This is a genomic window from Clostridium sp. (genome assembly GCF_051654825.1).
Lineage (GTDB): Bacteria > Bacillota > Clostridia > Clostridiales > Clostridiaceae > Clostridium.
Genome location: NZ_JBOFYU010000291.1, coordinates 1 through 57,671, shown reverse-complemented (window position 1 = coordinate 57,671; position 57,671 = coordinate 1). Strand labels below are relative to the sequence as shown.

Sequence of the window (57,671 nt, the reverse complement as noted above, 5' to 3'; positions counted from 1 at the left end):
TTTTTTTGAATATTCTTCATTAATACAGGTTAACATTTCAATTAACTTTTCTTTAATCACTCGTTTTCCTCCTCAATAATAAATTCAATAATTATACCACTTTTGAAATAAGCAAAACATATATTAGCATTATCTAATGCAGGTGCTATTAATGATTTAATAAAAAGTTTACCTTTATTGTTCTTTACAAAATCAATGATATCCTCTTTATTACATTTATAGCATAAATGATGATATCCTAATTGTGTGTTTTTTACAGTCGAATCATTATTAATAGCTTGTATTAGTTCAATTGTAGGCTCATTATTCTTATATAAGAATATAATTTGATTATTTTGTATTTCATCTACAATCATTTCATTAGCTCTGTAACCCATGTTAATGTATAAATGAACATCCTTATCAATATCATATGTTATAATACCTATATGGTGTAGTTTCATTAAAAAGTCCTTTCTATTTTATATATAAATAAATCACCCGCTCCACCTGTAAAATTAATAATACGATCCAATTTTACATTATTTTGAGTATCTAAAAATTTTATATATTCTATAGCTGCATCATATAAAAAAATATATATTAATTCCTCAGATGTTTGTGAAATTAAGTTGTAAAATACTTTGATAAAATGTTTCAAGTAAAAAGGATTGTAAAAAAAACACTTATTTACTCGTGGATTAATTAATGCTTTTTCAGCACATTGATTTATTATTTCGATATTTCCTTTATGTTTATTTTTTTCAACATTTTTCTCGAGCTGTTCAAAAATTTCTTTATTTACTTCTATACCAATAACATTTTTACATCCATTTAATGCTACAAAACATATCACTCTTCCTAAGCCACATCCAAAATCAACAAAATAATCATCTTTATCAAACGGATAATATGTTGTCATATATTCCAAAACTTGATATGGCGTTGCATCATAATTTGCATAACTTTTCTTATTATTTGTTTTTTTGTATCCATAAGTTATAATTCCTAATTTTTCATCATATCTTTGATCATTTTCTTTCAAATTCATTATATCTCCTACTTAAAAATTTCTTTATTCAGTTGTAACTTTTGCCAATCTTTTTCATTCATATCTTTGCCAATTATTTTATACACTTGATCATTATTTAGCCTTTTTTCGAAGTTAATTTTCCATTTTTTTCTCTCTTTTTCATTTAATCCATATTTATCAAATAAACTATATCCTTCTTTATTCTCCAATAGTTCTATATAGCTAGAAAGTTCTTCACTCTGAAAAACCAGTTGTGCATAATATAGCATATAATATGCATAAGGTTTTAAATGATACTTTTCACATATCCTTAAAACATTATTAGGAGATAATTCTTTAGGGTTATATTTAATAATATCTTTAATATCCCTAAACATGTCAGTTCTAATACAATTGTATTGAAGTAAATGATAGATAGAATTCATTTCTTTATAATGATGTAGTATTAGTTGTATAAATGCTTTTTCTAAAGACAAAACTTTTATATTACTTCCAAATAAGTTTATTTTTTCATTCTCATTCAAGAATTCTTTAATATCTATACGTTTTCCCTCATACTCTCCCCAATATATATCAAAATTCACATCTACATTTAGTGTAATATTAAGTTTTTCTTTTGAGTATGGTGGTATTTGATGTGAATGAGTGAAACATAGTATTCTTTTTTTTCTCTTATCTTCAACAGTATCTTTTGTATTATCTTGTATGAATCCAGCTATAAGTAATTCTTTTTCTAGCCGCTTTACATTTGACCTATCAATTAGTATATCTATATCACCCGAATATCTAGAATGCGGCTCCCCATATATCTGCATCGATAGAGCCTCACCCTTAATAACGGCATAATCTACATTCTCTAAACTATGCCAAATACCGGCAAGTTCACTGTACAGTAATCGTCTCTTAAGTTCATATATTTTATCCATCCTGTTATTCCTTTACTAATATGTCTAAACACTCTTGTGCATATTTAAGGTTATTATAAGTTAACTTATATCCCCTAACAGATTTACAAATTTCGGCTATTGTTTCTATATCTTTTTCTAAGTGTTTTGTATTCTTTAAGTTGAATATTAAATTTTTATATAGTTCACCTTTGCTTATTTCCTTTAAACTGTTATCTCCTTCTCTACTAATAAATAATGCACTAGAAAATGGATATTTATCCTGGGTATTATGTTCTTTATAATCACTTACTAAATAATTATTCTGACCTGTTAATGGGTTGTATCCTTTAGAAATTATCTTATCATTAATTAAATCACCAAATAACTCTTTACTTCGTAATGATATAGGCATTTTAAATGTTCTCATACTATAGTTTTTTCTATCTACAAATATATAATCATCCGAAATGTACTCATACCCTTTATGAACCAAACATGTGATAAATGTGGATTTCCCCGTAGTTGTAGGGGCTATTATTCCATAACTTTTCCCATTTTTACCTATTCCCCCACCATGAAAAATACAATACTCATCTTTAGAATATGCCTCGGAAAGGTTGTCGATTATTCGGTATAGGTAAAATCCGACCTTTTCAATATCATCTATATAATATGATTTATTTTTACTAATTAAATAATACTTATTTTCCTCATACTTTATTGATAAACACATTGTATTTACATTAGTATTGGTAAACTCTTTACAAATAAACTGTCCAAATAAACTATTTATAAGTTGTATAATTTCCACCCTATCCGTATTTATATTGATTCTCCAATTACATAATCTAGTATTCAATGTTATTTTTCTCATTCATTATCTCCTCTTAGCATATAAACTTCTTTGTGCTGTATACATACTGAAATATTTCCCACCTTTTTGCATTAGTTCTCTATGAGTACCTGACTCAATTATTTGCCCGTTATCAAAAACAAATATTCTATCGGCTAAAATACATGACCCTAATCTATGTGAAGTAATTATTTTAGTTTTCCCTTTCAATAAGACATTAAATTGTTCATATAACAAAGATTCTGATATAGGATCTAACGCAGCTGATGGTTCATCCATTATATAAAGCCCTACATTCTTTCTACTTAGCGCACGCTCAATAGCAATTCTTTGCCACTGTCCACCTGAAAGATCTACCCCATTCCTATCAATGTTTCCTAATGGTGTTTTATCCCCCTCTGGAAGATCACTCAAAAAATTAATAAATGTAAACTCTAATTCTTTAATATCTTGAGATGGATTAACTAATTCAATGTGATCCTTTATGCTCATTTTATACCTTGCAAAGTTTTGGAATACACAAGCTACATGATTTCTAAAATCATTCATTACTTCACTACTCTCATAATTATTAATCATTATGAGACCTTTACTGGGTTCTAATATTCCCAGTAATAATTTAATGAATGTAGACTTTCCTGATCCATTTTCGCCCACCAATGCTATACTTTCCCCCTTTTTTATTTGGCAAGTTACATTATTAATTGCATAAGAATTTGTGTTAGGATACTTATACGTTACATTAGAAAATAGTATATTATCGATACCAGATATATTTTTTTTAGATGCTACTTCTTCATCCAACTGTAAAAAATTTTCCCAATCCTCTAAATGGGTTAGTCTAATACTCATATTATTAATTTGTTTGAAAATATCACATACTGAGCTAGAAAGTAAGGCTCCAGCACTTAATATTAACGCAAAATCTCCAATAGAATTCTTTCCTACTTTATAATTAGTGGTAACTATAAATAAGCAAATAAATATACCAATTTTAGATATTAGTACAAGAACAAATGACATTATAGACTGCTTAATTAATAACTTTAACCCTTTTCTATACAAACTCTCTCTTACTTTATTATATTTATTTATAAGTATTTGTTCTAAACCAAACGCCCTGATTTCTTTACTATTTTTTTTATCTCTAAATAACGTGTGCAAATAGTTTATTTTACGATTATCATTAGTTTGGTTGATTTCTAAGTAATATCTTTCAAAAGCATTTTTGGATTCCGCATATATGTATATAAGGTTAGGTACTATTATAATTATTATAAAATACCATTCTACCGTTGATAATAAAACACCATATGAGATTGTAGATATTAAAGCAACAAGTAGTAAAATTACAAAATTCAACGCGTCATAAATAACAGGTGCATTTATGCATACTCTATTTATTAAATCAAATGTATCCGCTGATTCATATACATCATATTTAATTCTATCTAATTTATTGAAAATATAATTTTGAATATGTTTTCTCGTAAGATAATTTATATATGTATTTTCAATTTTTTTTATACTAGTTAAAAATTCATTTATCCAAATCATAATATTGCTTATTAACATTAATAAAATCAAATAATTTTGTATGTCATGATTTTGATTATTTAACGCATATGTTACCCCATTTAATATTAATTTAGAAAAATAGGATAATATTGGAGGTATGAATGATGCTAAAATCATTACTAATATATATACAATCAATTTTTGTATTACAGTTTTATCAGCACCTATTCGTAATAATTCTTTAGCAGTTTGTGCATTTGCTTTATTCATACTAAACACTCCAATCATACCATTTAGCTTGTTCATTAAAAAAATTATAATATAATTTTTTTTCAGCATATAAATCTTTATGTGTTCCAATTTCAGCAATTTCTCCATCTTTTAAGAAAATAATCCTATCTGCCATTTGACATATCCCTACTCTATGTGATATTATTATGCTTGATTTATTTTCGAAATTTTTCTTAATATAATTAAAAAGTTCAATTTCACTTAATGGATCAATAGCTGAAGTTGGTTCATCAAAAATAATCATTTCTGAATTTCCAATAAATGCTCTACTTATAGCAACTTTTTGCCATTCTCCTCCTGACAATTCTTTCCCCTCTGTTTCATATAGCTTTCCCAAAAAACTATTATACGTAAGCTCTTTCTCTTCAATTACTTGGTCCAATCCACTTACTCTTCCTGCATTATCTAATGCCTTATCATCATCTATTTTACTTAAGTCTCCATAACCTATATTTTCTCTTAATGTAAACTCATATTGTACAAAATCTTGAAAAACTGGTTTTGATAAAATTCTAATATCATCTTTATTGATGCTATTAATATCCATTCCCTTAATTTTAATGCTACCACTTTTAGCTCTATATAGACCTAATGCTAAGGCACTTAATGTTGATTTTCCTGATCCATTACCCCCTACCAAGGCAATAACTTCATTTTTATTCAGCTCGAAATTTATATTTTTTAAAACTTTTTTCTCAGGATAATAATGAAAACAAACATTTTCAAATTTAATTATAGGTTTTTTTGATAAATATTCATTTTTTTGATTCAGAATATTCTTATCCAAATTCTCTATATTCAGAATTTCTTCAATATCCTTTGTATAAATTCCGCAACTTGAACTTTTAGAAAATGTATTAGCGATATAACCTATATACCTAATAATTATACTTCCCATTCCCATTATCATAGTATATGTTGCTAAATCTATATTATTTGTATTTAACATTTTAAATAGTAATATAAAAGGAACTACGCCAATCAAATTATATGCTAAATTTAACAGTATAAAATTTAATTCTTGTATTTTTTTTAATTTAATTTGCCTCTTGAATAATTCATCACCTAATATATTCCATTTTTGTTTCAAAACTCTATTATAGCTATGAATTCTATTTTCAATAATCATATCTTTTGATTGCTGTAATAACTTGAAATAATTTATTTTTTTCCTTTCTATCTCTGTTTTTTCTAAAAATTCTTCCATATGATTTGCTTGTATAATTCTATTAATAGCTAACATTAATCCCATTATGTAATATATAATTAGCACTGTAGGATATTTTATAAGCTGTATTGTCGAAATTAATAATGAAATAAAGTAAGCAATATTATACATTAATATTGCTGGCCCACTCGATATATAAATAATTGATTCTTTAGCACGATCAATTTTGATTTGTGCGTCGGCATTATCTAATAATTCCATCGGACAACATTGTAAATTAAAATGTATCTTTCCTTCTATCCAACTTGCAACTTTTAATCCTACTATACGTTGCACAATAGGTGATGCATATGCTTGAAAAATAAATAGTGCTGATACAATAAAATATATTGATATAGTAATTAATATATCAATATTAGTGCTCATCAAATCGTTGGTCATTGCCGAAACAATTCCTTTTTGTAAGTATACTTCAATTGGCTCTAGTATACCTAATCCACATATAAAAAATAAATATAGTATTATAATAAATGGCCATCTTTTTAATGAATACATGGTATACTTTATTTGGAATTCAAGCCCATTTTTAATATTATGGATTAGTCCAACCATTTTATTCCCTCTCATAACCTTGTATAGTCTTGCATTTTTCTATACTATTAAGAAAATATTTATGTCTTTTTCTAGTAAAATCATTTCCAAACAACATAGTTAAACAACACTCAACTCCAGATATTATTGCTGCTATTTTTGATCCTCTTACATTTAAAATTATAGCCTTATCATTTTCCAGTAATTTTTCAACTTTACCAATAATATCTTTTCTGATTATTGGTTTATCCATTGAAATATTGTTATCACCTTTTGTGATAACATATTTAGGCAATACCACTATGATTCTATGAATAGATATACCTATTGGACTTTCTTTATTTTTAAAGACAATTATGTCTCCTATCTTATACTTGATAGCTTTTGATATGTATATTGATTTTATTTTGAACGGATTAAGATGCGGCAACATGCTTACTCCAATAACTTTAACTTGCTTTGTTTTCTCTATTGTAGCAATATTGTCTTCTATAGAATGCTTCAGTTGATTTATCAGCATCCTTGTTTTAGACATGAACAGCTCCCCATTTTTTTTATTTTCTCCTTCATAAAAAACTTAATCATACCACACTGATCTGCTTTCTCAAAAATATCCCCTGTTTGAGCATATGATGCCGCTGGACATCCACACATGCATACCTCATTAAATGAACACTTCTTACAATCAGACTGCTTTTCTTTTCTACTACGAACTTTATCGATTACTTTTTTAGCCTTCTCTGAAGATAATGCCGTAGAAATTGTAGTATTATATACATTTCCTACAATATTTTCATCTCCACAAAACATCTGACATACGAATATATCCCCATTGGGTTCAATTTTAGGTCCAATGTCTAACTGTCCGTCTGCAAACAAAACACATCCTACTTGCTTTTCAAGATCTGAAAAAGTAATCTCTATTTTCTCTTTATACTTTATCTTCATTGCCTGACATTTAATTGCAAGTTCTGAGATACTAACCACATCATCGTTAAAATCATATACATATTCATACTCGTTTCCACGCCCACTTTTAACTAATAATGATATGTTAAGAGTTTTCACATGATAATTTACAGCAATTTTTATAACCTCCTCAATTTCATCACTATTATTTTTTCCAACGTTATATCTTAATAATATCTGTCCTGAGTATCCATATTCCTTTACTTTATCCAGTAAGCTCATGGTCAATTTATAGCTTCCTTTACCTCTACAAATATCATTGTCTATCTCTTTCGTAGAATCTAGTGTTATTTGTAATTTATGTCCCTTAGACAAAAGTTTTATGGCATGTTCTTCTGATAATAATGACAAATTAGTTATGATTGTTGCATACATGTTTAACTCTTCTAATTGTTCAAGTATATCCATTATATCTGGATGTGAAAATGGCTCTCCACCCGATAACGTAATATGATTAATGTTGTTATTTGCACACTCTCTAATAATCTCATCGACTTTTTCCCTCTCCATATAAGTACCTAGCTTAGATGAGTCATTATAGCAATATGGGCAGTCTCTATTACAAAAAGATGTTATTTCAACATATAATCCACTAAATTTTAAATTGTACATTTCATTCTCCTTATTTGTGTAATACAACAGATTGCTTTTTTATAGATTATTAGATAATATCATCAACTTCCCTATGTACATAATTACTTCCAGTTCCACATGTAAATGTAGTTCCTTCTGAACAAACTGCACTCTGACATGTTGCTGACACAACTACATGATTACATACTTCTTCTTTTGAGAAACTTTGCATTAAGGGGCTTACATATTTCATACTCTCACCTCCCTTTGAACTGATCTATAAATTGAATTGTATATATTCTTAAATAATATCCTCAGCTTCTCTGTGTACATAATTACTTCCAGTTCCACATGTAAATGTAGTTCCTTCTGGACAAACTGCACTTTGACATGTTGCTGACACAACTACATGATTACATACTTCTTCTTTTGAAAAACTTTGTATTGCTGGGCTTATATATTTCATGCTCTCCCTCCCCTCTTTAACTTGCTTCTAATAATTAATACAGTCACCTGTTGTATCACCTTTCCAAAACAATGCCTGAGTTCCTAAAATTATTAATTATATTATCACAGTCACTCTCTAATAAACTGATTTCTACATTTGAAAAATTCTCTTTCATATGCGCTACATACGTAGCCTTAATATCATCTTCTATACTTCCTTTTATCAAACTTAAAATGTATGTAGCTGATGAATTTAATATGTGTATCATCTCGCTCCCAGAATCATATAACATAGTTTCTCCATCGCTAAATATCTCTATTTGATAATCTTCATTAACATATATTTTTTTCATTTTACACTCCTCCTTAAAATATAAAATAGACATATTTCATTTTTGAAATATGTCTATGCAACTTTTTACTTATTAATCTCTCTGTTTACTATATACGAAATTACATACTCCATTAATATTAAATGGAACCCCATGAAACTGTATGTTAATTATATTTACACCCTCTGTGCACTCATAATCACTTTGATCAATAAGCTTTGCTCCCTGGTAAAGTGCTACTCTTACTTTTTCATCATCAGGCCATGGTAAATTAGCTAATAGGCTATAAACAGTTTCCTTATCTAAGTTAATCCCAAATAGTTCATCTATACTTATATTAAATATTTCAGCTAATATAGGCAGTAAAAAAATATCTGGACAACTAGTTTGTTGCTCCCACTTCGATACAGCTTGGCATGAAACCCCTACCTTTTCTGCTAATTCCTCTTGTGTTAATCCGCATAATTTTCGATAATAAGCAATCTTTAATCCTACTATAGAATCTCTTTGCATAGCATGTTCCTCTTTTCTAATTATTTTAACATATCAAATTATTTTGTCAACATAATATATTTTTATTTTTCAATATATTATGTTATTTACAATCATTATAACTCTTTTTTGTGTTTTTTTAAATATACTATTGGTTTAAAAAATACTATTGTCAGTTGATTCCGTATTATTAGCAAAAATATTCTAATGAGTACCACCACTCTTATAATCATTACTAGCTTTTTTATTTAAATCATAAATAATTACATCTCCACGATTAAAAGTAAATATAACATTATTATCATCTACCTTACTTTTTATTGCTCCCTCTATATCCCACATATTGCCTAGTGGTACATCATAATAGCTTAAATCAGGATTATTAAACTGCTGATCCTTAACTGTATCTATTTTGAAATTAACCATAATATAACCATCTTTAAGCCAAAAACTTTCTTTACCGTTTAATCCTTGCTTTTTAGCATATTCAAACATATCATAGTCTTTAGGAACTACATAGACTTTATTTGGTATATAATACTCTCCATACCAATGCTGCTGCGACTTCTTCACTTTAACTGGGTCTACACCGGTCGGGGTCATATAAGTATCTCCAATAAACATTCTTGCTGACGAAGGTAAAACAATCTGACTAAAATATCCTATTTTTGTTTTATTATTTTTTAAAGATTCTTCTGAAACGCCTAAGATATGTGATGTAGCCTTAATCTCACTTTCAGGAACGTTTCTATCAGCATTTCCTAATCTCATATATTTAGGATTATTTTTATCAGTAGAACTCCCTACCTTTACAAAATTTTTATTTTCCCCTTCAATATTCTCACTATAATATAAATCTACTTGTTGTCTATTCTGACCATTTTTATCAACATAATAGAATGTTGGAGTAATATTAATGCAATCATAAGGATTAAATAAATTTCCTATTGTTACTAACTCAAATTTAAATTTATAGCCCGTTGGTAGCACTCCAATATTATCTTTATTCGGATGACTGCCGTTGATAATTGGAACAGTAAACTCACTACTATTTCCTTTTACTTTTCCATTCTGATCCTTAGTGCCTATCCAATAATAATTTCCTGTATGCTTTAATGTATCTTTCCCTACCCTAAACACATCTTGCCATGTTGGATAATCTTCTATATCTGTTACTTTGAAATCATATAATCTGCCTATTACTTGGACTGGTATTTTTTCATAAGCTACATAGTTCCTCATATCTAAATTGGCATTTTTCTCATAAGAAATATCATTTGGGGCATTGATTGAAACTGCTCTAAACTCTACTTCATAATCACCTTCATCAACCCATATAGGCGTATAGAAATTCATATTATCATAAGGCAACGGAATATCTATCCATGTATCAGCTTCAACATATGTTCCTGTCGCTCGATCTGTTCCTTTGTAAATATCAAATGGGAACCTTACCTGTTTCTTCTTGGTATATTTTGCATAGTCTTGATACCCATACCCTAAAATATCTAAATGCTGACCAACTGTAGGAAGTGAAATAGTGTTAGGGCGATCTAAAATAATACTTACCTTAGATAAATTAGGCATAACTTTCTGATTAAAATTTTTGTCGTCATAAACACTTGGAAAACATACAACTGGTGTATGTACTGTAACTGGATTAATTCCATCAATAGGATACTCTAAAAACTGACTTCCTCCTCCTACACTTTGAATCAAATTATAATAAATCTTTCCTGTACTTTCTGCTAGTTCTTTATTTCTTTTTTCAGCTTCTATTGTAAGCGTATCTTTATAAAGAACGTCTCTATCTATCATATTAGGAGTCGGGAAACTACTTGGTCCTGCCGTTTCTTTTTCTTGCCAACCATCTTCAAAAATAGTGCTGCCATTTACTTCTAATCTATCATTTTTTACTTGTATTTCTTTTACTTCATCTTCCGCTATGCTTGTCCAATCCTCGTCAGGTACACTCGGTTTACTTGTTCCACCATCTATAGTTTGGCTTGGCATAGTTATAGTCTCTCTAAATTCTGGCTCTTTAATATGAGCACTCTCGCTTGAATCTGCACTAATAGAAACACTCGGCTTTTGATACCCACTAGGATATAGTGTAATACTTTCACCATTTGGAAGGGCATAATTATTAACTATCGACTTTTCAATCCCATACACTTGCAATTCTTTAATAATCCCATATGCGAACTCTCTTGTAACTGTATAAGTTTTTGAGACTGTCTGTGAATCACTATAAGAAACCCAATCACTCACCCAATAATCCTCACAATTAGAGGTACAATTACCTTTATCATCATCTGAATGTGAAGTTGACCACCATCCTTCATCTACTTTCCATTTTAATTCATAGGTTTTTGATATTGTAATGTTATAGTCCTTACTTCCTACAACATTTTCAAAGTTGTACTTATATAAAAAGTCTTTTGCATCAACTTGTACATATAAATCCTCTGTAGTAGGTATTCCATCTAACACCTCAAACTTCTCATTATCCCTGTAATCTGCTCGTATAACTGCTGCTACACTAGGGTCTAAATCCTCCCCCGAACTGTCACCTCCTCCTGTTGGTGGCTGTGGTGGGGCATCCCCCTCATAATAGAAATATATGTACACATTTTTATCCTTACCATCATACTTAAAGGTTACATTTTCACCTTGTTTCATTGGTTGACTACTATCAGGTGGAGTCCCTGTTTTAAACCTAAACCCTTTGTATGTCATGTTATTAATGTCTGTTTTAGGAATTGTATAATCTTTAGATGGCTCAACTTTTTTATCATAATTATAACTAGCTAACGATTGCCCTTTAGTGGTGAAATGCTTTACAACTAACATTCCATCTGTAGGCTCAAACTCAACCTCTATAACGATAGGAATATAATATCTAAGCCCCTCTACATTCTGCCCTTGCCAATCCTTTGTCTGATCTTCAGGATAGGATGCATTTAATGTTACATCTCCTGTTACTTTAATACTTACTTGATTACTTCCTATCCCCGAAGGTATCGCCTTACTTACCTTTACATTCTCTCCTACTGCCGGTTCAATTTTAGTTACATAATCTATACCTCTTGTAGTGTCCCAAATATTCATATGCTTTGAATCTTGCTTATTAAACTCATATACACTAACTCTTTTCACTTTCTTATCATTAGGGAATCTTAATCTATAATTATATTCAGCCGAATGTCTTTCCCCTGGCTTTCCATCACTTGTCCATGTACCATCATTATGTTTCCAAACATCATAATACATTAATCCTACTGTATATCCTATATTAGGATTAACTTCTAAGTCAGTAAATTTCAAAGGGTCTCCCCCTGTATTGGAAATCATTTTACCGTACACTCCAATAACGCTAATAGCCATAATGACTATCAACGTTATTGCTACAACCTTTCTTTTTATTTTTTTTCTCATTTATTTAATTACCTCACTTCTTGGAATAGCTAATAACTTTTCTTTTCCTTGAAATACCAAGTAGTTTACATTTTCTATCTTATAATTCTTATAATCTTCCCCTGAAACCCCATAATCAGATAATGCAACAACATTATATTTTGCTGTTACTGTACCATCTGAATTTTTAGTAAATGTAGATGGAGTTCTACGTCTCTTAATCCCTTGTTTATCACTAAACCATACATTAGTCCAATCCCATGTAGCAACTCTAGGCTTTTGAGTAACATATATTTCTTTCTTATCTCCCGAAACAGAAATATCGTAAATAGTATAATCCCCTCCATCAACAGGAAGTTGAGATTTACTTATAACTACCACTTCTTTATAACCATCTTTTACAAAGGCATTTCCATATTTTGAAATTGGCTCTGCTTTTAATTCATCAATATGTGTTACTTTAATCTCTTTACCTGTAGTAATTTTCACTGTACTTACTTCTTTTAACCAATCAACCCCTACCCCTAATCCCTCACTTACAAATCGCAAAGGGACAAAAGTTCTATTTTGCTTATTTATTGGTGTTGTATCCATTTGCTTTACTGTACCATCTACTTTAATTTGTTTACTTCCAAGTTGCATTTCAATAGCTTTTCCATCTTGATTAATTGATACAGTTTTTGTTTTCTCGTCCCAATCAACCTTTGCCCCTAATTCTTCACTTACAAACCTTATCGGAACTAATGTCCTATCATTCTTATCCATAAAAGGCTGTGCATCTGGAAACTTCACAATTTGGTTATCTATTGTAACCATAATATTTTCTTTTGCTTGAACTGGGATAGCCACCATCATAAGACTTAATGCTAATAATCCTAATTTCTTTTTCATATAAACTCTCCTTTTCTCAACCTCTTTTTTATTTAATTATACCATGTTAGTTGTAATAAATAAACTATATTAGTTATTTTCAGTCTTTTTTTCATTCTTAATCCTATAAATTTGACCCATTCCTACCTTATAAGTACGTCTTATATCCTCAATACTTGCCCCATCATCTAAAGCCTTTATAATAGCATTGTATCTAATTTCTTCTTTTCCTCCCTTGCATAACTCCGTCTTTCGTCCTTTATACTTTCCTTTTGCCTTTGCAATAGCTACACCTTCTTTCACTCTTGAAACAATCATAGCCCTTTCAAATTCTGCAAAACTTCCTAGCATATTGAACATTAGGTCTTTTAAGTGGTCTTGCTCCTCACCTCTTGAAAAAGTCATACTCTCCTTTATAAATTTGATAGTTGCTCCTTTATTAACTATTTCGTCTACTATTGATTTAAGGTCAACTATACTTCTTGCAAGTCTACTTATCTCATGCACTAAAATAATATCGTTTGGCTCTATTTCTTCTAAAAGCCTTTCTAGTTCTGCCCTTTGTCTTGTCTTACCACTTATCTTGTCTATGTAAACTTTCTCTGCTCCCAACTCCTCTATTACCTTTTTTAACTGTCTAACTTCTTTCTGTTTTTCTGTACTTACTCTTAAATATGCTTTTATCAATTTCATCACCTTTACCATTAAATATTGTTATAAAAATAATAGCATACTTATTTATATTCGGTAATATGTATACAGTAATTTAGGAATCCTTATTTTTCAATCTTTCTAACAACTAATTTAAATTACCGTTTAACTATAATCAAACAGTAATCCCAAATTTAACAAGGTGGAGATTTAAAAATTTAAATTTGTAACCCGAGGAAATTTTTAAATACTACCTTGTTAAATTGCTATGACTAATACACTTTTGCCCTGCTCCTCACCATACGGTTGAGGGGCTTGGCTCACGCCGAGTGTCGCCGAAGGCAAGGTGGGGTTTGGGGACAAGTCCCCAATTGGGGTATTGGGGTAAACGACCCCAAGGTTCTAAAGGGGGGTGAATTTACTTAGGATCACGGCGCGCAACGTTCTTTGTTGCTGCTGTGGCCCTAAGTAAAGAGGTGGAACGCCTATATCTCTCTTCCGTTCTCCTTATATAGAATCAAGGGTATATAAACGCCCTCCGGTCGCCCCTGATTCTATATATTTTTTATGCTATGCCTTAAGTAATCCGATCGACCGAAACGCTTGGCTCTTTAGATATTTTCTCTCTTGTCGAATTTATCTAGCCTAGCATAAAAAAACGTTTCTCTATACTATCTAGTATTAGGGTGCTCTTTCCTCTCTCCCTCACACTTGGCTCTTTTAAGTCTGCATTATATAACCTTGGCTACTTTTAAATAAAGGGTATGATATGCTATCTAAAGCTGTATCACACCCTGATTTATATATTTATTCAAGGCATACACTCCCTACATGGTCTATAACCTTTTTTTGCTCCTTCTTGCCTTGTTTGGACTTCGTAACTCCGGTTAGTCAGTAGTGTACATGAGTCTCTATGATAATATGGTAGCCCATCTATATTTTGTAAATAATATTTAGCTCCTTTATATACTCTCGCCCCACCTATTGCATAATAGTTATACACTTCATTAGATATGCCTATAGGATAGCCTTGGAAAAATACCATCATCCCTATATCATCTACTGTGTTATACCAATCTTCTTCCTCAATTTGTGGGATAGCAAACATATAATCTATACCCATTTGTCTAGCCATTGTATTATGATTATTAATATAATAATTTAGATCATTCTTCACCTTATCAACGATACATTTACGTCTTGTACTCTCAAATGTTTCTAAATCACTAAGAATTTGTGTCCCTACTACTGGGGCTAAATCCTTTCTTTTTCCTTCATAAAATCTATTATTATTACTGTCATAAACACTTAAATAATCATCCATTGTAAACATATAGATATATCCATCAGCTTCATAAGTAAAATATTGTTTAGGCTGCCACACCTTTTCTATTACTTTCTGTCCTTGCTTTTCAAACTCCTCACTTGAATATATATAATATCCGTCTCGATCTATTACACAAATTACTGGAATATAAGAGTCTAGTATTCCTTTTTGAGTAGTATTTTCTAAAGCATTAAAATTAAGAAATAGGCTATCATAAAATGTCTCTATTGCTTTTTCCTTATTAATAATAGGCTTCTTGGAGTCCCCTCCTACTTCTATTAGCTGAGACACTCCATCATCAACAGCTGTATCTAATGCTCTATTTAATTCTATTCTCTTTTTTTCACCTAGCTTCATATTATCTATTTTTAAATCTAATGTTAAAGAAAAAGGAATGACTACAAATAAAAATATAAGTGCTAAATCAGTTATTTTCATTTCGTATCATCCCTCCATAATTCACTATAATCTTTTCCGTTTTAAAATTTCCTTTATATATCATATCTTGTAACCTTGTCGCTACAGTTTTATTAATATTATGTACTTTCACATTAAACATATCTTCTTGCGAAAAATAATAGACTCCATCATCTGTAAGTTTCTGTAATATATCATCATTGTGAATATATTGGTAGTTCGTTTCATATGAACCTTGGAATACATTACTTTCATCATATATAGGATCATACTTTTTTCGATAATGCTCCATTTGTATTCTATAAACATTCCCCGTAGCTGTTAATTGACCATTGAACTCTGTATACATTTCTCTAGTAATGTAACCTAATGCTCTTACTGAATCAACAAATTCAGTTGTTTCACTTAATACAACGACTTGGGAAATATCATCTATCCTTTGAAAGTTATCTAGTATTGGATAGCCAAACATAATAACAACTGCTACTATTATAGCTACGACATTACTTAAAACATTATCAGCCCCCATCCTATTTCTCCTTTCTTAATTTTTATAGTAATAAACCTTATTAACTTTCCCATCTATAATTTCAATTTCTCTTCTATACTGTCCTTTAAAATCTATTTTATATAAATCAATCCTAGTTATATCAATATTTGCATTTAATACATATCCATCTATTTCTATATCTGTTTCTAACCCTTTATATATCGCATTTAGTATATCCCCACCAGTAGCATACTTCATACTTGGTGGGGATTCTTTTTGCGATATAGTCCTTTCTTGATTATAGTATTTTAAGTTTATATATAATCTATTTAATGAAGTGAACATACTTATGTATAATGAAATAGCACTTATAAACACTAAAACACCTAAAATCTTTAATAGTACTCTATTCGCATTTTCCATAGCTTTATTGTTGTGTAAATGTTAATCTATCTATTACATCATTTGCATCACGAGTAACACTTCCTTTAAATTTACCGGATGGATTAATGTATTTATTAGATTTAGGGTCTGTTGTATCACTTGCTGTTCCACTTGCACCATTGTTGTACTCTGTTGTTGATTTTTTAGTTACAACTTCAATAGTAACAGGATCATTTTTGAATTTGCTAATTAGTGATACAACTTCATTACCACTTACTTCCATACCCTCATATACTGTATATTCACTCTCTAAGATGTTTGTATTAATTTTATCTACCTTACTTACAGCTAACTTGGCTGTATTTTGCCCTTGATTTAGAATAATAAATCCTATTGTAATTACTGCTAGTGTAATTACTACACCTGCTCCCATTATTAGTGCTTTCATTGAATTATCCATAATTTAAACTCCTCCTAATTTCTACATTATAGTTTCCATTTGTGTTACATAAACACTTAAATAGTTTATACTTGACAGTACCATAGGTATTAATAAATATAATATTACTGACAATGTTAATGGTGAAAAAGAGATCATACTCCCTATTGAACTTTTATTTCTTATCATAATTTCATTATCTTGTTTTCTTTTATCAGAATAATAAATACGATCTGCTTTCAAAGTATCAAACGCTTGTAATACACCTATTCTTTCACTTGCTGATTGTAAGTTTTCTACTACTCGTATAAACGGGGTAAAACTTTCATCTTTCTTCAATTCCTCTAGTGCCTTATTATCATCTGCTTCAAAATTCATAATGCACTTTCTGATAGAATCTTTAAATATTGAAGAGAATTGTTCTAACCATTCTAATATGTTATCTACCGTAATTCGTTCTACATGCATTAACATAAGCAATATTGAATGAAATTGAAATACCTCCTCTTCCATAGCCATTTCAATTAGTTTTTTTCTAAAAGCTAATATCAAATAAGGTATACTATAGAAAATTAACGCTACAATAAATGCAAGTATTAAATGTATCCATTTAAAATAGTACTTATTATATTTTTCAATTTTCCCCAAGATTCTTTCAGCAGACTCCTTAGCCACTTTTTTATCCGTTATATCTCCTTTCTCTAAAATTTTCTTTTCTATTTTTTCGTAACTAAGATTTTCTTGCCCCTTGTACTCCAAAATATAAGTTCTATCTATATTCATCAACGTATCTATTGAATATACGCTGTGAACAGCTTTGTAATCCTCTAATCCTATTGGTAAAGTGATTAGATTATTTTTATTAATGTTAATTGCATTAATTACTATCAATATACTTAATAAAAATCCACTTATTGCATAAAGCATCCTTTTTAGGTAGAAATATTCTACTTTGGCTTTTGTTCCTGTCGTTTTCATCATAGCTTGGATCTTTAGTACCTCATTGTACTTCTTATTCATAACATTAGTTACAAGCCTTTTTATCAAAGAAATCTTTAATAATTTCTCTTCTATAAATGAAAAATAATTGACTTCATAATATGGACTTTTAAGCTTACCAACAACATAGTATGCTGTAATTGAAGTTAGAAATAGTATTATATCTGCTATAAGTCCATAGGCTCCTTTATAATAAATTTCTAACTCCGGCATATAGGTCATTCCCCATAATTCGATTAACTTAACAAGGAATATCGGTGCAATAGCAATATAACTCAATCCCATAAAGTTATTTCTTATCTTTTCCCTTTTTAATATTTCAACGTTTAGTTCCTCTTTTAAATAATTAAGATTTGTTAAAAATAATGATTGCTGCTCTACTTCTTTATCGCCAAACTTAACAACCGTATAGCAAAGAGATAAAAATGTTTTCAAGAATTTATTGGGTGCTTTCTCATAATAATTATTGATTGCTGTATCTATATCATCACTTATTAAAGCTTGGTGCATTTCATTGATATGCTGTGCTATTTCATAATCACATAACTCCACCGTATCGTATAATGCTTCTTCTACCATTTCATGTTGATGATATAAATGTCTAATATCTCCTATAGCTTTTTCTAACTGTTTCATCAGCCTATCATCAGCCTTGATAATTAATGATGAAAATACCTCTTCATGAATTACATAGACTATTACTATTGAAATAAAAATAAAATATAAGCTATTTGAAGAGAGAAGTAATACAATTAAACAAATTGCTGCAATCCCACTACTCATATATGCTAATTGCATAGTTCGTCTACAAATTGTCCAATTATCTACAACCTCAACTAACTCTATTCTTCTTCTGATCCTTGAAAGATACTTACTAGGTAAAGTATATTTATTTAAAATTACATACGAATTGTAGAAAAAATCATTCCGAGAGCTTTTAATTAAGCTTTTCTTTATACGGGGATTCTTTTTTGCATAAGTAAAGACATATATAATTAAAAAAATTGAACATACTATTAATATAATAAGTATTGCTAATAATACATTAGTGTTCATTATCCCCCTCCCATTCCTTAAGGAATTTTCTAAACCCCTCTAAATCTTCTTTTGATAATTTACTCTCTATTGCTGCAATACTCTTTTGACTTATCGGGTGTGCAAATTCATATTTTGCATCTTTCCATACTACAATATCTCTTGTCTCAAAAGTTTTTCGATTAGTTACCCTTGTAAAATATTGTTCCATCGTCTGCATGAATTTTGCCATTCTTTCTTCATGTGTTGTAGCATTTAGATAATCTTGTGAGTATTCTTCTTCTACTGGAACTACCTCTGTGATACGCTCTAAATATCTATGCCCTTCGGGAGTTATACTTAAATGTATATCAAAGTTAATTCCTTCTACAGCCTGTTTCTCTGCTACAAATTCATTTGTGAATCCACCACATTGTAATAGTGCATTTCTTGTCCACTCTATTAAAGATCGTGTTGTAATGGCATGGTGTGTAAAGATAGTAAATAATGATGCTACTTGTCCCATTTGAATCATCCAACTTGCAACAGGGGCCTGTGCAATCTCTCCTAGTATATTTACTGCTCCATCTGTTTTTTTCTGTAAATCCAATCCTTCTTGACCACTTATAGTAGGTGTTTCTCTAAATGAAACTATATTTCTCAATGGATATAGCTTTCTTAGATGTAATTCAAACGCCATTTCTTGTAGTCGTAAAGTCAGTCTACTATCAATAAATTTAACGGCACTCATTATAAATGTAGTTTTCCCTGTCCCTTGCTGTCCCGTAACTGCAATTCTTCTATGTCCTTTTAAAAAGTACTTAATTGCTGTAATTGGTATCTCTTTATTTTCATCTACTAGAAGTTCCTCAATCGTAACTTCCTTAATATTGTCTAGCTTTCTTACAAAGAATACCCACGATTCACAAAATGGTGGTCTTGCTACTACAACTCGTGATCCATCTTTCATTTCATTTACTTTGTATCCATTTGATTCAGATAACTGCCCTGGGGAGTTATACTTGTAAATATTTTTACATACCCTTTTCAAGTCATTTTCATTCTTAAAGCTTAAGAATCTTAAGTGTACTGTCTTTCCTTTGAAAAATATCCAAATAGACTCATAGTTTGTTGGAGTTCCTTCCTTAATCATCAAATTATTAAACATTTCTGCCGGAATCCCTGATACTCCTCCTGAAACACCATCTATATTCATATCTCGTATTTCATCTATAACAGAAAAACCTTTATATGATTGATAGACTCTTTGAACAAGAATGTTTATTTTATCTTCAAAATACAGTACCTTCTTCTCTTTTCGATAAATATCGTGTATTTCTTCTGCTGTTACAAAATAACAACTATTGCCATTTTCATTTCTTACCCTATCCAAGCCATACTTTTTAAAAATCTCTATTAAAGCGTCCTTATCATATTGCTTTTTATATAGATATAATAAAATATCAAATTTGTCTTGAACGGTTAGACTTGTAATCTCTTCAAAAGGGATAATACGCTCTATTTTTTCATCATCTAACTTATAATCATTAATTAGCATATCTTTTATAAGGTCTTTAATATAAGCCTTTGAATCCTTATCCCCATAAGCACACATTTTCAATGCTGTTCTTATCTTTGTTTTATTCTTTAATCGTTTTTCATACTCTTCTTTTGATACTTTTACTTCATGTAGATTGGTTTTTAAAATATTATTGAAACTTTCTTTTACATACTCTAAGATCGGCTCAAATTTATATATTTCTTCTTGTTCTTCTTCGACTACTTGCTCCTTATTAGGCTTTAGATAAAAATATATTCCTACTCCTGCTACTGCTACTATTAAAATAATTAAAATTATATTTAGCATTTAATCACCCTACTTGCTTGTATGCTAAGTTAATATTAATATTTTTATGGGTAAGAATAGTTTTTACTAAATTGTCTACCTGATCCATAAAGAAATAATTTTCATCCTTTTTAGTAGCCTTAATATTTTTCAAGAAGAAGTCTATTACCTTACTATCATTGCAACTATCCATAAATTGAGCATTATGTGGTACTGCTGCTATTACATTTTTAACCCCATAACGTCTCTTAATATTTTTGATATTGTACTTAGATTTTTCTTCATAGTTCCCAATTACATAAACCATCTTATCTTCATAGTCTTTCAATTTTGGACTATTAAATGTCTTATCAAGAACTTCTATATTTTGATTGATATTAACTACAATCACATCACTACTATCCAGTAGATATTTTTGATACATTAAGTTAGTATGGTGCATGTCTATAAGTGTTACATCATAGTATCTATTTACACTTTCTACTAAACTCCCTATTCTATCACTTATTGTATTAACAAATATTTCACCGTTATTTTGCCTTGTAGATGGTAACAAGTCTAATCGACCATTCAAAATATTTAATGTAAAGTCATTAGCTTTTTGATCTGAACCATACTGTAACTCTCTTAAGAATGTATCTATATTTGCATTGGATATATTCTTAAGTTCATTCTCTACAAAATCCTTTTCTAAAAGCATTCTTTCTAAACGATTAAATTTTGCCTGTGTGTCCATAACACCTATTTTCATGGTATATTTTAAAGCCATCGTAATTGCACTTGCTGTAACATTACTTGTAACACTTGTTTGTCCCATTGCTTCACTTATAAAAGTAACTATCATAACTCTTTACCCCTCTCTATTTTTTTAATTTTTTTGGCTAAGATTTTAGGGTCCTGTTCAAATTCAATCTTTTCAACTACTCCTCTTAGCATTTGCTTAAATCCCTGAGGTAAAGTTTTGAAATCTACTTCATTGTAATATTGTAGTTTTATTTTATTTTCAAGTTCATTACTATTTAGATAGAGAAAATACTCTTCTATAGTATTATGCGTTGATCCTAAGATTAAATCTAAGTATTCTTTTGTAATCTTAGTATCTACAATGTCTCTAAAAACCTTTATATATTCTCTTAGTATCTGCTGTTTATCAAGCATTTCTTTCAACTGCAAAATACTCTTCTTTTGAATATCTGTAACCATAAAATTTAAATCTGTCTCAAACAGTTGTGATTTAAATTGATTATCATATCCAAAATTTATTAAAATTAAATCATACTCTTGCTCTTGAAAATGTTCTTCATTAAAGAATATATCTATATCATTTAATGTTATTACTTCTTGTCCATCATCTTCAAAATAGAACTTAAGATCACCTGTTAAATCTATCATGCTAACCGATTTGTCTAGCTTTTTTAAAAAAGTTGCAAGATAAATCATAATATCTTCTGTATCTTTTCCAAAAAATCCTATCCTTTTAATAGAAGTCATTTGGCAATACCTCGCTCTCTCCTGAAACATTGCTATCTTCTTGAGCTTCCTCATACTCTACAAACACATCATTATAAGTGATAGGCTCATAAACCACTTCCGGCATAATTTCAATACGTTTATCTAAAGACTCTCTTAAGCTTCTTGCTAATTCATTTGATGCTTTTTCAATTATATTCGGGTCCCTCTCGATGATATCTATAACCTCTCTATTAGGAATATATGTTACCTGTGATGGTGATTGACCACCATCTACATAAGTTACTGTATATAACATGGCTCCCTTTACTAAATAAGCATCTACAATACCACTACTAACTCTTAATATCTCCTCTGCATCTAAATGACAATATATAATGTTTCTTTCTTTATCCACTTCCTGTATCTTTTTCTTTGGTAAGACAATATAATCCTCACCATTAGGGAATCTTATTCTTACATCTACATACTGTCCTTGCTGTAGATTTCTTGGAAGATAGATCATATTAAACTCTTCTTCCCTTGTAGAATCCTTAATTTCATCTTTAGATACCATATGTTTCATTACCGGCACCCCTTGTACTAAGTTAGTACTAGCATATTTCCCAAAATCTTCTTCATTGATATACTTATCAGTAGCTACACTACTTACTATTTCAACCTTTTCAAACATTTCTTTTTCAAGTTTGGTACCATACTTTAAATTACTAAGAGGTAAATATGTAACAACTCTTGCAACTTCTTTTTGTAAAGACTCAATTTCAGCTTCATATTCTTTAATTACCTCTGTATTTTTCACATTAATATATGCTACTCCTCCAACCCCTGTTGCCACAAGAATACCTACACCTGCTATAATTCCTGCTGTAACAACCTTCTTTTTCTTTCTATTATGAGATTTCACAAACCCCATGTCATCACTCCTTCCTAAATATCTTAAATACATCAAATTTCTTTTTTCTTTCTTCTTTCATTCCTAATGTACCTTTGTACAGTCTTTCTATAGAATTATCTATAATAAATGGATTGCTTATAGTTCCAATGCTTAGAATAGGATTTTTAATATCATTTTTTAAATCTGATAACATTTCTTTTTCTAAAAAAGGAACTATGTACATCCAATTATTTTTTTTATCAAATTCTTTATTCTTACTATGGAAATTTAATAGTTTATGTACTTTCCAATCAATAGCATGACCTACAATATATTGTCTGTCACACCTTATAAATTCTTCAAATCCAATACATTCATCAAACGCTCCAAAATCTATTATTAAAAATTCGTATTGTGGCTTATATTGAATTAAAAAGTCTGCTATATCTAAGTTGTAGTAATAATCAACTCCCTTATAGCTAAATTGATTTCTTTTGGATTCGTCTAACGCTTGATGAATAAATCTTAATGATTTACTATTTACTTCTAATACTGCCACCTTAAATTCTTTTACTAAGATATTAGCAAGTGCCAAAGCATTATGTGTTACTCCAACTCCACTTTCTGATCCAATTACGCCTATAACTGCATTTGATAATGTAATATATTGTGTTTTTACATTTTCTCTTCTATTAGTGGCTACTTCTAAATCTAATTGCTTATTTAAGATATTGTTAGGAGTTATTTCTTTTACTACTTTTAAGAACTTAGTATCAAAAATCTCTTTATTAACCGTGATACTGTATGCAAATTCTTCTCCTTCATCTTCTAATTCTTGTAACTTAATAATGTAATCCTGTTGTATCTTGTATTGTTCAATAAACTTATCAATACGGCATGATGGATTACATCTATTAAATACAAACCATATAGGAATACCCAATTTATTTAAATCTCGTAACACTTCAATAGATACATTTAAATTTTCAGGGTCTACGACTCCTATTATCATATCCAGTTCATTTAATATCTCTCGTGCATATATATTTTCAATTTCACTACCAATGTCGATAATACTAATCAAACTATTTTTTACTGGTGAATACAGTAATTTCAACATATGGTTATAATGCCACTCAGGGATATCATATGAATTATTTGGTACAATAAATGAAATATTTTTATATGTATTGCTTCTATTTGTCTCCACTCTTTTCCCTTCATATATTCCATGATGAAATGAGTAAAAGTCTTTTATTTGCTTATCTAACTCTAAACTTTCATAGAGTTTGCCTTTATGCGTTTGCATCAAAGTTGTAATTATCTCATGCTCACTAATCATTTTGGCTAAGTTTAAAGCTATAAATGTTGATCCGGCACAATCATTAAGATTTATAATACCTATGCTCTTACTAGCAATACTGCTATATCTTTCTTTTATTACCTCTACTTCTTTTTCCTTAATAATCTCCTGAATGACCGGTACTTCTTTTATCACCTCTACTTCACGATTTACAACCTTAACGCTGCCCTCTTCTTGTTTATCTTGGTTATCTACTTTCTTTCCTTCCTGTAATTCTAAAAAGGGCTTTACCTTCTCTTCTATCTCTTTAAAATCACCTCTAAAAATTAATCCTTTTATCTGCTTCTTCTTAAATAGTTGTATAGCTTCATCTTTATAGTCTATTTTTTCATCCACTATAGCTAAGTCGTATTCATTGTAGAGTATGCTATCTCTTAACACATCAATACTCTCTATGTAGGTTACTGTAGAATCAGCGAATGAACACTTTAATTTTTCAAAGGACATTTTAGACTTTAAACAACATGCAATCCACATGATTTCACATCCTATTTAGCTTGATTTTATTTTTCTTCTTCACTTGGTGAAGCGTTTTTACTAGTTCTTTAATAGTTCTAATAGCTGATTGATCGATTTTTTCTAGTTCTGTAAGCATCTCAATAACCTCTTTAGTTTCAGTGTTCATATCTCACCTCTTGTAGTACGACTTTGTTATACTTTATAATATTATACGACATTATCGTTGTAGTCAATATTAATTTGTCGTATAATACTACTTTGTCGTAAATAGCTATTTGTTTATATAAATATTTTTAATAGAGGTGATAACAATGAATATAAGATTAAAAGAACTAAGACACTATCTAGGGCTTACTCAGTATGAGTTCGGAAAAAGTATTTTTTTAAGCCAAGGACAAATCTCTATTTTAGAACTCGGAAAAGCTACTATTACTCAACGTACAATTCATTTAGTGTGTATTAAATATAAAGTAGATAAACATTGGCTTCTTACTGGTCAAGAACCCATGTTTAAAACTCCTACCGTTATTGAATCTCTATAATTTAAAATAAAAAAGATGGTCTTTGTATAATACAAAAACCATCTTTTTTATTTTAGTTATCTTCTGCGTTTAGCTTTTTATATTTGTCTGATCGTTGCAACTTTTTTATCATTTCTTTTATGTTGCACTTTTCTTCTTCTGACAGTTGACTGATTTTTTCAGCTACATCTTTGATATTAGTCATGTTTCCCCTCCATATACACACCTTTTTTATATGTTTATAATAAAAAGGTCTATAGCAGTATACTCCTATAGACCTTTCAAACATCCATTTCTAAAATCTACTTGCTGTACCCCTACTCTTTAACACCTGTTTATATTCATTATCGTTGTCAAAATCTCTGTCATTATCTCCATTGGTCACTAATCGCACTTCCCCATTTCTTATATCGTCGTGAGCCTTTTCACACTTAATACTTTCAATTAATTTTGTTTCTTTTATTTCTCTTTCTTCACATATTCTGTTTTTATTTTTCCAGTACTTATATTGAACCTTCTCAATTAATGCTGGATTGTTTGCTCTCTGTGTAATTATATATTTAGTATTCTTTAATGACATCACTTCTTCTGGGAACATCAATTTCCTACTTGTATAACTTATACTGTTTGATTTACTAGAAAGTATTAACCCCTTATTAGATTGGCTCTTACCATTAACACTTATCGTTTTATTTCCTAATGTTTTAGAACAATACTCTGCTGTAAATGTATCATTAACCCCTAAATAAACCCTTGTATCACATTGAGATACAATATTTTCCCAACCATCCTTATATACATCTTTCATCTGTGCCAATGACTGCCATATCATCATAGGGTATATTCTTCGACCTCTCATAGTCCCTAGCATTTCTTTCATACCTGATATTTTCCCTATATTCGCCATTTCCTCTATGATAAAATAAACAGGATTTGGCAATTTATTTTTGTGGTCATATGCTGTTTTATATAATCGTTTAAATATAGTATTAATTGTTAAATTAATAATTGGAGAGAACGTTTTGTCACTATCTGACATAAAAATAAATAATGCAATTGGCTTTTCTTTTTTTAATCCTAACTGGCTAATATCTATAGTTGTAGTAGCTGTAATATTATTTACTTCCTCAATCGCAAAATATTTTAATTTGCCTGCTAATCCTCCTAATATACTAGCTGCCGTATTATCACTTTTACATATTAATAAAAAGTTTCTCCATAATTGCAAGGCTGCTCCTGTTACATTGTTCTCAAAATACTCCCTTGACTTATACATATCAATAGCCCCTTCTTCATTACATAATTCAGTTGTAAGAAATGTAAGGACCTCTTTAAAAACATGCTTATCCTTTGGCTTAGTCTGTTTAATTGCTCCTATTAATGCCCCTAGAGCCTGTCCTTCTTGTTCTCCCCAAAAGCCGTCTCCTTTACCCCCTCCGGTTGAAGCTTCTACACTAGAAATATATCCTTCACTTATCTCCATCAATTCTTTTTCTGTCTCCATGAACTCTATACAGTTTAATGTATCTCCATACTTCAAGTGAATAAAATCTAAAACTCTTACATCATACCCTTGTTCTTCTAAGTAATTAGCTGTTAAACAATATAATTCTGATTTAGGGTCTGTAACAATAATGTCCGGCATTTCGCCGTTCCCCTTCTTTTTATATATATAGGGCAAATGAAATAAGTTTGGTAATACGAACCCTGTTGTTTTAATTGATCCTGGGGACCCTAAAACAGTCATTTGCATATTTAACTCACCCTTAACAGGATGATATAAACCTTCCATTCCTAGCTTATATTCTTTATCCTCTTTACTTGACCCTAAAAACCATCCTATTTTATCATCCCCATAGTTCTCATTCTTCTCTTTAACTGTCTGAAATCTTGATGTACCATGAGAACCATATCCCGTTTCATCTACATACTTTTTATCCTTTTTCATATTTCTATAGATTGTGTTAGTACAAAAAGATATGATCCCTACTCCTATAACAAACCAACCAAAAAAGTTATACATATTAGGCTCTAAAAACTCTAAAAAAGTTTCAATAGATGCTAACCCCAAAAAATAGTCTTTATTAAAATGTTTTATTCCTAATGTATATACTTCTATCCACTCTCTTACAGTTGTAACCAATAGTACAACAATCATGAAATATAATAAATACCCTATTGCTGCTATTCCTATTTTAATTTTTTTCTTCATGCTATTACCTCTCCACCCCTCTATAATTTTCACTCGTCTTTTCTTCATGCCCTTTCCTTTCTCCTTTTGGAGAAGAAAATCTATTTCCCTTTTTATGCTTTATTTTTTCTTTTCCTCCCTCCTTCTCTAGTCTGCTAATAAAATTAGCAATTGCTCTACTTGTATCTTTTACGGCTTCTCTAACTTCCACTTTCTCATGTATATGATATTTAACATCTTTTTCAAATTCTTTTCTTGCTATTTCTTTCATATCATTTATATCCTGTGGAAATTTAAAGTATATTCTTTTATATCCCCTTTCTCCCTTTATATCGGACACGCCTTTAATAATTACATGTACATGGGGATGTCCGTCTGACTCATGTATACTGGCTATCCAATCTAATTTAATCCCTCTACTTTGTTCGTACTTTTTCAATGTCTCTCTTAGTAAATCTTTATAATCTTTTCCACTTCTCTTATAAGCATCATAATCTACCTGTCTTAATGAAAATACCATCTTATGTCCTTTTATAGCTGCATGATGCCTTAAAGATTTATTTTCATCTATCCTTTTTAAAAAATCTTTATAATCAGCATGATCCTCATCTCTACCAAAGAACCCTTTTTCCTCCTGCTTATCCCTAGACCTAAACCCTACATATTTTGCATGTGCTTCTAATTTTCCTTTATCTTTTATTCCTCCTAAATGCTTCATCACGATAACACTATTTGACATATTACCTCCTAAAAGTCTGATTTTGATGTGCTAAATCTATCATCCCTTTTTAAAGTTTTACTCTTATTGGTAAAGTAATCTACTCCATCAGTTCTTAATCTGTTAAATATATCTGCAATATCTTTTTCATAATAATCCTCTAAGAAGTATGCCAATCCGACTAATATCATTGAAGCATCTAGTCCTGTTCTCCCTAGCATACTTGATAAATGGCTATCTACCTTGGCTAACTTTTCATCTAGCATTTTTTCTAATTCTGAATCTTGAAGTACCTTCTTTTCTTCAAACCTCTGTATGTACTCTTGTAGTGCTGCATCGTATTCCTCTTTGATTTTTGTACCTTTCTGCTTAGATATAGATTTCATTTTCTCATGTAACGCTTCTGAAACTCTTGCGTGTGTTTCACCCATTTTCTACCTCCGTTAACGTATTGATATTCACAAAATAATTATATCACAGCACAAAGTTAACATTCAATTATATAGTAGTTAACAGAGTTTTTTGAGTGCGTAAGCACTCTTTAGAGTAGGTGTTAACCACTCTTTATCCTGCCCTACGGGGTTTTTGAGCGAAGTGAGAAAATCCCGTCCCTTTTTTTTTAACCTCCCCCATACATAGCACTCCCCTAAATCGAAAACATTTGGCATCCATAGGGGGTGAATTTTCTTTTTGACCATAGTTACAACGCTCTTTGCTGTAAGTATGATCAAAATGAAAAGAGGTGGAACGCCTATACTCTCCTCCTTGAACCTACCCCAAATTTTCTTTTTAGGGGGTGAATTTAATTTGGGATATGGCGCAACGTTCTTTGTTGCTCCGTAGTCCTAATTGAAGAGGTGGAACGCCTATACTCTTCTTCTTGAACTTACCCCAAATTTTCTTTTTAGGGGGTGAATTTAATTAGGATTATGGCCACAACGTTCTTTGTTGCTGCTATAGTCCTAATTAAAGAGGTGGAACGCCTAAGGACCCTCGTACAAGCTTTAAAAGATTTAATGAAAGTCAAAAGTGTTTTTCTTTTGGCTTTCATTAAATCTTTGCTTGGACAACTCCTGCTAAACAAAATAAATCTTTTTAATAATTTTATCTACGCCTTAAGCATCTACTCTTTATATCTCTAGCTGCTAAAACATGTATAAATATTTACAGAACTACATTATACTATATCGAACTACAATTCTAACATTTAAATAACTTGATTTATATATTTTGTATTACATCAAACTACATCAAACTACAATTCTAGCATTTAAATAATCTAATTTATGTATTTTTGTATTGTATTAAACTATATTACACTACATCATACTACAATTATAATGTTTTAATGCCCTAATTTATATATTTTTACACTACACTGTAGTGTAAACTAATTTTTGCATTTAAATTAAAACCACAATACACTACAACACACTATATTGTATTGTATTGTAGTGTATTGTGGTTTTTTTACTTTAGTATGTATTTATATACTCTCTGCTGCTATCAATACTTTTCTAAAAGCTACATTTTTCTTTCGTTCCCCTTATATAGAATCAAGGGTATATAAACGCCCTCCGGTCGCCCTTGATTCTATATATTTTTTATGCTACGCCTTAAGTAATCCGACCGACCGAAACGCTTGGCTCTTTAGACTTTTTTCCTCCATCGAATTTATCTAGCCTAGCATAAAAAAACGGCTCTCTATATTATCTAGTATTGGGGTTCTCTCTCCTCTCTCCCTCACACTTGGCTCTTTTCAAAAACTTTTTCATCCTACCAATTTATAAAAAGTGCTAATTTAATCAACAACCCTATACACATTACACTTAATGTAAATAACCCTAAATTTTCTCTTTGTTGCTCTCTATTTATGTTTTGACCTTGTTTACTAATCATGTTACAATTATCTCCAATACAATTTTTTTGTTTTAAGTAGCCTTAGAGGTGCGAACTCTTTGGCTACTTTTTTTATTGATTTTTCTATACTAATCTATGTATTTGTCCCTTAAATGACATTATTTTAGTCTTATACTCTTCTTCTAGCTTTATATACTCCCTCATAAGTGTATCCATTCTATTATTATATTTTTCATCCTTACGTTTATTTCTTCCTGACCTTCCAGTAACAACCCAACTTGGATTATTTGCCTTGGCTGACAACTGATTAATATACCATTTATAATATCTTTTCTTATAAGATTGTAACCATTTCTTAAGCCTATACTCTATTTCCTTATGCTCTATCCCCTGCAATAGCTCTATAATTGCTTGATTACAAGACATTAGATATCCTTGTAACTCTTTTTGGTGATCCCGTTCCTCCGTTCTAAATAACCAATGCCCGTCATTTTCTCTTTTTGAAAGTTCTTTACTTACTATATAAGTTTCTATATCATTTATATTTATTTCAGGATATTTAATATTAGAAGATTCTTTATCCTTCATGGCTTCTTCTGTAATACTAGAAATAAATTTTCTCCTAGCTTCTGAATCCTTGGCATACCATAACTCTTGATACTTGCTCCATCTAAACCCATTAGCCTTTAAATGCTCTAAAATTTCTTTATTAGGCTTTTCTTCAAACTTAATTTCAATCCCTTTTTTCTCATGATTTAAATAAACTTGAATCATTTTCCCTCCTTACTGAACGCCTTTAGGCGTTCAGTTTTATTAATTTTTTTAATTGTCTTGCTTGGTCATATGTATAATTTAAAGCAAAATCTTCTAAATCTCCCCACCCTAAAACCTTTAAAAGGTCTCTTACTTTTTCAATATCAAGCTCTATGTATGCTGTACAACTCTCAAATTCAACTGTATGCCACATTGTATAGTAATTATCTCCACCATCTATATATAACTCATCCCACTCTTCAGGGGTAAAATCTTCATTTAAACATGGCATATCACAATAATACTTTTCTCCTCCCTCATATACATACCCTTCCTCTAAAACTGCCTTTCCACATTTGCAACAAATTCTCATTCTCTAGTCCTCCTTATTAACTAAAGGCTATGTAATAGCCTTTAGTTTGAAATTTTATAAAATAGTGACTTACTTCCTAACTGCTTATAAGCACATTCAATCCATTCTTTCGACTGGCTCAATATTTTTGAGTACTTATGTGTTACTCCGTTTCTTTCCTCCTCTATATATAGAGAATCAAAATTTATTGTTTCCCACCCCTCACCGATTAACAAAGGCTGATTAGGAGTAAAAATCACTTCCCTTATATATCTTTTCCTACCTATTTTTACTTCTAAATATAAACACTCTTCATACTGTGCGTAATTTGATATATAGTAATCAACTAATGTAATTTTTGCTGTTGTAATACCTGTTAGCCCATCATAGAAAACAATCGTGTATTTTTTGCCCTCTTCTAATTTTAATTCTCTAAAATTCATCTTTTGCCCTCCTTGGACGCTTAAGCTGTTAAGCGTCCCTCTCTATTTTTTTGAGTCTTTACTTTATCACTTCCGTATTTTTCCCTTATTTCATCTAGTGTTTGCTTTCCTCTGCCACTTGATTTATACTTGTCAGCCCTCCAATACCATGCAGCCTTTTTACTAGCCCAAAAGAATCCTGCTTCTTTTAATATGTCTTTGTACTCTTTTGTATTGCCTGTAACCCAAACCCAATTTCCAATGATTTCTATACTGATTCCTTCGCACCTTACAATCTTATTAATAATATCCTTGAAATCATCTGCCATTTCTTGTGTTTTATATTTATTGTGTTTATTCTTTAACTCATTGAAAAGTATGTCATACTCATTATTGATAGTCTTAATTATCTCCTCGTCCCCGTCTGCATTGTCAGGGTGATATTTGATAACTAACTTTCTATATTCTTTTTTTAGTTCCTCTAATGTATTTATATTTTTTAAGTATTTCATTTACTTTTCTCCTTTCGTCTCTCGCTCCCTTAACTTAACTTTATTATATCATTTTAGTTTAAGTAAATCAACCTAGATAGCGCGAAATAGTTTAAGTAAATCAACTTTGTTTATAATACACAAGTAATATAAGTATTTTTTATTTATTTTTAGTTTAAGTAAAACAACAAATTTGCTTGACTTATTTTTATATTTATGTTAAAATAAATTATAGTGATATAGCGTACACCCTTACTTACTAATGATAAAGGGGGTGATACCCTTGAAAGAAGAAAAAAACCCCCTTTCCGTAGAAAGGGGGGGATAGTATGAAAGATAATAAGAATTTGAAAGCTATAAAGCAATTCATTCTTAAAAAGCTAAAAGAGTTCTCAATAGTATTATTAAGAACTCTCATAGCAAAAATTATCGTAGAATTACTATTTAAATTTATCTAATTCGCAGTTAGATAAATTTATGAATCTTTTATAAGGGTGATACGCTGTATCACTTATTTTTATTATATCAGAATTTATCAAAAAATCAAGTAGTATCAAGGCTTTAGCTTTGCAAAGGTGGACATTTTAAAATTTTTTAGTGCCTTTCTAAAAAATTTTAAAATACTACCTTTTCAAAGAGAACTAATTACACTTTTGCCCTGCTCCTCACCATACGGTGAGGGGCTTGGCTCACGCCGAGTGTCGCCGAAGGCAAGATGGGGTTTGGGGACGAGTCCCCAATCGGGGTATTGGGGTAGACACCCCCAAGGTCTTAAAGGGAGTGAATTTACTTAGGATCATAGCGTGCAACGTTCTTTGTTGCTGCTATGATCCTAAGTAAAGAGGTGGAACGCCTAAAAGACCCTCGTACAAGCTTTAAAAGATTCAAGCAAAGTCAAAAGTGCTTTTCTTTTGGCTTTGCTTGAATCTTTGCTTGGACAACTCTTGCTAAATAAAAATGAATTTAAATATATCATTTATACTATTATAGAGACTTTCTCATTTTATTTACCAATCACTATATGCTGATGGAATTTCAATTTCTTTATCGTCCTCTATTTCTTCTTGATCTTCATTATTTTCAAATCCTAGTTGTCCTACCATTGGCTTATCTTCTTCCTTTGATGGCTGCTCCACTACTGGCTTATCTTCTTCCTTTGATGGCTGCTCCACTACTGGCTTACTCTCTTCCTTTCGTGGCTGCTCCACTACTGGCTTACTCTCTTCCTTTCGTGGCTGCTCCACTACTGGCTTACTCTCTTCCTTTCGTGGCTGCTCTTTCTTCTCAACATCACATTCCAAAGGGGGTAGAATATTTCTTACCCCTGGAATATGTTCTTGTAAGTTCCTCATGCCATTAGCTGCTATTTCTTTTTCTATAAGATATAAAACAGTATCAGAAAAATTCTCTTGCATACTAGCAAAGTCTATAATACGCTTATCTACATCTTTCTTAAATCTTATAGTACATTGATTAGGGTGCTTCTTAGACATTACTTACATATCCTCCTATTTCTTTTTATTTTGGATATAACCCTTTTTCAACTGTTTGAAAATTGGTGAATTTGCAAACTCGTACATTCCTCTAGCTTCTACTTCTACTGAATGAGGGTCTGATATGTATAGGACTTTAATATCTGTCTTATCTGCGAACTGTCTAACTTTATCTTTTAAGTAAGGTTTCATTAAAATACTTCCCCCACCATATACACAAATATAATCAACTTCATTATTTGCCTTAGTGATCTCTTGTTTTGCACAATCTAATATGACAGTTGCTTGTTCTTCTAATGGATCTTGAATAAACTCTACTGCATCTACATGGTACTTGTGATTAGTATTTCTTAAAGCTGTTGAGAAATCTTGTCTTGAAAACTTACCTAAATTTTTCTCTTGAATAAACTCTTGCAAGATACTATTAATAGCATGTCCTACTCCATTATTTGTCCCTCTAATAAAGTGAGGATTAAAACCGATATCTTCTGTTAATGGGTACTCTGTTGTTCCTTCCCCTATAGCTACATGGAGTATTCTCTTATTCTTAAAATCAACATCCTCCATATTGATACCATAATCTTTACTAAATTCCTTTAATACTATTTCCTGATCCTTATTTGATTGTAGATAGAATATTGTTGGTACGCCTTCCGGTAATACTTTTACATATTCCATATTTAAGTTTACTTTTACTTGTTTAGTTCCAAGATAAACCGTTACTAAATGATTTCCTATAAATCTATTTGTAAATGTTTGTGCATTTTGTTTGCTATACTGTGTTACTGGTAAAGCCGTTGTCATATCTACCTTTACATCTATTGAAGCTACTTCTTGATCTTCTTCATATGCTTTTTTTACTGCATATCCGGCGATTTGCCCCAATGTATTTACTAAAGGAATATCACTTTCTATTTTAGAGTTATCTGCCCCTACCTCTATATTCTTAAGAAGTTGTCCGGTTTTAGTTGCATAAGTTCCAATATAGTATGTTGTTGGTGTTCCACTATTTAGCTGCTGTGATTCTATTGATACGATTAGGTTATCATGAATATTTTTTGCTATGTATTCAGGATTAAGTTCTTCTAGGTTTGCTAACCTTCTAACCTTTGCATGAACATTTGGCTGCTTTATAATCTCTCCATTAATTATAATATCATGTTCACTATTTCCATTATCATTTCCTACGATTAAATTCATTGCCATTTTCTATTCCCCCTGCTCCATTTTTTCAAAATCAAATATAATTACTGTAACCCAAAGCTTGTTATTTTCTTTATCATACTGGTTCTCAATCACACCATTTTTAATTTCAATACGATCTTTATTAACTAACTCTTTTGCTTTTTCTTTAGCTGTTCCTACAAATCTTGCTTTCCAATACATATTTGTATATGTATTATCTTGATTTTTTTTACTTGTTGTGATGTTAGCGCCTACATACTTTTCTTTGTCTACTACATCAAAAACACTTACATATTTAGCTGTTACATTTAACATTAGCCAAATCCCTCCTCATTCTCTTTTGTATGTTATCTTTCTTTATTCTCCATAAACTTAACTACATCTGATTCAAAGAAATAATTTCTTCCTGACTTCTTTTGTCCCTTAAGCTTTCCTTCCTTCACTAACTTAGCTATATACTGCAAGCTGCATCCTAACATTTCTGCTACCTCTGACGAAGTAAATACCTTCTCTGTATTGCTATATTTGATAGTAAAAAGTACTTTTCCTATTTCAGAATTTAAAAAACTATATGGAATCATAAGTTCATTTGAATATTGATTTTTAAATAAAATTTCAAGAATTTCTTCAATTTGACTTTGTATGTTATCAAATTGAATTTCATTATCTGAATCTAATAACTTATAAACTTGATAAAGTTCTTCTATTTTTTTTATTACATCATCCTTCCCTAGATTCTTTAGTTCTTTTTCAAAAGCTTCTACATTTACCGTGTCTATCTTCATACCTTACACCTCATATTTGTAGTTCTTAAAACTACAATGTATTTCATTGCACTACACTATAGTTTATTGTAATGTTTAAATATCTATTTTATACTTATTCTATAGATATTTAAACCACTTTACACTACATTGTAGTTTATTTTTTTCCATCTATATATTTTTATATGATAGATCATGTTTTCAAACTACTTTACACTACAATAAACTATATCGTAGTGTAAAGTAGTGCAAAGCTTGTTAATTTAATTATACAATATTAGTATAAGTATTTCAACACTTGTTTTAAATTTTTACTCATTTTTTTCAAAAAAATAAAGGTGTTTTTAGTCACACCTTTATTTTAACTTAAACCTATTATTAATATGTTAGAGTGATTCCTTAATGTACTTAATGTTATTCTTCAAACTTCACATAAGGTCTCTTAAAGTAACTTAAACCTGCCCTTTTAGCTGTTGTTTTAATTGATCCCGAACCACCTTCACAATGAACGAACATCATTTCACCCTTTGCATTATATCCTACGAAAATACCTACATGGTTTGGACTTGAATCACTTGATTGACTTGGTGGCTTCATAAAGCCTAAATCACCTATTTGAATTTCACTCTCTGATATAGGATAACTATTATCCCATTGGTGATATGTTCCGGCTCCAATAGTTCCGGCTCCTGCAAGTTTAAATACATAATCTGTAAATCCACTACAGTCGAGTGCAGTTGGAATAGTTGGGGGATCAGCTTTACCTCCCCATAAGTATGTAATTTCCCCTACTAGACTCTCAGCTATAGCAATAATTTTTTCTCTTGTAGCCCCTGTCTGTGGTAGCTTAGAAAGTATATCCTCTATTTCTTCGGGTGTAAGTTCCCCCTCTTCTCCAAACATATCCTGAACTAAACCACTATCAATAACCTCAATTATCCATTGTCTTTTATCATCCTCTAATTTATTAATTACTATTGGAAATTCTAAGCGTTGAATACTAGCTTCATATTTATAGTTTGTCCCGTCAATAGTTTCTTCATATCTATCTATCCCCTCAACTCCACTAAATATCTGTTTAAAGTTCTCTACCGGATAATCAAACCGTCTTATAATGCTCTTGATACTTGATCCTGATTCCTTTTCTGTACCTACACTTACCCATACATAATATGTCTCTGTTTCTGTGTACTCGTTCCCATCTTTATCCTTTTTAGTAACTTCTCTTTCTCTTTCTTCCTCTCTATACTTCCTAACCGTTACTTCATAAAACTCTAATGCTGAATTGAAAATATCATTTTCAGTAATCTTCTCAAACTCGTTTTGATATTTTGCCATATCATAAACCATAACCTCGACCCAATTCAAATTACCTTCTCGGCATATTTCTTTATACTCTTGGACCATTAAGGGCTTTGTGCTTGGAAATAGTACCGTTAAAATTAAAATTGGAATACAAATGAATCCTCCTAAAACGGAAAGAATCCCTATTAAAATAGCTTTCCAATTTTTAGCTGCTACTGATCCTAGCCTAACTGCTAACCATATATCCATTACATATACCTTGACTTTACACCGTGAATTTCTTCAAATTGTACTGGGTCGATTATTTCCAATTCATCTTTACTTGCCCTAGATTGAATTAAAATCCTTTGTGATCCTGCCATGAAAATCCCTTTACCTTTTCCACTTCCACCTTTACCCTTTGCCGTGCTGCCTTTTATAACCTTCATTTCCTTATCACTAAAGCCATAAAGTGCCTTGGCTAAAGCGTGGTCATTTTCTCCTAATCTAAAGAATATCTTGAAAAAGCTATTATCTATTACAGCTTGTCCATATCGCTCAATAGATGTAAAATCCGTTATATTCTGTGTAGCCGTAACAACTGATACGCCGAACTTTCTCGATTGTTTTAAAAGTTCTGTTGATATAAACTTTAAGGTTTGCTGATTCTTAGGGTCTGCAAAAATATGGGCTTCATCAATAACTACTTTTTTAGTAATTTTAGTAGGCATTTTATCTAAAGTCCCATGCGATTTACAGAATTGCCACGTATCTTTAAGCAAAAGCTCATACATTGGTTTTTGTACTGCTTCTGGTAATGCTGATACATCAAGTATTACATGAGGGTGATATTCCCAATTAGTTTGACCATTAAAAAGCTTAGAGTATGATCCACTTTCATAAGGTTTAAATGAAACTATCATATTTTCTCTGCTCTCATTCGCTTTTTGAGATTCTTTATTGCTTTCTACCTTTTCTCTCATAGTAGCTACTAGATCACTAATAGTTGGAAATACATTTGGTAATTGGCTACTTTCAAAAGTTAAACTAAATTTACTGTACGTTTCCCTAATATCCTCTTCAAGTAATGCTTCATCAAACGAAGTCATTTCAGGAATAATCCACTTAAAGAATGTTATTAAGTCCATGATTTTTACAGCTAAGAAGGACCCAACCTCTGTTCCTGAATCTTGTTCATCTGTAGTTAATGTAGTATTTCTAATATGGAATGGATTTGTAATAATCCCTGTCGTTGGGCTAAACTTATACTTTTTCGCCCAAGGGAATCTTGCTGATCCATCAACATCAAATTGAATAATATAATCTCTGTAAGGAACTTCCCTTATGATATGACAAGCAATCCAAAACGATTTCCCTGAACCTGAATCAGCTATAATACATAGATGTGGATTATTATAGACCCTATTATACATATCTATAATAGCTACGCCCCTAGAGACAATATTTTCCCCTATAAGTATGCCTTTATCCTCCATGAGTTCGGATGAATCGAAGGGTACAAGTGCTGCAATATCCTTACTTGTTAAATTCCATACAAAATTATTAGTGATTTTATTATCGGCTAATAAAGGTAATGTAGTAAAAAACGGTTCAAAATCTTTATACTTAAGTTCTGTAGCTTGGCAATATGAACTACTTATTTTAGCTAATAAATTACTTGAAAGTCTATTAAGCTGCTTCATATCTTTCGCCCCAACTGAAAGCGTAATATTTGTATCATAAAGACTTACATTATCTCCCCCTATTTCTTGAATCATCTGTCTAGCTGACTCAATTTGTGCTGAATATCTTTGTTTAATATGATCCTCTTTAGCTTCATATTGTTTTCTTCCTATTTCTTTAATAGCTTTAGATAAATCTTCATTAATTGTTGCTTTATTTTTAGGTGTTAGTGTGATAGAAATAAAAATTCTATCATTAAAGTTAAATACCTTTCTAAGCCATCTATATTTATCCACCTCCTGAGGATAGTTTGTTATTGCATAGTGTCTATAAATATAATTTTCAACTTCTAAGTGTCTCCCATCCTTATGTCTCTTAGCGTTCATAGGCATAAGGTGATTTAATTCCCATTCATCCTGTATAGGCTGCTCCTGAGCTGAGTCAGGGTTGAGTCTCTCATAAAGTAATACTTTAATGTCCTTTTCCTCTAATTTTATAGTATAAAGGTCCTGGGCTTCTAACTCTGATTTCATACTTAAGTAATAATCATCTAGTATTTGCTCTGCAACAACATAATCTTTTCCTTTAGTTTCTATTACTATGTAAAAGTTTAAGACATTTTTTATTTTCTTTTTCATTGATATTAGGTAGTTTTTTTGACTCTGCAATAGTTCAATCTTAGTTTCATCATTTAAATATTGCTGCACCTGATCCATATTATTAATATTCTTATCAATATCAATCTTTTCTGATTGAATAAGAATTTGTAATCGCCCTTCATAACTTGCTAACGCCCCCTGTATAGCATTTGCAACCTCTGAAATATCTATATTATCCATTAAATCACCATTAATTGGTGTTACTTTCATGATTAATTTGTATCTTCCATCTGTCCCTAAACAAACATCTCCTATTTGCTTAAGTGGAAGATTAAAAATCTGATCTTCGTTCTTTGCCTTGGATTTGATTCCTAGTACATCTAATATAAGCTGCTTCATGTTCTTTATTACCCCTTTCAAATGTTAGTTCACCTTCACGCTTATAACGTATCATATCTTTTATTAAGTCAATTCCTGTTTCTTTATTGTTAATTTCACTAAATGCTAATATGACTATTCCTATAATCATAACTGCTGCTAAAAATACAAATGGACTTTTTAAAACAGTATAAAGTGAAATAAAAATAGCAAATATAATTAAAGAAATTACTACTACTATAATAAAACTTTTAATTGGTAGCCTTCCTACCATCAATCTACCGTCTATATGTCTTACTAAACGCCTACGCTTATTTTCCATTTCTTCCTCCCTATTTTAATGCTACGGCAATTTGGGCTATCGATCCGACACTACCTGCTGTTGCTGATACAGCCCCCGTACTATATAAATACTGACGTAATACCTTAGGTCCCTTTATCATAACGATTAATACCCCTATTACAAGCAATGGTTTTACTATAGAATCACTAGCCGTCATGACTTTAATAAGCATATGCAAGAGTAATACATGAATCGTTTGGGTAAATGTAAGGGCAACTACTTCAATTACCCAAACTTTAATAGCTTCTTTTGTTCTTACAAAACTAATAGCTACAATAGGGGCAATTAGAATAGCAAGTATTAACTCTATATATCTGATTGCTCCAACTACACCTATTATTAAAAACCCAATAGCGATTGTCAGCATTAAAAGAGGTACTAATAGTCCAAAATATTGAATATTAAATAGATCAGTAAAACTATCTATAGTAAATATATCTACCCCAAAATCACTTCCTGACAATAGCCCTACTAAAGCATTATTAATCTTCATAAATACATTATCTACGGACCAAGGCAGCATAAAAATTAATGATCCTGAAAATATAATTTGTCCTGTAATCGTTCCAACTGATTTCTGTTCTCCACCATAAATATTTCCTGATACTTGTTTTAAAACCTCATTAGCTATTGCTACTACTAAAAGTCCACCTGCAATATACTTTGCATAGGTAAGATATAAACTATAATCAAAATACTTATTTAAGTCATTCATTTGTATAAGAAAAGTTGATAATAGTTCAAATGCCCATCCTAATGCGCTTTCTACAAGCTGATTTATAAAGCCGAAGAATACTTCATTAACCTTATCTACAATCCATGAACCCGTGCTGCCTATAACATCCAGTATATCCATGAGTTTTCCTCCTTTTAAATGTAAAAAAAAGCCCTTATTAGTTATAATAAGGGCTTTTTTATTTTACTAAGAAACTTTTTGCATTGCTTGGAATATTTGATCTGCAAACCAAATAAGGAAAAATCCCCCTCCCCCCATCATCAACGTATTTCTAATAAGTTTTACAGAATGAGCCTTTTCATCTGCTTCTCCACCTTGGTATTGCATAACATATTGAGCCACTTTAAAAAGCGTAATTGCTCCAACAATCATCATTATCCAGCCCTTTGCATCCGAAAATAATGATGTGATTACTTGTATGTATGGATTAGTCATATTTTACTACACCTCCTTTTTATACGACATTGCTTATAATTTTAAATATACACGACAAATTCGTTAAAGTCAACAGGAATTTGTCGTGTATATTTACTTGTTTTGTCGTAAATGTTAGTGTATCATAAAATATACATACAAAGGATAACTTAATATAACTAAGAATATATATAAACTGTAAGTAGTTAAGAAAGAGGGATAAAATTGGATTCACGCATGAGAAAAGTACGCCAACATTTCAAATTATCACAAAAGGACTTTGGGAAAAAAATATTTTTAAGTCAAGATCAAATCTCACTAATAGAAATGGGAAAAAGAACCCCAACAGATAGAACACTTTTCTTATTATATGAAGTATATGGTATAAATAAAGAATGGTTTGAAACTGGCAAAGGGAGAATGTTTAATACTGATGTAGAAAAAATAAAGGACTTAGCTGTAAGTCATGATGTAAAAGAAATAATTGATTTACTTGTGCAGCTAGATCAAGAAGATCAAGATAGAATATATAAAATAATAGAATCATTTTTACAAAAATAAGAGAGTTAGTTCCTAACTCTCTTATTTTTGTTTGCACACTAAGTTATAGCTAGAGTTAATTCTATGAGTGAGCCTCCTCCGTCGGATTGGGACATTATGATCGTGCGAAAGAAAAACACTTTCCCCCCATCATAATGTCCCTCAATGTTAGGATTTCATCATAATTTATTTTATCTTGCATATATATTAATTTGAGGTAATTTTAAAAGAGCCAAGTGTGAGGGAGTGAGGAAAGAGAACTCTAATATTAGATAGGGTAGTGAGCCGTTTTTTTTATGCTAGGCTAGATAAATTCGTCTGATGAGAAAAGTTTAAAGAGCCAAGCGTTTCGGTCGGTCGGATTATTTAGAGCATAGCATAAAAAATATATAGAATCAGGGGCGACCGGAGGGCGTTTATGTACCCTTGATTCTATATAAGGAGAACGGAGAGTAAGTTTAGGGGGTGAAGCCATTAGGCGAGGGGATACTCCCCTTATTCGATTTTGTTTTTTACAATAAGATTTAGAGGTGATAAACCATTGCTATTATTAACTTTGCTCTCTAAAAAATGTATCGAATAAAATTACTAATTATTAATATAATATATAATAAAACGTTGGCTAAATTTATTAGTACATATTTATCTAATAAAACCCTTATTTTTCAAGCCTTAGATACATATTATCTTTGATTAATCATACTTTTTATTTTTCTATCATTTAGCCTACTTTAAGATTTTTTCCAAATGTACAATTTTAGGCAAAAAAAATAAGTCTTTTGATTCTATTTCAAAAGACTTATAATAATTTAAGGCACGACAAATAGGGCTAGAAAGCCTGATTTGTCGTAAATATTCTGATTATTTTTCTTAAGCTAATAATTCTACTAAGTCAATGGGCGTATCTTTAATAAGCACATCTATTAATTTTCTAATTTGGATCTTTTTAGATTCTTCTACTTTAGCTTTTTCAATAGATTTTAAAATAGATTCTTCTACTAACATTTGCATATTAGCTTTAGCCTTATAATAAGTGTATTCTGTTGTTTTTACAGCTTTGCGATTAATATAAACCTTATACCCATTATAGTAATAATCTATTTCTGTTAATTTATCTTTCGTAACTTTTACAAAGTTATCCCATTTACCTTTCATAAAAGCCCCAACAATAGTTTTACATCTTACTTTTGCTAATGCTTCCTTTTCAGCTTCTTTAATAGATTCTAATTGCTTTGTATTAGCTACTGTATGGCAGCCACCTTTTGCAATGATTACTTCATTAGAAAACTCTTTAATGGCATGTGAATTAACTATTGTATTTTGGAAATTCATTTTCATTTTATTCCCAAAGTATCCAAAAAAGTTTTCTAAAACATTTTGATCCACGCCTAATACTTTTGCTGATTCTTCTATATTTTTTCGTGCTACATTATAATTTTCATTAACATAGCCACTAAGCTCTAACGCCTTATTCTTTGACATTACAGCCGTACTATTTTTTGATTGTGCTAAGTTATATTGTAATACCTTTGTTGCATCTGCAAATTTACATCTACGCTTACGTTTTCTTTTAATTTCACGCTCTTTTAAATAAACGCTGCATACTATGTACCCGTTCTTTACTTTCTTAAATGCTGCAAATCGCCCCATCTTTACCATATGGTTTAATTGCTGTTGTCCTCCTGCTTCTGCTCCTGCATAGACTTCTATACCAAGTATTCTGCATATCTCAACATATTTAAGGACCTGTCCCTTATACTTTTTTAATTTTTTAAAATCACTTAATTGTAAATCTAAGCTTCTCTTTATATATTTTTTTTGCATAAAAAAACTCCTCTTTGCGGGTGAAAAGGAAGTCTTTAACTATTGCAATATTATTTTATATGGTTTATAATGAAACCATAAATGAATATTACAAGTCACAAGACTTGGTGCTGTCCTTAGATTTCACGTCGACCAAAACATAGAATCTAAGGACTTTTTCACGTCCGTTCTTATTTATTAACTTAATTATAATACATTTTATTCGTAAAAGCCACATTAATCTATTTTCTTTAACTAATTTTGTCTGATTAAATCTACTTATTAGATTCCTTTTAGTTTAAACGACTTTTTCGTTTTAGTCAATATTTTAGTCGTATGTCAAACTATTTAATTATTTACAAAAAGTGGCCACTCGAAGTTTACACGTAGAGTAGCCACTTTTTATATTACCTAATATGCTGCTTTATATTGGTTAATGACCTGATTATGTCCTTAACTATATCTCGATTACATCCGTTGTATTTCCTCAACGCTATACTACAATGAAACATATTTTCTTTCTTGTTTAATCTTCTTATCTTCTCTGTCGTAGAATCATCTAAGTGTACGCCTATTTCTTTATAAAAAGCTTCTTTAATAACTCGCTTCTCTACACCTTCTAATATACTTTTCCCTTGTTTGAATAGATTTAGATCATCTTTATATTTTACAACATTGTCACTATTAGATTCTTGGACCTTACTTTGAGCATATCCTATTAATTTATCTATGTTCTCAATACTTGGATTCTCTTGAATCTTATATCTAATAAATCTTAAAATTTCTTTTTCTCTATTTAATAATTGAGTTAAATATTTCTCTTTCAGCTTCTCTTCTTGTCCTTTTCCAAGGGCTTCTCTTATCTTACCTTCTAAATATTTAGGTTCTGCATACTCTCCTATAGCTACCATTACTAAGGAATTTCTTACATACCCACTACCCTCTCTAAAAACTTCTTTTTCAAATTTAAATCCATGTGCTTCTGCATACTGACACGCAAAAGTCATAGTTGTTCTAGTATTACCCTCTCTAAAGGCATGTATCTTCCATATTGCTGCAATTCTTGGTGTAAACTCTTTTACGATTTGCTCCTGACTAAGCCTATCCCATTTTATACTATTCAAATCATCTATTGCTTTTTTCATATCCTTTTCGATTATCTTATGATGGCTGTATTCTACTGATAAACCATCTAGTACAACTTCATTTTTATATATATCTATAACTCTTGGCTGCCCTGCCCAATCATATAAATCTCCAAAAATATGTTTATGTATTTTCTTTAAATGTTCGAAATTAAATTTCCCTTCCGCACATTTTACTTTTTCATCTACATTAAGTAAATTATGTACAGTTAATTCCGTCTCAAGTTTTTCAAGTATCTCTCTATCTTTTATTTCAAATTTGTTCTTTAGTACATTAGTACCCTCGTAAACATATAGATCACTCATTTTATCCTCCGATCTATTTACTTATCTTTTCTTGTATTTCATTTTTTTCTAGTAAAGATGATATTCCTTCAAAAATTTTCTTCTGTTCCTCATAATTTTCTATGCAACATTCTAACACATTAAGTTCCTGCTCTATATTTTCTTTTTCTAGTTCTAGTTCTTTATGTCTTTCTAATGCTTTTTGATATTCTTCTTTAGTTTTACAAATTGCTACCCTCATTTTCATCCCCTATCTAATATGGATATAAGTTTTTACTAATGGCTTTACTGATTTTCACTCCTTAAGAAATTTCTACCTCTAATAATACAATTATTATCATGATTTTTTAATTCCTTCTTCCAACCATTCAGTTAATAATTTAAAGTTTACTCTGCATTTCCTCTATTTCTTCTTTATTATTTTTAATTTCATTTAGTATCCAATCTCTATCTGTAACTAATTGGTACACTAGTTGACAATCAGATAATGCTCTATGTCCCTGCTGCCACTTTTCCATTGAACATGCTGCTGCTAATGAAATAAATCTATCTGATTGCCATATTTCCATTTCATTTTTCATTACACATAACCAAGCAAACTCCCTATTGATTCCATACTTAGCTAAACTAATATAAACCATATAACTATCAAACTCTGAATTATATGCCAATATAACTTTCCCTTGTAAAATCGCATCAATTTTATCTATCTCATTTTCTATTGTAGGGGCTTCTGCTACCATTTCATTCGTAATCCCGTGTATTTGTATAGCATCATCTGGAACATTTCTTGTAGGCTTAATTAAGCTATTATAAAGCACATCCCCTTTCAGATCCATTATCGCAATCTCTATAACCTCATGATCTTGATACAATCCAGTTGTTTCTGTATCTAAAATAACAAATCCATTAATCTTCTCTTCTTCTGACCATGATAATCTTTCCTCTAGAGCTTCATTTGATCTAATTAACTCGTTTAATCTTGTTGTATACCATCCTCTACATTCTACACATACCTTAGTTTCTCTATCAACTGTCCTTGTATTATATGTACCACATACTCCACATGTATAATTTGCCCTCCGTGTAGCCTGGGCTTTTTCTTTTGCTTGTATTTGCTTCTCTGTTAATGGTTTTTTAGACTTTAATTGAGTTATATCATATAAATCAATCCATGTATTATTAATCTTTTGGTATACTCTAGCAACTGCATTAACTCCCTTTAATGATAATCTTTCCTTATTACAATAAGATTGACTTTTAAAATGCTGTGGCACGTCATTCCATCTTTTGTATTCTTCCATCTTAGAATTCCTCTCCCTCTATTAAGGATTGGTCTACATAAGGCGATTCAACAGTAGTAGACTCATATACTTAATCCTTTTCCTTAATATCCATATATATATTGTTATATTTGGACGCTCCTCGTCCTTTATAAACCTTGGATTGATTCGAAATGTCATATCCTATTTTTTCTAAATCATTTATTAATTTGTTTACCTCTTCTTTTTTTCACCTTCATAGGTAACTCTGATTTTCAGCATCATTCCGCCCATTCTTTCTAGAGATTTCTTTTAAATCTACTTAGTGTATTTTTCTATTATTTTAGCTTTATTTTCTTCTATTGTTGATCTTCCTTCTACATAATCCTCTAATAACTTCATACATTCTTCCGTAGGCTCTTTTGCATCTAACGAGTTAATTGCCAAAGCTTCTTTTACTTTCTTTTCTCTTAATTCTTTTGTATCTTTCATAACTGCTCTATCTCCTTTTATTAAATTTCACTCCACTTCCTATTTATTTTATTATACCATATTTATTTAAATAAAACAACCTATTATGTAATTTCTCTAGCTTTATTCAAACAAAAATAGCGTGATTTAGGGATTCCCCTATACCACGCCATTTCTATTTATTTAAGTCGGCTTAATGCTTCATTAAGCCTTAAAATAATTGTAGCATACTCAGCCCTCGTAAGATTTTCCTGTGGATTTAATTTGTCTACATTATCCCCGATTAAGATGCCTGTTCTTACACAATATGTTACTGCATCAATATACTTAACATCTTTCACATCATCAAAACTATTCATCGGTATTTCTACGTCTTGAATTAATTTTCCGGATGTAGCTTCAAATATAATTTGAGCTAATTCTTCTCTAGTGATTAAATCAGAATATTCATGTGCCATCATGATCTTTCTGATAGTTTCTTTCTCTAACTTAGATACGATTGAGTTTACACTATAATAAGCCCAATGGTCTTTATTGCTGTATAATTCTTCTACATAGCTTCTAGGATTCTTAACTTCTAAGATATCATAATTTAATAAAACTCTATCTAAAGCTGTTAAAGTATCTGCAAAAGTAAGTCCTGATTTCGGTGAGAATTTGTCTACTGAAGTTCCAATAAAGTATCCCATATTTTTAACTTCATCTACAGTTAGTTCAGCCCAATGCTTACCCATATCCATAAACTTATTATTAACAGGTTCCAAGCTGTCAAATAAAACATCCGATGAAACCTTTAAACCTAATATATCAATAATTAGACGTGTAACACCATTTTCCATATCCTGCTCATACACTTCTATAAAGTTTGCATTTATTTTAAGTATGTTGGCTAAATCATATTTTGAAGTTAATACCGTAAATGGTATAGCATTATATAACTTCTTTTGCGCTTCTATACGTTCATATGGAGTTAGCTTATCTAACTCTTTCTTAGCATCTTCAACTTCTTTGTCGATTGACGGCTTACTTGAACCACCACCTCCACTTGATCCACCATTTCCTGAATCACCGCCTGTCGGAGGCTTAGGGTCTACTGGTGGAATCTCCGGTGGACTTACTGGCGGAATCTCCGGCGGATTTGTTGATGGGTTATTTGGATCAAAAGAAACTGTTATAATCTTTGTTGTAATATTCCCTGCAAAATCCTCTACTACAATTTCAAAGTTACCGTTAGCATCTACACTAAATGTTCCATTTCCATCACTTATTTTATCTTGTGTATTTTCAATAACATCTCCATTCGGTAAATAAATATATCTGATTCCCGATAAATCGTCTCTTACAGCATACGAAACCATATTTCCCAAAACATTAGCTTCAATAATTGGTGCAACAAAATCTAATTTATCTACTACAGCACTATCTGTATGCTGCCCTGTAGGTGTAGTAATCGTATATGTTATAGTCCCATTCTTCGTTACATTCTTTGTATTAATTACAGTATCAGTCGACCCTATCGCTAAATTAAGTGCCGATCCTGTTGTTATATTATCACTATCAACACTAACTGTTTTTAATTCTCCCTTGCTCTTATCACCATTTACCTCAACACTCAATACACCTTCAATCTTATTTAAAGCACCCACCGATACGGCTACAGGCTTATTTGTCCACGTTGTAGGAATACCCTCAACTCCAACAAATGTACTTGTTCCATAGTTTATTGTTACATTAGAAACAAACAAATTACTTGCTGATACATTCCCTGCTTTATCAGTAGCCATAAATGTTCCTTGTTCTTGTGTCATATCAAATATATGCGGAACACTTGCTACAATGCTACCGGACGGCAGCACTAATGAATCTAGTCCTGAACCATTTTCAATTACATTTACTTGTGATGTTTCAGGCGTATTCATATCATATCTAAAAGTAATTAAAGGTGCTACTTTATCAATATTATCAACATTTACCACTACTGAGTCTCTTGATTTACTATCTTTACCAATTACACTAAATGTGTAGGTGCCATTTTCAGTTATATTATAATCAAATATATCTGTATATATCTTTCCACCACTCGGAACTATAACCTCTAAGAAATCTCCTGTAACAGATACAGATAATTTCACACTTCTATCCGGTAGTGTTGTATTAGGAATCGCCGTGATTGAAACAGGAGTATTTTTTTCAATTACATCTATATCATATGTAATGTATTTACCCCCATAATTCAATTCTACAACTCCCATACCAACTATAGATGTATCAAAACTACTCACATGATTTGACTGAATTTTAATCAGTTCTGTAGTACCATCTGTATAGGTTACAATCAACTCTCCTTGTGGTCTAAATGGCTCGTTGAGATTGTATTCTAATTTAATTCCGGACATATCCGCTATAGCAATAGATTGAACTTGTTTAGTGTCCTCTACATTAACTATAATCGAATCTGTATACCCCCCATCTACAGTAGTACCCGTTACCACTACTGTACCATTTTTAATAGCTACTAATTTATCTCCTGCGACAGAGATAATAGAATTATCCGTACTTGTCCAATTCACTTTTTTATTAGTAGCATCTTCTGGATTTATTACATAATCTATTCCCTCTCTATCACCAACTTTCAAAGTGATTTCATCTAAAACAATATCAAAATATGTAACCGATTTTTCAAAAGGTACTACTTTTAAATTTACCGTATGACTAATATTTGTCCCGTTAACCGTAATAGTCAGTTGAGTATCACCCACTTGTATCCCTGTAACATTCCCACTACTATCCACATTAGCTAAAGAGGAATCATGCACTTGCCAACTCACCGTTGGAACTGCTTTAGTAATTAATGTATAGTCAACAGGTATAGTTTCACCTGCCATTACTACCTTATCTCCCCCATTAATTGTGATCCCTGTAAGTTCTTTAATATCAATATTAATTTGACTCCCATAACTCGTAATGTTTCCTGCATTATCTTTCACCTGAATATCAACCAAAGTATCCTCTGTGAATGTCTTTTTATCGTCACCTTGCCAAGTCACCCCACCATCAAATGAATATTCCTTTATTCCTGACGTAATATCTACTGCATCAATAATAACAGTTGCCATTGTATCATTTGAAGGAAAACTTATCGGGTCTGTTGTAACACTATTAATAACTGGCATGTCTTTATCTATATTGTCAACTATAACTTCTTGTTGTGTGATCTTATCAGTAGCATCCTTTACAACCAAAGTGAAAGTTTCATTACCCATAAAAGTTTTGAAATTACTTGATTGCCATGTAACCCCATTATTAAACGAATATGGTTGCGCTGCTAACCCTTTATCATCAGTAGCTGTTACTGTTACTGTTACTGTTACTGTTTTATTAGTCCAATCTGTAGGACTCTTAACTATAGATGTAATAACTGGATTATCCACATCCGGACTCGGTATCACATCCCCCATATCCATTAGGTCACTAGCATCTTTTAACCTATCTACAAATGATGGAAACACCTTATCAATAATTTCTCTACTGTATATGTCATAACTATTCGTAGATTTTGCTAACACCCCAAAAACTTCATCTAGTGTGATACGATTATTTCCTGGCCCTGAATACGCAAATGCTTTTGAACTATCAAATGCAGCTATCGCATCTTTTATTTCATTACTATCATTTAAATCATAAGCACCAAATCTATTCTCACTATTTGCTATGTAATAACCCATAGTACCTAAATTAAAAGTACCTCTATTGTAAATAAGATTCACCTTCTCAGGTCCCTCATACAATTCATTTAATGTTAATCCACCTGATGAATAATCAAAATCTACTCTATATAAATTATATGTATATACTCCTGATGATGCATCCTTTGTGTAACTGTCTGTATAAAATACTGCATCCCCATTAGCTGATATAGATGAATTCATAGCATTGGCTGTAATATTAGCTGTATGAGTTATATAGCTATCACTTGCTGTAGGGGCTAACCTAAGTTCACTACTAACAACACCTGCATTAACATCAAAAACTACAATATTGGCACCAATAATACCTGTAATATATTTATCATTTGTCATAGATGGTATGACTGCGCACTTAGGTTTTGCCGCTCCACTAATTGTATACTTAATGTCACTTACTCCAAATTCACTACCATTACTATCTTTAAATCTAAGTGCATGTTCATACTTAGTACCTAATTTAGTACTAACCACCTCGACACCATAGCCAGTATCATCATCCTCACATGTACTTTGACGGTCATCATAAATTTTTTTACCGTATTTATCCTGAAACCCTTTCATTATTGCCAATTTCTCCATAACACTCATTGAAGTATCCGCTTCAATCTCCACTTTAAAATCTTCAAACTCCTTAAATTTCATACCTCCTTTCCCTGTCTTTATTCCATCTATTCTCCCCTTAAATTCCTTGTATGTTTCACTAGCTTCAAAATATGTTCCCTCATTTAATGTTTCAAATACGGGTTCTAAAGCTAAGCCTACATTTGTATAAGTTACTATTGTGTCTAGTTCATTAACGCTTATTGATGCATAAATTGGAATATTAGTAGCCACTATACTAGCTGCCAATACCATCACTAATCTTTTCTTTAATTTCATATTAATTACCCCTTTCTTAACGACAAAGTACTTAATTTAAAATATACACGACAAATTCGTATTAGTCAATCTTCTTTCCTACTTCTACATTTTCCACTCTTGGATTTTATTGAATAACAGAGCTAATTTTATTTTTATAAAATTTATTTTTTAAATATCTCATGATACCCCCCAATTGTATACTTAATTCAAACAGATTATCAACATAAAAAAATAAAGAAGCTAGGAGTTAACTCCTAGCTTCTTTATTTTTAGCTTTCAGTTTTGATTTGATTTTTCTTACTTTTGCTAGTAGTACCTTTGCTACCTTTAGGAGTAGCTATTGTACTAACTTTGTTTTCTTCTAACTTCTCTAATAAATCCTTGTACTTACCTTGGTACTGCTCTATTTCTATATTATGTCTTTCTTGAATATCTTGTATTTTCTTTTGATATTCTTGTTGTAACTCTAGTATTTTCAAGTTAGCTTCGACTTCGGCTTCTCGCCTTACTGTCTCTAGTTCTTTCCTATTCCTTTCCTCTACCTGCTCAATGGATTCTTTATGCGCTTTCTCTTGCTCCTGTAACTTTGCTTCTATATTTTGAATACTCTCATTATAATTATTAGCTTTATCCTGTAGCTGCATCTTATACCTATCTTCTTGGTTTACTAGCTGCTCTTTGTACCTAGATATTTCATTTTCATATTTACTAACTTGATCTTCTGCACTATATAACTTATCCTTAAGTTCGTTATTTTCAACCCTAACTTTTTTAGCATCTTCTCCATCTTCTTTGTATTCTGCCAATAACCCTGCTAGAGTATCATTTTTATCTTTGTATTCTGTTACTAATGCATTTAGTGTCTGATTGGATTCTGTTAAATGTTTTATTTCTTCCTTATATTCTTCATTTAGTTTATCAATATCATTTAATTTATTAGCTGCATCTACTTTTTCTTGTTCTAACTTGCTTATATTCACCTGTAGTCTTTCTATTAGTTGACTCTTTAACTCTACTTGCTTTTCTGCTTGAACATCTTTATCTCGTAGCATAGTATTAACTCTAGCATTTGCATTAATAAATATGCCATTTATACGTCTTGTCAAGCTTTCCAATTCCTCAACCTCTGATGTTAGTACACTCTCTCCTTGCTTAATTTTATTAAGTTCATAAGTTGATACAAGCTGCTCTAAAAAATCCTTACTACTTTCAAAATCACTTTTGATAATATCTTGTACTTTCTCTTTAAGTTCTGCATCTAATTTTAATCCCCATGTTTCTTGCGCCATTTTTCATCCTCCTTTAGTTAACTATAAAATCTCTATTTATTAATAGGTTAATTAGTAAACTTAGTACACCCCATTTTATAATATCTTATATTACTTTATCATTCTTTTTAATTTTTCTATTAGTTAACTATAGATTTCTTATTTTTCAATAAGTTTACTAATTAATTTAGTTAACCCAAATTCTTTCCCCTCTTTCTACACCCACTTTTATATTTATTATTAACTTGAACTAACACGCTGTATATTGCAAGAACTTTTTTGACAGTAGTCACCTATTAAGATACCATAAGCACACGCCTAGAATCATCTAGTTAAACCCTTCAACTAATTCCATTAAGTTTTTTCACAACAAATCACATAAAGTCTAGTATTTACAGGGCTTGTAAAGGTGGAGATTTTAAAATTTTTAGTGCCTTTCTGAAAAATTTAAAATACTACCTTATAATGCCATCTCTAGCTACTCACACTTTTATCTTACTCCCTACCATATGGTAGGGGGTACGGTCACACCGAGTGTCGCCGAAGGCAAGTCAGGGTTTGGGGGCAAGTCCCCAATCGGGGTATTGGGGCAGACAGTCCCAAGGTGTCTAAAAAATGGCTCCCTTTAATTTGGTCACTTTCTGCAGCATTCTTTTCATTGCAGAAAGTGACCAAATTAAAGGGAGCTGGTAAAGATAACACACTAAACTGGACCAAAACATCTATTTTTATTTTATCATTTTTAAGTCCTATATAGTTTTGAAATGAATATCTAGTATAAAACTTTCAACTTCATTCCTGTAAACTTTTTTTGTTGAAATATAAAGTGTTGAAAAAAAAACAGAAAAATGATAATATTATTTAGAATATTTAAAATAATATTAATAAATTTTAAGAGGTGAATCAATTGAATGATTTATTGGAAAATTTAGAACATTTTATAGATAGCAATTTAGATAAAAATAATGAACATTATATAAGTACTCTAAAAAAAATGGGGATAGATTTATTATTAAAAGAAAAAATTAAAGAAATAAATACTGAAGAATATTTATCAATAAATTTAAAGATATTTAATCAAATATATTTCAACACATTATTAGAAAATGAACTAGTTTTATTGCTTAATAAAGCTAGAGAAAAGGATATAAATATTATACCTTTAAAAGGAATAATATTAGCAAAACAGTTATATAAAAATCCAGGAATAAGAAGAAGTGGAGATATTGATATATTAATAAACTTCGAAGATTTAGATGAATTTATGTTTTTATGTAAAAAGCTAGGCTATAAAATTAATAATGAAAGAGAAATAGATCACCAATTAATTGAAAATGCTAAAAAAGAATATTTTTTTGATCATCATTTAATTCCTATATACATAGAAAAAATTATAAATACTCAAGTTATCCAGATATTTTTAGAAGTCCATGTATCTCCTATAGTACAATGGATGTTTGAAATAGATTATAATGAAAGAAATATAACTAAAAAGTTAATTGAAAGATGTACTATTTATGATATTAATAATCAACAAATAAAAATTCTTAATATATATGATAATATTATATTCTTAGCTATGCACTGTTATAAGCATTATATTATTGATATTATTTATGGTTTTAAAAAAGGAATAATTAACAGCACTGTTAATTTAAGTTTGTTACACGATATAGCAATACTTATTAAAAAAAATACAACTAGTATTAATTGGAACTACATTATTCAATATGTAGAAGACTGGAAGTGCGAATTAGAATTAGCATTTATTTTTAAAATTATAAATCATATATACAAATCAATAATCCCAAAAGAAATTATTTATTTATTAATAAATAAAACAAATGAAAAAAAAATAGGTTTTTCACATAATTTTTGCAAAATGTTTATAGAATATCCTATAAATGATCTAATTTTTAATAATGCTGAAGATTTAACAGCTAAAGTTATTAATAAAAGTAATAGCATTTGTGAAAATGTTTATAGTTTATTTGAAGATAAAAAACAATATATTAAATTAACAGAAAAAACCTACTTTAGACTTAATCAACAAGTGAGGTATACTAAATGTATAAATAATACAAGAATTCAAGGAAATACAAGTTGGAATAAAGAGTATTTAAGATTTGTATTTAATATAGAAAAAAAGATAACTCAAGTACAAGATATAATTAATGCAAAGGATAAAATTTGCCTCTATTTTGTATCTGATCATAAGCATACTGAACAAGCTTGTTTTAAACATTTTTGTTTTAATTTAGAGATAATAGAAAAAAATGATTTAATTTATTTAAAAATAAAAATATTTATAAATAATCAATTAGTAGTTTTTGATGAAGACCAAATAAACTATACCATAATAGTAGAAAAAGAAAAATATCAAATTAAATTAAATTTGTCTTGGAATTTAATCGAATTAAAACCTAATAATTCAAAAGAGTTTAGATTTGCTGTAACATTCGAGGATGTAAATAGTATTTTTACATGGAGTAATATTTATTATCCATATTTTGATATAACCACATATGGTAAAATACAACTTTTAGAATAAATAGTTTTATGAGATATGAATAATTATTTCATTTAATCAGTATAGAAAGTTCCCTTTTCAGAAACTTTAGTTTCAGCATAAAGAAGTCACCGATTTATTTAGATAAACATATCTAGCTTCCTGAGAATCACAGTTACTTTTTCATACCCACATCTTGAGGAATTTTTAATATTTTAAAGACTTTTATTATAGGATAAGAGCTATTTGTTGAGTCACCTCCTTTGAATCTCTTGGAACTTTCCTAGTATCGCTAATCTGTATACGGTAAACCATAGGTACATTATCTAGACACTCTACTTATGAGCTAATTATCTTACTAAGTTAGTACTTGAAAGACTTTTAAAAAGTTTAATTTTGAACTTTTCATAATTTTTCAAGTTATTTCAAAAACTATGAATGAGGTACTTTATGAGTATAAAAAGTCCACTCAAGAGCATAGAGTATTTCACTGGCTTCCTATTATTAAAGAGTCCCTTAATAGTGGCATGCATGTTAAAACATGGTGCCAGAAAAATGATATAGATCCACAAAGGTTTTATTATTAGCAGCGAAAAATATGAGTCGCTGCATTAAATACTGTTCCGGTTGATAAAACAGTTATTTCACAATCACCTAATTTTATTCCAACAATGATACTTAAAGTAGATGATATTTCGCTTGAGTTATCAGAAGATATGAAGCCTAAGTTATTAGCCTCTATTTTGAAGATGCTTGCAGATGCTTAATGATGCAACAGATTTTGATAGAATTTATATTGCCCATGGCTACATGGATTATCCAAGTAATATTATTATTTGAGAAGAATGCTATAGTTGTTGAATATTGCAGCATTCTTCTTACTAAAATCTTAAATAATATTCTTACTTTCTCAATAAGAATTCAGGTACATTATTCTTTGTTACTAAAGTAATATCTAATTCATTTCCAAACCAGGTTTGGTTCCATTCTCTAAGTTTTTTATCTACGGTTTCTTGAGACATCTATGCATATATTTGAGTAGTTTGCAAAGATACATATCCAAGTATATTTCTTAAGTAGATATGCACGTCACCGTGCATACCCCTCTACAGAACCGTACGTGCCCTATTAAGGCATACGGCTCTTCATAATACATTTCATCTATAGAATAAGCTTACGCTTATTTTCGGTTCTAATAATGGATAAGTCTTTAATAGCCCATTAAAGAAAGTTTCTTGTGTATAACTCCTCTTCTGACTTCTTCTATTAAGCCATTTGAACAGACCCCATGTTATCACTTTTAGAAACTTCTTTACACTTCTTGTATTATCTGTCACTCCACAATATTCAGTAAACTTACAGATCGTATAAAAGCAATTATCTAGGAAGGGGATGGATTCATCCTTTTATATAAAATATCAGAGAGTTGTGGCTATCAATGGCCACTCAATGAATCTGAAATCAAAAACATCTCCACGGAGCAATTCAGATGGTTAATGGAAGGATTAGCTATAGCTCAGCCAAAAGCTGTTAAGAAAATCTATCCTAAACAATCATCAAGTCTACCATTACAGTTCCGCAAGAGTAACGTTTTCTAAATACAAAATCATCTATACAAATATTTTTAATGGTTGATTTATCCACTAGAGATAGCATTTTTTTAAGTAAATCACAAATGCTGCTTTCTGAAGTCTTAATAGTACTCTTTTTTAATAATGCTGTAGCACTGATAGAACTTAATCTTTTGGAAGTATCAAGAATATATTCTATTAATCGTGTTGTTTTTGTCCCTTTAACGGATATGAAGTCATATTTTTCAGCAAATGTTGTATAAGAGCACTCAGGATTTTTACAAAACATTCTTCTTGTATTTAGTAAAAGGATTACTCTCATCCCTTGTAGGGGGAGATCTTGTACTTCACACTGATAAACAGAATGAACTTGATGTGAAATAGCTCCACAATAGGGACATGTTAAATTTTTCTTATTAGAACGTGTATTTATAAGACATTTTTGTTTTTCGGCTTTTATCTTATGCTCTATGCATTCCAAATTTGGATTTAGTAATTTTATAAAATCATCCATACTAAAAGTTATCCCTCCTGAGCTGAGTAGATACTTTCAGTGTACCCCGTTGCTTTAAATTCAATTAAATTTGGAAAGAACCTGTTAATCGCTTACTTTCAAACTTGAGAAAGAACTTAGTAAGCTTTCACCAGAGGAATATCTTAATTAATAAACGTCAACTGACGATGCAATCTTTAGTAGATGCCTTCTTTGTATGGATTAAATCTAAAAAAGCTTACGGACATTACTTATCTTCTAATAGGGGATACTCCTCTATATTTATCAGTTATTATGGATGGTTTTAATGGGCAGATTATAAGTAGCAAAATAAGTCAAAAACAAGATATATGTCTAGTTAAAAATACACTCCAAGA

Annotated in this window: 57 protein-coding genes and 2 pseudogenes (1 of these 59 running past the window's edge); 5 read left to right on the top strand and 54 right to left on the bottom strand. The window is 30.5% G+C overall.

Annotation, left to right across the window (positions count from 1 at the left end; genetic code table 11):
• The 27 genes from ACRDBA_RS17805 to ACRDBA_RS17675 all read right to left on the bottom strand — a co-directional run.
• Positions 1–60: the beginning of an acyl carrier protein gene (locus ACRDBA_RS17805; protein WP_438574276.1), read on the bottom strand. It extends 195 nt beyond the left edge of the window; the window shows 60 of its 255 coding nt (coding positions 1–60); the start codon lies at positions 58–60; the stop codon falls past the left edge of the window.
• The gene (locus ACRDBA_RS17800) at positions 57–443 is read right to left on the bottom strand and encodes a VOC family protein (RefSeq protein ID WP_438574275.1); all 387 of its coding nucleotides are present in this window, start codon (positions 441–443) and stop codon (positions 57–59) included. Before ACRDBA_RS17800 ends, ACRDBA_RS17805 begins: the two co-directional genes overlap by 4 nt.
• Positions 443–1,030: a class I SAM-dependent methyltransferase gene (locus tag ACRDBA_RS17795; RefSeq protein WP_438574274.1), complete on the bottom strand. Its 588-nt coding sequence runs from the start codon at positions 1,028–1,030 to the stop codon at positions 443–445. Before ACRDBA_RS17795 ends, ACRDBA_RS17800 begins: the two co-directional genes overlap by 1 nt.
• 8 nt (positions 1,031–1,038) lie before the next feature.
• On the bottom strand, positions 1,039–1,938 hold the full coding sequence (locus ACRDBA_RS17790; RefSeq protein WP_438574273.1) for a nucleotidyltransferase family protein: 900 nt from the start codon (positions 1,936–1,938) through the stop codon (positions 1,039–1,041).
• A 4-nt stretch (positions 1,939–1,942) separates the two neighbouring features.
• Positions 1,943–2,773, bottom strand: coding sequence for a hypothetical protein (locus ACRDBA_RS17785; protein WP_438574272.1), 831 nt, complete (start codon positions 2,771–2,773; stop codon positions 1,943–1,945).
• A 3-nt stretch (positions 2,774–2,776) separates the two neighbouring features.
• On the bottom strand, positions 2,777–4,540 hold the full coding sequence (locus ACRDBA_RS17780; RefSeq protein ID WP_438574271.1) for an ABC transporter ATP-binding protein: 1,764 nt from the start codon (positions 4,538–4,540) through the stop codon (positions 2,777–2,779).
• 1 nt (position 4,541) lies between these two features.
• Entirely contained in the window at positions 4,542–6,341 is a 1,800-nt protein-coding gene (locus ACRDBA_RS17775; protein ID WP_438574270.1) for an ATP-binding cassette domain-containing protein, read from the bottom strand.
• A 1-nt stretch (position 6,342) separates the two neighbouring features.
• Positions 6,343–6,855: a signal peptidase I gene (locus ACRDBA_RS17770; protein ID WP_438574269.1), complete on the bottom strand. Its 513-nt coding sequence runs from the start codon at positions 6,853–6,855 to the stop codon at positions 6,343–6,345.
• Positions 6,834–7,901: a radical SAM protein gene (locus ACRDBA_RS17765; protein WP_438574268.1), complete on the bottom strand. Its 1,068-nt coding sequence runs from the start codon at positions 7,899–7,901 to the stop codon at positions 6,834–6,836. The genes ACRDBA_RS17770 and ACRDBA_RS17765 overlap by 22 nt, the downstream gene beginning before the upstream one ends.
• 49 nt (positions 7,902–7,950) lie before the next feature.
• Positions 7,951–8,115 (bottom strand): hypothetical protein, encoded by a 165-nt coding sequence (locus ACRDBA_RS17760; protein ID WP_438574267.1) that lies wholly within the window; start codon positions 8,113–8,115, stop codon positions 7,951–7,953.
• Positions 8,116–8,163: 48 nt separating this feature from the next.
• Positions 8,164–8,328 (bottom strand): hypothetical protein, encoded by a 165-nt coding sequence (locus ACRDBA_RS17755; RefSeq protein ID WP_438574266.1) that lies wholly within the window; start codon positions 8,326–8,328, stop codon positions 8,164–8,166.
• A 55-nt stretch (positions 8,329–8,383) separates the two neighbouring features.
• A complete protein-coding gene (locus tag ACRDBA_RS17750; protein WP_438574265.1) occupies positions 8,384–8,662 on the bottom strand; it encodes a PqqD family protein in 279 nt (92 codons plus the stop codon).
• Positions 8,663–8,734: 72 nt separating this feature from the next.
• On the bottom strand, positions 8,735–9,154 hold the full coding sequence (locus ACRDBA_RS17745; protein WP_438574264.1) for a helix-turn-helix transcriptional regulator: 420 nt from the start codon (positions 9,152–9,154) through the stop codon (positions 8,735–8,737).
• A gap of 183 nt (positions 9,155–9,337) precedes the next feature.
• Positions 9,338–12,571, bottom strand: coding sequence for a DUF5704 domain-containing protein (locus ACRDBA_RS17740; protein ID WP_438574263.1), 3,234 nt, complete (start codon positions 12,569–12,571; stop codon positions 9,338–9,340).
• Positions 12,572–13,441 (bottom strand): copper amine oxidase N-terminal domain-containing protein, encoded by an 870-nt coding sequence (locus ACRDBA_RS17735; protein WP_438574262.1) that lies wholly within the window; start codon positions 13,439–13,441, stop codon positions 12,572–12,574. It abuts the gene before it with no gap.
• A gap of 69 nt (positions 13,442–13,510) precedes the next feature.
• Entirely contained in the window at positions 13,511–14,107 is a 597-nt protein-coding gene (locus ACRDBA_RS17730) for a recombinase family protein (protein WP_438574261.1), read from the bottom strand.
• Between the two features lie 775 nt (positions 14,108–14,882).
• Positions 14,883–15,836 (bottom strand): hypothetical protein, encoded by a 954-nt coding sequence (locus ACRDBA_RS17725; RefSeq protein WP_438574260.1) that lies wholly within the window; start codon positions 15,834–15,836, stop codon positions 14,883–14,885.
• The gene (locus ACRDBA_RS17720; protein WP_438574259.1) at positions 15,823–16,344 is read right to left on the bottom strand and encodes a hypothetical protein; all 522 of its coding nucleotides are present in this window, start codon (positions 16,342–16,344) and stop codon (positions 15,823–15,825) included. The genes ACRDBA_RS17725 and ACRDBA_RS17720 overlap by 14 nt, the downstream gene beginning before the upstream one ends.
• Positions 16,345–16,359: 15 nt before the next feature.
• Positions 16,360–16,728 carry a hypothetical protein gene (locus ACRDBA_RS17715; protein WP_438574258.1) on the bottom strand — a complete coding sequence of 123 codons (369 nt, stop codon included), beginning with the start codon at positions 16,726–16,728 and terminating at the stop codon, positions 16,360–16,362.
• 4 nt (positions 16,729–16,732) lie between these two features.
• A complete protein-coding gene (locus tag ACRDBA_RS17710) occupies positions 16,733–17,149 on the bottom strand; it encodes a hypothetical protein (protein WP_438574257.1) in 417 nt (138 codons plus the stop codon).
• Between the two features lie 21 nt (positions 17,150–17,170).
• A complete protein-coding gene (locus tag ACRDBA_RS17705; protein ID WP_438574256.1) occupies positions 17,171–19,183 on the bottom strand; it encodes a hypothetical protein in 2,013 nt (670 codons plus the stop codon).
• A complete protein-coding gene (locus ACRDBA_RS17700) occupies positions 19,173–21,008 on the bottom strand; it encodes a pilus assembly protein CpaF (RefSeq protein WP_438574255.1) in 1,836 nt (611 codons plus the stop codon). Before ACRDBA_RS17700 ends, ACRDBA_RS17705 begins: the two co-directional genes overlap by 11 nt.
• 4 nt (positions 21,009–21,012) lie before the next feature.
• A complete protein-coding gene (locus ACRDBA_RS17695; protein WP_438574254.1) occupies positions 21,013–21,831 on the bottom strand; it encodes a hypothetical protein in 819 nt (272 codons plus the stop codon).
• Positions 21,828–22,478, bottom strand: a complete 651-nt coding sequence (locus tag ACRDBA_RS17690; protein WP_438574253.1) for a hypothetical protein — start codon at positions 22,476–22,478, stop codon at positions 21,828–21,830. The genes ACRDBA_RS17695 and ACRDBA_RS17690 overlap by 4 nt, the downstream gene beginning before the upstream one ends.
• Positions 22,465–23,370: a hypothetical protein gene (locus ACRDBA_RS17685; protein WP_438574252.1), complete on the bottom strand. Its 906-nt coding sequence runs from the start codon at positions 23,368–23,370 to the stop codon at positions 22,465–22,467. The genes ACRDBA_RS17690 and ACRDBA_RS17685 overlap by 14 nt, the downstream gene beginning before the upstream one ends.
• A gap of 4 nt (positions 23,371–23,374) precedes the next feature.
• Positions 23,375–25,171, bottom strand: coding sequence for a hypothetical protein (locus tag ACRDBA_RS17680; RefSeq protein WP_438574251.1), 1,797 nt, complete (start codon positions 25,169–25,171; stop codon positions 23,375–23,377).
• Between the two features lie 4 nt (positions 25,172–25,175).
• Positions 25,176–25,319: a hypothetical protein gene (locus tag ACRDBA_RS17675; RefSeq protein ID WP_438574250.1), complete on the bottom strand. Its 144-nt coding sequence runs from the start codon at positions 25,317–25,319 to the stop codon at positions 25,176–25,178.
• 145 nt (positions 25,320–25,464) lie between these two features.
• Between ACRDBA_RS17675 and ACRDBA_RS17670 the strand changes: the two genes are divergently transcribed.
• Positions 25,465–25,695, top strand: coding sequence for a helix-turn-helix domain-containing protein (locus ACRDBA_RS17670; RefSeq protein ID WP_438574249.1), 231 nt, complete (start codon positions 25,465–25,467; stop codon positions 25,693–25,695).
• Between the two features lie 52 nt (positions 25,696–25,747).
• Here ACRDBA_RS17670 and ACRDBA_RS17665 read toward each other — a convergent pair whose 3' ends face one another.
• The 9 genes from ACRDBA_RS17665 to ACRDBA_RS17625 all read right to left on the bottom strand — a co-directional run bounded on the left by ACRDBA_RS17665 (position 25,748) and on the right by ACRDBA_RS17625 (position 32,482).
• A complete protein-coding gene (locus ACRDBA_RS17665; RefSeq protein WP_438574248.1) occupies positions 25,748–25,879 on the bottom strand; it encodes a hypothetical protein in 132 nt (43 codons plus the stop codon).
• A gap of 90 nt (positions 25,880–25,969) precedes the next feature.
• Complete coding sequence (locus ACRDBA_RS17660; RefSeq protein ID WP_438574247.1) at positions 25,970–27,886, bottom strand: VirD4-like conjugal transfer protein, CD1115 family; 1,917 nt, start codon at positions 27,884–27,886, stop codon at positions 25,970–25,972.
• Between the two features lie 4 nt (positions 27,887–27,890).
• Positions 27,891–28,604: a hypothetical protein gene (locus tag ACRDBA_RS17655; RefSeq protein ID WP_438574246.1), complete on the bottom strand. Its 714-nt coding sequence runs from the start codon at positions 28,602–28,604 to the stop codon at positions 27,891–27,893.
• 8 nt (positions 28,605–28,612) lie between these two features.
• Positions 28,613–29,014, bottom strand: coding sequence for a hypothetical protein (locus ACRDBA_RS17650; RefSeq protein WP_438574245.1), 402 nt, complete (start codon positions 29,012–29,014; stop codon positions 28,613–28,615).
• Between the two features lie 1,345 nt (positions 29,015–30,359).
• The gene (locus tag ACRDBA_RS17645) at positions 30,360–30,482 is read right to left on the bottom strand and encodes a hypothetical protein (RefSeq protein WP_438574244.1); all 123 of its coding nucleotides are present in this window, start codon (positions 30,480–30,482) and stop codon (positions 30,360–30,362) included.
• 84 nt (positions 30,483–30,566) lie between these two features.
• Positions 30,567–31,217: a hypothetical protein gene (locus ACRDBA_RS17640; RefSeq protein WP_438574243.1), complete on the bottom strand. Its 651-nt coding sequence runs from the start codon at positions 31,215–31,217 to the stop codon at positions 30,567–30,569.
• A gap of 22 nt (positions 31,218–31,239) precedes the next feature.
• A complete protein-coding gene (locus tag ACRDBA_RS17635; protein WP_438574242.1) occupies positions 31,240–31,569 on the bottom strand; it encodes a hypothetical protein in 330 nt (109 codons plus the stop codon).
• A 41-nt stretch (positions 31,570–31,610) separates the two neighbouring features.
• Positions 31,611–31,991, bottom strand: coding sequence for a hypothetical protein (locus ACRDBA_RS17630; RefSeq protein ID WP_438574241.1), 381 nt, complete (start codon positions 31,989–31,991; stop codon positions 31,611–31,613).
• A 20-nt stretch (positions 31,992–32,011) separates the two neighbouring features.
• On the bottom strand, positions 32,012–32,482 hold the full coding sequence (locus ACRDBA_RS17625) for a DnaJ domain-containing protein (RefSeq protein ID WP_438574240.1): 471 nt from the start codon (positions 32,480–32,482) through the stop codon (positions 32,012–32,014).
• A gap of 308 nt (positions 32,483–32,790) precedes the next feature.
• Here ACRDBA_RS17625 and ACRDBA_RS17620 point away from each other — a divergent pair, with 308 nt between their 5' ends.
• Positions 32,791–32,919, top strand: coding sequence for a hypothetical protein (locus ACRDBA_RS17620; RefSeq protein ID WP_438574239.1), 129 nt, complete (start codon positions 32,791–32,793; stop codon positions 32,917–32,919).
• A 549-nt stretch (positions 32,920–33,468) separates the two neighbouring features.
• Here the strand turns inward: ACRDBA_RS17620 and ACRDBA_RS17615 are convergent.
• The 9 genes from ACRDBA_RS17615 to ACRDBA_RS17575 all read right to left on the bottom strand — a co-directional run bounded on the left by ACRDBA_RS17615 (position 33,469) and on the right by ACRDBA_RS17575 (position 41,361).
• Positions 33,469–33,954: a hypothetical protein gene (locus ACRDBA_RS17615; RefSeq protein ID WP_438574238.1), complete on the bottom strand. Its 486-nt coding sequence runs from the start codon at positions 33,952–33,954 to the stop codon at positions 33,469–33,471.
• 15 nt (positions 33,955–33,969) lie between these two features.
• Positions 33,970–35,160 (bottom strand): ParM/StbA family protein, encoded by a 1,191-nt coding sequence (locus ACRDBA_RS17610; RefSeq protein WP_438574237.1) that lies wholly within the window; start codon positions 35,158–35,160, stop codon positions 33,970–33,972.
• A gap of 3 nt (positions 35,161–35,163) precedes the next feature.
• A complete protein-coding gene (locus tag ACRDBA_RS17605; protein ID WP_438574236.1) occupies positions 35,164–35,454 on the bottom strand; it encodes a hypothetical protein in 291 nt (96 codons plus the stop codon).
• Between the two features lie 32 nt (positions 35,455–35,486).
• Positions 35,487–35,924 carry a helix-turn-helix domain-containing protein gene (locus ACRDBA_RS17600; RefSeq protein WP_438574235.1) on the bottom strand — a complete coding sequence of 146 codons (438 nt, stop codon included), beginning with the start codon at positions 35,922–35,924 and terminating at the stop codon, positions 35,487–35,489.
• Between the two features lie 393 nt (positions 35,925–36,317).
• Positions 36,318–37,457 (bottom strand): C40 family peptidase, encoded by a 1,140-nt coding sequence (locus ACRDBA_RS17595; protein WP_438574234.1) that lies wholly within the window; start codon positions 37,455–37,457, stop codon positions 36,318–36,320.
• Positions 37,457–39,868, bottom strand: a complete 2,412-nt coding sequence (locus ACRDBA_RS17590; protein WP_438574233.1) for a VirB4 family type IV secretion system protein — start codon at positions 39,866–39,868, stop codon at positions 37,457–37,459. Before ACRDBA_RS17590 ends, ACRDBA_RS17595 begins: the two co-directional genes overlap by 1 nt.
• Positions 39,801–40,169 (bottom strand): hypothetical protein, encoded by a 369-nt coding sequence (locus tag ACRDBA_RS17585; RefSeq protein WP_438574232.1) that lies wholly within the window; start codon positions 40,167–40,169, stop codon positions 39,801–39,803. Before ACRDBA_RS17585 ends, ACRDBA_RS17590 begins: the two co-directional genes overlap by 68 nt.
• A gap of 10 nt (positions 40,170–40,179) precedes the next feature.
• Positions 40,180–41,046 carry a conjugal transfer protein TrbL family protein gene (locus ACRDBA_RS17580; protein WP_438574231.1) on the bottom strand — a complete coding sequence of 289 codons (867 nt, stop codon included), beginning with the start codon at positions 41,044–41,046 and terminating at the stop codon, positions 40,180–40,182.
• 66 nt (positions 41,047–41,112) lie between these two features.
• Positions 41,113–41,361, bottom strand: a complete 249-nt coding sequence (locus ACRDBA_RS17575; RefSeq protein WP_438574230.1) for a hypothetical protein — start codon at positions 41,359–41,361, stop codon at positions 41,113–41,115.
• A 216-nt stretch (positions 41,362–41,577) separates the two neighbouring features.
• Between ACRDBA_RS17575 and ACRDBA_RS17570 the strand changes: the two genes are divergently transcribed.
• A complete protein-coding gene (locus ACRDBA_RS17570; protein ID WP_438574229.1) occupies positions 41,578–41,901 on the top strand; it encodes a helix-turn-helix domain-containing protein in 324 nt (107 codons plus the stop codon).
• Between the two features lie 849 nt (positions 41,902–42,750).
• On the opposite strand, the gene ACRDBA_RS17565 is transcribed toward ACRDBA_RS17570, so the two are convergent.
• The 8 genes and pseudogenes from ACRDBA_RS17565 to ACRDBA_RS17530 form a co-directional block, all read right to left on the bottom strand.
• On the bottom strand, positions 42,751–43,704 hold the full coding sequence (locus tag ACRDBA_RS17565; RefSeq protein ID WP_438574228.1) for a hypothetical protein: 954 nt from the start codon (positions 43,702–43,704) through the stop codon (positions 42,751–42,753).
• Between the two features lie 386 nt (positions 43,705–44,090).
• The gene (locus tag ACRDBA_RS17560) at positions 44,091–45,134 is read right to left on the bottom strand and encodes a Fic/DOC family protein (RefSeq protein ID WP_438574227.1); all 1,044 of its coding nucleotides are present in this window, start codon (positions 45,132–45,134) and stop codon (positions 44,091–44,093) included.
• Between the two features lie 13 nt (positions 45,135–45,147).
• Positions 45,148–45,354 (bottom strand): hypothetical protein, encoded by a 207-nt coding sequence (locus ACRDBA_RS17555; protein WP_438574226.1) that lies wholly within the window; start codon positions 45,352–45,354, stop codon positions 45,148–45,150.
• 139 nt (positions 45,355–45,493) lie between these two features.
• On the bottom strand, positions 45,494–46,417 hold the full coding sequence (locus ACRDBA_RS17550; protein WP_438574225.1) for a 3'-5' exonuclease: 924 nt from the start codon (positions 46,415–46,417) through the stop codon (positions 45,494–45,496).
• Between the two features lie 70 nt (positions 46,418–46,487).
• A pseudogene (locus ACRDBA_RS17545) lies at positions 46,488–46,613 on the bottom strand (hypothetical protein); the annotation flags it as partial.
• A gap of 80 nt (positions 46,614–46,693) precedes the next feature.
• Positions 46,694–46,867, bottom strand: coding sequence for a hypothetical protein (locus ACRDBA_RS17540; RefSeq protein WP_438574224.1), 174 nt, complete (start codon positions 46,865–46,867; stop codon positions 46,694–46,696).
• A 158-nt stretch (positions 46,868–47,025) separates the two neighbouring features.
• On the bottom strand, positions 47,026–51,471 hold the full coding sequence (locus ACRDBA_RS17535) for an S-layer homology domain-containing protein (RefSeq protein WP_438574223.1): 4,446 nt from the start codon (positions 51,469–51,471) through the stop codon (positions 47,026–47,028).
• A gap of 251 nt (positions 51,472–51,722) precedes the next feature.
• The gene (locus ACRDBA_RS17530) at positions 51,723–52,742 is read right to left on the bottom strand and encodes a hypothetical protein (protein ID WP_438574222.1); all 1,020 of its coding nucleotides are present in this window, start codon (positions 52,740–52,742) and stop codon (positions 51,723–51,725) included.
• Between the two features lie 886 nt (positions 52,743–53,628).
• Between ACRDBA_RS17530 and ACRDBA_RS17525 the strand changes: the two genes are divergently transcribed.
• Together ACRDBA_RS17525 and tnpB are read left to right on the top strand one after the other, a co-directional pair.
• A complete protein-coding gene (locus tag ACRDBA_RS17525) occupies positions 53,629–55,272 on the top strand; it encodes a nucleotidyltransferase family protein (protein ID WP_438574221.1) in 1,644 nt (547 codons plus the stop codon).
• A 1,355-nt stretch (positions 55,273–56,627) separates the two neighbouring features.
• Positions 56,628–56,828 (top strand): annotated as a pseudogene (tnpB, locus tag ACRDBA_RS17520) (IS66 family insertion sequence element accessory protein TnpB); the annotation flags it as partial.
• On the opposite strand, the gene ACRDBA_RS17515 reads toward tnpB, so the two are convergent.
• Positions 56,776–57,315: a transposase family protein gene (locus ACRDBA_RS17515; protein ID WP_438574220.1), complete on the bottom strand. Its 540-nt coding sequence runs from the start codon at positions 57,313–57,315 to the stop codon at positions 56,776–56,778. The pseudogene tnpB and the gene ACRDBA_RS17515 sit on opposite strands and share 53 nt — an antisense overlap.
• Between the last annotated feature and the right edge of the window lie 356 nt (positions 57,316–57,671).

What these genes read in the sequence shown, in the direction of transcription:
- ACRDBA_RS17580 (WP_438574231.1), bottom strand. Translation starts at nt 41,046, where the DNA reads ATGGATATACTGGATGTTATAGGCAGCACGGGTTCATGGATTGTAGAT.
- ACRDBA_RS17620 (WP_438574239.1), top strand. Translation starts at nt 32,791, where the DNA reads ATGAAAGATAATAAGAATTTGAAAGCTATAAAGCAATTCATTCTTAAA.
- ACRDBA_RS17550 (WP_438574225.1), bottom strand. Translation starts at nt 46,417, where the DNA reads ATGGAAGAATACAAAAGATGGAATGACGTGCCACAGCATTTTAAAAGT.
- ACRDBA_RS17670 (WP_438574249.1), top strand. Translation starts at nt 25,465, where the DNA reads ATGAATATAAGATTAAAAGAACTAAGACACTATCTAGGGCTTACTCAG.
- ACRDBA_RS17635 (WP_438574242.1), bottom strand. Translation starts at nt 31,569, where the DNA reads ATGAGAATTTGTTGCAAATGTGGAAAGGCAGTTTTAGAGGAAGGGTAT.
- ACRDBA_RS17785 (WP_438574272.1), bottom strand. Translation starts at nt 2,773, where the DNA reads ATGAGAAAAATAACATTGAATACTAGATTATGTAATTGGAGAATCAAT.
- ACRDBA_RS17565 (WP_438574228.1), bottom strand. Translation starts at nt 43,704, where the DNA reads ATGCAAAAAAAATATATAAAGAGAAGCTTAGATTTACAATTAAGTGAT.
- ACRDBA_RS17570 (WP_438574229.1), top strand. Translation starts at nt 41,578, where the DNA reads ATGAGAAAAGTACGCCAACATTTCAAATTATCACAAAAGGACTTTGGG.
- ACRDBA_RS17755 (WP_438574266.1), bottom strand. Translation starts at nt 8,328, where the DNA reads ATGAAATATATAAGCCCAGCAATACAAAGTTTTTCAAAAGAAGAAGTA.
- ACRDBA_RS17615 (WP_438574238.1), bottom strand. Translation starts at nt 33,954, where the DNA reads ATGTCTAAGAAGCACCCTAATCAATGTACTATAAGATTTAAGAAAGAT.
- ACRDBA_RS17735 (WP_438574262.1), bottom strand. Translation starts at nt 13,441, where the DNA reads ATGAAAAAGAAATTAGGATTATTAGCATTAAGTCTTATGATGGTGGCT.
- ACRDBA_RS17780 (WP_438574271.1), bottom strand. Translation starts at nt 4,540, where the DNA reads ATGAATAAAGCAAATGCACAAACTGCTAAAGAATTATTACGAATAGGT.
- ACRDBA_RS17535 (WP_438574223.1), bottom strand. Translation starts at nt 51,471, where the DNA reads ATGAAATTAAAGAAAAGATTAGTGATGGTATTGGCAGCTAGTATAGTG.
- ACRDBA_RS17720 (WP_438574259.1), bottom strand. Translation starts at nt 16,344, where the DNA reads ATGGGGGCTGATAATGTTTTAAGTAATGTCGTAGCTATAATAGTAGCA.
- ACRDBA_RS17610 (WP_438574237.1), bottom strand. Translation starts at nt 35,160, where the DNA reads ATGGCAATGAATTTAATCGTAGGAAATGATAATGGAAATAGTGAACAT.
- ACRDBA_RS17700 (WP_438574255.1), bottom strand. Translation starts at nt 21,008, where the DNA reads ATGCTAAATATAATTTTAATTATTTTAATAGTAGCAGTAGCAGGAGTA.
- ACRDBA_RS17640 (WP_438574243.1), bottom strand. Translation starts at nt 31,217, where the DNA reads ATGATTCAAGTTTATTTAAATCATGAGAAAAAAGGGATTGAAATTAAG.
- ACRDBA_RS17595 (WP_438574234.1), bottom strand. Translation starts at nt 37,457, where the DNA reads ATGGATATATGGTTAGCAGTTAGGCTAGGATCAGTAGCAGCTAAAAAT.
- ACRDBA_RS17750 (WP_438574265.1), bottom strand. Translation starts at nt 8,662, where the DNA reads ATGAAAAAAATATATGTTAATGAAGATTATCAAATAGAGATATTTAGC.
- ACRDBA_RS17745 (WP_438574264.1), bottom strand. Translation starts at nt 9,154, where the DNA reads ATGCAAAGAGATTCTATAGTAGGATTAAAGATTGCTTATTATCGAAAA.
- ACRDBA_RS17630 (WP_438574241.1), bottom strand. Translation starts at nt 31,991, where the DNA reads ATGAATTTTAGAGAATTAAAATTAGAAGAGGGCAAAAAATACACGATT.
- ACRDBA_RS17690 (WP_438574253.1), bottom strand. Translation starts at nt 22,478, where the DNA reads ATGACTTCTATTAAAAGGATAGGATTTTTTGGAAAAGATACAGAAGAT.
- ACRDBA_RS17800 (WP_438574275.1), bottom strand. Translation starts at nt 443, where the DNA reads ATGAAACTACACCATATAGGTATTATAACATATGATATTGATAAGGAT.
- ACRDBA_RS17680 (WP_438574251.1), bottom strand. Translation starts at nt 25,171, where the DNA reads ATGTGGATTGCATGTTGTTTAAAGTCTAAAATGTCCTTTGAAAAATTA.
- ACRDBA_RS17600 (WP_438574235.1), bottom strand. Translation starts at nt 35,924, where the DNA reads ATGAAGATAGACACGGTAAATGTAGAAGCTTTTGAAAAAGAACTAAAG.
- ACRDBA_RS17695 (WP_438574254.1), bottom strand. Translation starts at nt 21,831, where the DNA reads ATGATAGTTACTTTTATAAGTGAAGCAATGGGACAAACAAGTGTTACA.
- ACRDBA_RS17790 (WP_438574273.1), bottom strand. Translation starts at nt 1,938, where the DNA reads ATGGATAAAATATATGAACTTAAGAGACGATTACTGTACAGTGAACTT.
- ACRDBA_RS17675 (WP_438574250.1), bottom strand. Translation starts at nt 25,319, where the DNA reads ATGAACACTGAAACTAAAGAGGTTATTGAGATGCTTACAGAACTAGAA.
- ACRDBA_RS17555 (WP_438574226.1), bottom strand. Translation starts at nt 45,354, where the DNA reads ATGAGGGTAGCAATTTGTAAAACTAAAGAAGAATATCAAAAAGCATTA.
- ACRDBA_RS17705 (WP_438574256.1), bottom strand. Translation starts at nt 19,183, where the DNA reads ATGAACACTAATGTATTATTAGCAATACTTATTATATTAATAGTATGT.
- ACRDBA_RS17740 (WP_438574263.1), bottom strand. Translation starts at nt 12,571, where the DNA reads ATGAGAAAAAAAATAAAAAGAAAGGTTGTAGCAATAACGTTGATAGTC.
- ACRDBA_RS17710 (WP_438574257.1), bottom strand. Translation starts at nt 17,149, where the DNA reads ATGGATAATTCAATGAAAGCACTAATAATGGGAGCAGGTGTAGTAATT.
- ACRDBA_RS17665 (WP_438574248.1), bottom strand. Translation starts at nt 25,879, where the DNA reads ATGACTAATATCAAAGATGTAGCTGAAAAAATCAGTCAACTGTCAGAA.
- ACRDBA_RS17715 (WP_438574258.1), bottom strand. Translation starts at nt 16,728, where the DNA reads ATGGAAAATGCGAATAGAGTACTATTAAAGATTTTAGGTGTTTTAGTG.
- ACRDBA_RS17575 (WP_438574230.1), bottom strand. Translation starts at nt 41,361, where the DNA reads ATGACTAATCCATACATACAAGTAATCACATCATTATTTTCGGATGCA.
- ACRDBA_RS17540 (WP_438574224.1), bottom strand. Translation starts at nt 46,867, where the DNA reads ATGAAAGATACAAAAGAATTAAGAGAAAAGAAAGTAAAAGAAGCTTTG.
- ACRDBA_RS17585 (WP_438574232.1), bottom strand. Translation starts at nt 40,169, where the DNA reads ATGGAAAATAAGCGTAGGCGTTTAGTAAGACATATAGACGGTAGATTG.
- ACRDBA_RS17725 (WP_438574260.1), bottom strand. Translation starts at nt 15,836, where the DNA reads ATGAAAATAACTGATTTAGCACTTATATTTTTATTTGTAGTCATTCCT.
- ACRDBA_RS17590 (WP_438574233.1), bottom strand. Translation starts at nt 39,868, where the DNA reads ATGAAGCAGCTTATATTAGATGTACTAGGAATCAAATCCAAGGCAAAG.
- ACRDBA_RS17685 (WP_438574252.1), bottom strand. Translation starts at nt 23,370, where the DNA reads ATGGGGTTTGTGAAATCTCATAATAGAAAGAAAAAGAAGGTTGTTACA.
- ACRDBA_RS17655 (WP_438574246.1), bottom strand. Translation starts at nt 28,604, where the DNA reads ATGTCAAATAGTGTTATCGTGATGAAGCATTTAGGAGGAATAAAAGAT.
- ACRDBA_RS17660 (WP_438574247.1), bottom strand. Translation starts at nt 27,886, where the DNA reads ATGAAGAAAAAAATTAAAATAGGAATAGCAGCAATAGGGTATTTATTA.
- ACRDBA_RS17530 (WP_438574222.1), bottom strand. Translation starts at nt 52,742, where the DNA reads ATGGCGCAAGAAACATGGGGATTAAAATTAGATGCAGAACTTAAAGAG.
- ACRDBA_RS17765 (WP_438574268.1), bottom strand. Translation starts at nt 7,901, where the DNA reads ATGTACAATTTAAAATTTAGTGGATTATATGTTGAAATAACATCTTTT.
- ACRDBA_RS17770 (WP_438574269.1), bottom strand. Translation starts at nt 6,855, where the DNA reads ATGTCTAAAACAAGGATGCTGATAAATCAACTGAAGCATTCTATAGAA.
- ACRDBA_RS17515 (WP_438574220.1), bottom strand. Translation starts at nt 57,315, where the DNA reads ATGGATGATTTTATAAAATTACTAAATCCAAATTTGGAATGCATAGAG.
- ACRDBA_RS17775 (WP_438574270.1), bottom strand. Translation starts at nt 6,341, where the DNA reads ATGGTTGGACTAATCCATAATATTAAAAATGGGCTTGAATTCCAAATA.
- ACRDBA_RS17605 (WP_438574236.1), bottom strand. Translation starts at nt 35,454, where the DNA reads ATGTTAAATGTAACAGCTAAATATGTAAGTGTTTTTGATGTAGTAGAC.
- ACRDBA_RS17795 (WP_438574274.1), bottom strand. Translation starts at nt 1,030, where the DNA reads ATGAATTTGAAAGAAAATGATCAAAGATATGATGAAAAATTAGGAATT.
- ACRDBA_RS17625 (WP_438574240.1), bottom strand. Translation starts at nt 32,482, where the DNA reads ATGAAATACTTAAAAAATATAAATACATTAGAGGAACTAAAAAAAGAA.
- ACRDBA_RS17760 (WP_438574267.1), bottom strand. Translation starts at nt 8,115, where the DNA reads ATGAAATATGTAAGCCCCTTAATGCAAAGTTTCTCAAAAGAAGAAGTA.
- ACRDBA_RS17645 (WP_438574244.1), bottom strand. Translation starts at nt 30,482, where the DNA reads ATGATTAGTAAACAAGGTCAAAACATAAATAGAGAGCAACAAAGAGAA.
- ACRDBA_RS17560 (WP_438574227.1), bottom strand. Translation starts at nt 45,134, where the DNA reads ATGAGTGATCTATATGTTTACGAGGGTACTAATGTACTAAAGAACAAA.
- ACRDBA_RS17650 (WP_438574245.1), bottom strand. Translation starts at nt 29,014, where the DNA reads ATGGGTGAAACACACGCAAGAGTTTCAGAAGCGTTACATGAGAAAATG.